The sequence below is a fragment of the Methylobacillus sp. genome (assembly GCF_036844465.1).
Classification (GTDB): Bacteria; Pseudomonadota; Gammaproteobacteria; order Burkholderiales; family Methylophilaceae; genus Methylobacillus.
In genome coordinates this window covers 115,344-168,504 of sequence record NZ_DAIUFW010000002.1, presented here as the reverse complement: position 1 = coordinate 168,504, position 53,161 = coordinate 115,344, and the positions used below count along the sequence as shown (strand labels likewise).

Annotated in this window: 59 protein-coding genes (1 of these 59 running past the window's edge); 20 read left to right on the top strand and 39 right to left on the bottom strand. The window is 55.6% G+C overall.

Annotated elements, in window-relative coordinates; genetic code table 11:
• The 15 genes from V7Z75_RS03145 to flhD form a co-directional block, all read right to left on the bottom strand.
• On the bottom strand, positions 1-247 hold a 247-nt coding region (locus V7Z75_RS03145; protein ID WP_334107160.1), incomplete at its 3' end, for a response regulator.
• Between the two features lie 56 nt (positions 248-303).
• Entirely contained in the window at positions 304-1,371 is a 1,068-nt protein-coding gene (locus V7Z75_RS03140; RefSeq protein WP_334107159.1) for a protein-glutamate methylesterase/protein-glutamine glutaminase, read from the bottom strand.
• A gap of 43 nt (positions 1,372-1,414) precedes the next feature.
• The gene (cheD, locus tag V7Z75_RS03135) at positions 1,415-2,026 is read right to left on the bottom strand and encodes a chemoreceptor glutamine deamidase CheD (protein ID WP_334107158.1); all 612 of its coding nucleotides are present in this window, start codon (positions 2,024-2,026) and stop codon (positions 1,415-1,417) included.
• A gap of 8 nt (positions 2,027-2,034) precedes the next feature.
• A complete protein-coding gene (locus V7Z75_RS03130) occupies positions 2,035-2,868 on the bottom strand; it encodes a CheR family methyltransferase (protein ID WP_334107157.1) in 834 nt (277 codons plus the stop codon).
• Between the two features lie 38 nt (positions 2,869-2,906).
• Complete coding sequence (locus V7Z75_RS03125) at positions 2,907-4,715, bottom strand: methyl-accepting chemotaxis protein (RefSeq protein WP_334107156.1); 1,809 nt, start codon at positions 4,713-4,715, stop codon at positions 2,907-2,909.
• Positions 4,716-4,794: 79 nt separating this feature from the next.
• Positions 4,795-6,474, bottom strand: a complete 1,680-nt coding sequence (locus V7Z75_RS03120; RefSeq protein WP_334107155.1) for a methyl-accepting chemotaxis protein — start codon at positions 6,472-6,474, stop codon at positions 4,795-4,797.
• Between the two features lie 62 nt (positions 6,475-6,536).
• The gene (locus tag V7Z75_RS03115) at positions 6,537-7,004 is read right to left on the bottom strand and encodes a chemotaxis protein CheW (protein WP_334107384.1); all 468 of its coding nucleotides are present in this window, start codon (positions 7,002-7,004) and stop codon (positions 6,537-6,539) included.
• A gap of 71 nt (positions 7,005-7,075) precedes the next feature.
• Positions 7,076-9,451 (bottom strand): chemotaxis protein CheW, encoded by a 2,376-nt coding sequence (locus V7Z75_RS03110; RefSeq protein ID WP_334107153.1) that lies wholly within the window; start codon positions 9,449-9,451, stop codon positions 7,076-7,078.
• A 60-nt stretch (positions 9,452-9,511) separates the two neighbouring features.
• Positions 9,512-9,877 (bottom strand): response regulator, encoded by a 366-nt coding sequence (locus V7Z75_RS03105; RefSeq protein ID WP_334107151.1) that lies wholly within the window; start codon positions 9,875-9,877, stop codon positions 9,512-9,514.
• Positions 9,878-9,946: 69 nt separating this feature from the next.
• Positions 9,947-10,495, bottom strand: a complete 549-nt coding sequence (locus V7Z75_RS03100) for a chemotaxis protein (protein WP_334107149.1) — start codon at positions 10,493-10,495, stop codon at positions 9,947-9,949.
• Positions 10,496-10,563: 68 nt separating this feature from the next.
• Positions 10,564-11,490 (bottom strand): flagellar motor protein MotB, encoded by a 927-nt coding sequence (motB, locus tag V7Z75_RS03095; protein ID WP_334107148.1) that lies wholly within the window; start codon positions 11,488-11,490, stop codon positions 10,564-10,566.
• Between the two features lie 20 nt (positions 11,491-11,510).
• The gene (gene motA / locus V7Z75_RS03090) at positions 11,511-12,371 is read right to left on the bottom strand and encodes a flagellar motor stator protein MotA (RefSeq protein ID WP_334107146.1); all 861 of its coding nucleotides are present in this window, start codon (positions 12,369-12,371) and stop codon (positions 11,511-11,513) included.
• Between the two features lie 139 nt (positions 12,372-12,510).
• Positions 12,511-13,311, bottom strand: coding sequence for a class I SAM-dependent methyltransferase (locus V7Z75_RS03085; RefSeq protein WP_334107144.1), 801 nt, complete (start codon positions 13,309-13,311; stop codon positions 12,511-12,513).
• A 41-nt stretch (positions 13,312-13,352) separates the two neighbouring features.
• Complete coding sequence (gene flhC, locus V7Z75_RS03080) at positions 13,353-13,907, bottom strand: flagellar transcriptional regulator FlhC (RefSeq protein ID WP_334107383.1); 555 nt, start codon at positions 13,905-13,907, stop codon at positions 13,353-13,355.
• Positions 13,908-13,966: 59 nt separating this feature from the next.
• A complete protein-coding gene (gene flhD / locus V7Z75_RS03075) occupies positions 13,967-14,284 on the bottom strand; it encodes a flagellar transcriptional regulator FlhD (RefSeq protein ID WP_334107142.1) in 318 nt (105 codons plus the stop codon).
• A 562-nt stretch (positions 14,285-14,846) separates the two neighbouring features.
• Here flhD and flhB point away from each other — a divergent pair.
• From flhB to motD, 7 genes are read left to right on the top strand one after another with little or no spacing between them, the layout of a single operon-like run.
• Entirely contained in the window at positions 14,847-15,992 is a 1,146-nt protein-coding gene (gene flhB / locus V7Z75_RS03070) for a flagellar biosynthesis protein FlhB (RefSeq protein WP_334107140.1), read from the top strand.
• 3 nt (positions 15,993-15,995) lie between these two features.
• A complete protein-coding gene (gene flhA, locus V7Z75_RS03065; RefSeq protein ID WP_334107138.1) occupies positions 15,996-18,068 on the top strand; it encodes a flagellar biosynthesis protein FlhA in 2,073 nt (690 codons plus the stop codon).
• Positions 18,065-19,489, top strand: coding sequence for a flagellar biosynthesis protein FlhF (gene flhF / locus V7Z75_RS03060; protein ID WP_334107136.1), 1,425 nt, complete (start codon positions 18,065-18,067; stop codon positions 19,487-19,489). Before flhA ends, flhF begins: the two co-directional genes overlap by 4 nt.
• Positions 19,486-20,307: a MinD/ParA family ATP-binding protein gene (locus V7Z75_RS03055; protein WP_334107134.1), complete on the top strand. Its 822-nt coding sequence runs from the start codon at positions 19,486-19,488 to the stop codon at positions 20,305-20,307. Before flhF ends, V7Z75_RS03055 begins: the two co-directional genes overlap by 4 nt.
• 16 nt (positions 20,308-20,323) lie before the next feature.
• Positions 20,324-21,061, top strand: a complete 738-nt coding sequence (locus tag V7Z75_RS03050; protein WP_334107132.1) for an RNA polymerase sigma factor FliA — start codon at positions 20,324-20,326, stop codon at positions 21,059-21,061.
• Entirely contained in the window at positions 21,043-21,783 is a 741-nt protein-coding gene (locus V7Z75_RS03045) for a flagellar motor protein (RefSeq protein WP_334107131.1), read from the top strand. Before V7Z75_RS03050 ends, V7Z75_RS03045 begins: the two co-directional genes overlap by 19 nt.
• Before the next feature lie 25 nt (positions 21,784-21,808).
• Entirely contained in the window at positions 21,809-22,621 is an 813-nt protein-coding gene (motD, locus tag V7Z75_RS03040; RefSeq protein ID WP_334107130.1) for a flagellar motor protein MotD, read from the top strand.
• Between the two features lie 82 nt (positions 22,622-22,703).
• On the opposite strand, the gene V7Z75_RS03035 is transcribed toward motD, so the two are convergent.
• From V7Z75_RS03035 to flgA, 3 genes are all read right to left on the bottom strand, one after another.
• Positions 22,704-23,153 (bottom strand): flagella synthesis protein FlgN, encoded by a 450-nt coding sequence (locus V7Z75_RS03035; protein ID WP_334107128.1) that lies wholly within the window; start codon positions 23,151-23,153, stop codon positions 22,704-22,706.
• 30 nt (positions 23,154-23,183) lie between these two features.
• The gene (gene flgM, locus V7Z75_RS03030; RefSeq protein WP_334107126.1) at positions 23,184-23,486 is read right to left on the bottom strand and encodes a flagellar biosynthesis anti-sigma factor FlgM; all 303 of its coding nucleotides are present in this window, start codon (positions 23,484-23,486) and stop codon (positions 23,184-23,186) included.
• A gap of 140 nt (positions 23,487-23,626) precedes the next feature.
• The gene (gene flgA, locus V7Z75_RS03025; protein ID WP_334107124.1) at positions 23,627-24,334 is read right to left on the bottom strand and encodes a flagellar basal body P-ring formation chaperone FlgA; all 708 of its coding nucleotides are present in this window, start codon (positions 24,332-24,334) and stop codon (positions 23,627-23,629) included.
• Between the two features lie 223 nt (positions 24,335-24,557).
• On the opposite strand from flgA, the gene flgB reads away from it, so the two are divergent.
• The 11 genes from flgB (at position 24,558) to flgL (ending at position 34,846) form a co-directional block, all read left to right on the top strand.
• Positions 24,558-24,953, top strand: coding sequence for a flagellar basal body rod protein FlgB (gene flgB, locus V7Z75_RS03020; protein WP_334107123.1), 396 nt, complete (start codon positions 24,558-24,560; stop codon positions 24,951-24,953).
• A 26-nt stretch (positions 24,954-24,979) separates the two neighbouring features.
• Positions 24,980-25,399, top strand: a complete 420-nt coding sequence (gene flgC / locus V7Z75_RS03015; protein ID WP_334107121.1) for a flagellar basal body rod protein FlgC — start codon at positions 24,980-24,982, stop codon at positions 25,397-25,399.
• Between the two features lie 33 nt (positions 25,400-25,432).
• Complete coding sequence (locus tag V7Z75_RS03010) at positions 25,433-26,119, top strand: flagellar hook assembly protein FlgD (RefSeq protein ID WP_334107119.1); 687 nt, start codon at positions 25,433-25,435, stop codon at positions 26,117-26,119.
• Between the two features lie 33 nt (positions 26,120-26,152).
• Positions 26,153-27,391, top strand: a complete 1,239-nt coding sequence (flgE, locus tag V7Z75_RS03005; RefSeq protein ID WP_334107117.1) for a flagellar hook protein FlgE — start codon at positions 26,153-26,155, stop codon at positions 27,389-27,391.
• Between the two features lie 220 nt (positions 27,392-27,611).
• Positions 27,612-28,352 carry a flagellar basal-body rod protein FlgF gene (flgF, locus tag V7Z75_RS03000; protein ID WP_334107116.1) on the top strand — a complete coding sequence of 247 codons (741 nt, stop codon included), beginning with the start codon at positions 27,612-27,614 and terminating at the stop codon, positions 28,350-28,352.
• A gap of 75 nt (positions 28,353-28,427) precedes the next feature.
• A complete protein-coding gene (gene flgG / locus V7Z75_RS02995) occupies positions 28,428-29,213 on the top strand; it encodes a flagellar basal-body rod protein FlgG (protein ID WP_334107114.1) in 786 nt (261 codons plus the stop codon).
• Between the two features lie 25 nt (positions 29,214-29,238).
• A complete protein-coding gene (locus V7Z75_RS02990) occupies positions 29,239-29,904 on the top strand; it encodes a flagellar basal body L-ring protein FlgH (RefSeq protein ID WP_334107113.1) in 666 nt (221 codons plus the stop codon).
• A complete protein-coding gene (locus tag V7Z75_RS02985) occupies positions 29,901-31,016 on the top strand; it encodes a flagellar basal body P-ring protein FlgI (RefSeq protein WP_334107112.1) in 1,116 nt (371 codons plus the stop codon). The genes V7Z75_RS02990 and V7Z75_RS02985 overlap by 4 nt, the downstream gene beginning before the upstream one ends.
• Before the next feature lie 12 nt (positions 31,017-31,028).
• Positions 31,029-31,919 carry a flagellar assembly peptidoglycan hydrolase FlgJ gene (gene flgJ, locus V7Z75_RS02980; protein ID WP_334107110.1) on the top strand — a complete coding sequence of 297 codons (891 nt, stop codon included), beginning with the start codon at positions 31,029-31,031 and terminating at the stop codon, positions 31,917-31,919.
• 60 nt (positions 31,920-31,979) lie between these two features.
• Complete coding sequence (gene flgK / locus V7Z75_RS02975; protein WP_334107108.1) at positions 31,980-33,917, top strand: flagellar hook-associated protein FlgK; 1,938 nt, start codon at positions 31,980-31,982, stop codon at positions 33,915-33,917.
• 14 nt (positions 33,918-33,931) lie between these two features.
• Entirely contained in the window at positions 33,932-34,846 is a 915-nt protein-coding gene (gene flgL / locus V7Z75_RS02970; RefSeq protein ID WP_334107106.1) for a flagellar hook-associated protein FlgL, read from the top strand.
• A 98-nt stretch (positions 34,847-34,944) separates the two neighbouring features.
• Here the strand turns inward: flgL and V7Z75_RS02965 are convergent, their stop codons facing one another.
• From V7Z75_RS02965 to fliF, 14 genes are all read right to left on the bottom strand, one after another.
• The gene (locus V7Z75_RS02965; RefSeq protein ID WP_334107382.1) at positions 34,945-36,159 is read right to left on the bottom strand and encodes an EAL and HDOD domain-containing protein; all 1,215 of its coding nucleotides are present in this window, start codon (positions 36,157-36,159) and stop codon (positions 34,945-34,947) included.
• Between the two features lie 21 nt (positions 36,160-36,180).
• Positions 36,181-36,996, bottom strand: coding sequence for a flagellar biosynthetic protein FliR (gene fliR / locus V7Z75_RS02960; protein WP_334107104.1), 816 nt, complete (start codon positions 36,994-36,996; stop codon positions 36,181-36,183).
• A gap of 9 nt (positions 36,997-37,005) precedes the next feature.
• Positions 37,006-37,275 (bottom strand): flagellar biosynthesis protein FliQ, encoded by a 270-nt coding sequence (gene fliQ, locus V7Z75_RS02955; protein ID WP_334107381.1) that lies wholly within the window; start codon positions 37,273-37,275, stop codon positions 37,006-37,008.
• Positions 37,276-37,292: 17 nt separating this feature from the next.
• Positions 37,293-38,042: a flagellar type III secretion system pore protein FliP gene (fliP, locus tag V7Z75_RS02950; protein WP_334107102.1), complete on the bottom strand. Its 750-nt coding sequence runs from the start codon at positions 38,040-38,042 to the stop codon at positions 37,293-37,295.
• Between the two features lie 6 nt (positions 38,043-38,048).
• On the bottom strand, positions 38,049-38,489 hold the full coding sequence (gene fliO / locus V7Z75_RS02945; RefSeq protein WP_334107100.1) for a flagellar biosynthetic protein FliO: 441 nt from the start codon (positions 38,487-38,489) through the stop codon (positions 38,049-38,051).
• A gap of 6 nt (positions 38,490-38,495) precedes the next feature.
• A complete protein-coding gene (gene fliN / locus V7Z75_RS02940) occupies positions 38,496-38,915 on the bottom strand; it encodes a flagellar motor switch protein FliN (protein ID WP_334107099.1) in 420 nt (139 codons plus the stop codon).
• Positions 38,896-39,912: a flagellar motor switch protein FliM gene (gene fliM, locus V7Z75_RS02935; protein WP_334107098.1), complete on the bottom strand. Its 1,017-nt coding sequence runs from the start codon at positions 39,910-39,912 to the stop codon at positions 38,896-38,898. Before fliM ends, fliN begins: the two co-directional genes overlap by 20 nt.
• 12 nt (positions 39,913-39,924) lie before the next feature.
• Complete coding sequence (gene fliL, locus V7Z75_RS02930; RefSeq protein ID WP_334107097.1) at positions 39,925-40,422, bottom strand: flagellar basal body-associated protein FliL; 498 nt, start codon at positions 40,420-40,422, stop codon at positions 39,925-39,927.
• A 228-nt stretch (positions 40,423-40,650) separates the two neighbouring features.
• Positions 40,651-41,778: a flagellar hook-length control protein FliK gene (locus V7Z75_RS02925; RefSeq protein WP_334107096.1), complete on the bottom strand. Its 1,128-nt coding sequence runs from the start codon at positions 41,776-41,778 to the stop codon at positions 40,651-40,653.
• A gap of 11 nt (positions 41,779-41,789) precedes the next feature.
• A complete protein-coding gene (gene fliJ / locus V7Z75_RS02920) occupies positions 41,790-42,242 on the bottom strand; it encodes a flagellar export protein FliJ (protein WP_334107094.1) in 453 nt (150 codons plus the stop codon).
• A 24-nt stretch (positions 42,243-42,266) separates the two neighbouring features.
• Positions 42,267-43,685, bottom strand: coding sequence for a flagellar protein export ATPase FliI (gene fliI / locus V7Z75_RS02915; RefSeq protein WP_334107093.1), 1,419 nt, complete (start codon positions 43,683-43,685; stop codon positions 42,267-42,269).
• Complete coding sequence (locus tag V7Z75_RS02910; RefSeq protein ID WP_334107091.1) at positions 43,682-44,365, bottom strand: flagellar assembly protein FliH; 684 nt, start codon at positions 44,363-44,365, stop codon at positions 43,682-43,684. Before V7Z75_RS02910 ends, fliI begins: the two co-directional genes overlap by 4 nt.
• Complete coding sequence (gene fliG / locus V7Z75_RS02905) at positions 44,352-45,347, bottom strand: flagellar motor switch protein FliG (RefSeq protein ID WP_334107090.1); 996 nt, start codon at positions 45,345-45,347, stop codon at positions 44,352-44,354. The genes V7Z75_RS02910 and fliG overlap by 14 nt, the downstream gene beginning before the upstream one ends.
• Positions 45,340-47,094 (bottom strand): flagellar basal-body MS-ring/collar protein FliF, encoded by a 1,755-nt coding sequence (gene fliF / locus V7Z75_RS02900; RefSeq protein ID WP_334107088.1) that lies wholly within the window; start codon positions 47,092-47,094, stop codon positions 45,340-45,342. The genes fliG and fliF overlap by 8 nt, the downstream gene beginning before the upstream one ends.
• 350 nt (positions 47,095-47,444) lie before the next feature.
• On the opposite strand from fliF, the gene fliE reads away from it, so the two are divergent.
• The gene (gene fliE, locus V7Z75_RS02895) at positions 47,445-47,810 is read left to right on the top strand and encodes a flagellar hook-basal body complex protein FliE (protein WP_334107086.1); all 366 of its coding nucleotides are present in this window, start codon (positions 47,445-47,447) and stop codon (positions 47,808-47,810) included.
• A 296-nt stretch (positions 47,811-48,106) separates the two neighbouring features.
• Positions 48,107-48,403 carry a hypothetical protein gene (locus tag V7Z75_RS02890; RefSeq protein ID WP_334107084.1) on the top strand — a complete coding sequence of 99 codons (297 nt, stop codon included), beginning with the start codon at positions 48,107-48,109 and terminating at the stop codon, positions 48,401-48,403.
• Here V7Z75_RS02890 and V7Z75_RS02885 read toward each other — a convergent pair.
• The 7 genes from V7Z75_RS02885 to V7Z75_RS02855 form a co-directional block, all read right to left on the bottom strand.
• Positions 48,400-48,702, bottom strand: coding sequence for an EscU/YscU/HrcU family type III secretion system export apparatus switch protein (locus tag V7Z75_RS02885; protein WP_334107082.1), 303 nt, complete (start codon positions 48,700-48,702; stop codon positions 48,400-48,402). The genes V7Z75_RS02890 and V7Z75_RS02885 overlap by 4 nt on opposite strands.
• On the bottom strand, positions 48,692-49,720 hold the full coding sequence (fliK, locus tag V7Z75_RS02880; RefSeq protein ID WP_334107081.1) for a flagellar hook-length control protein FliK: 1,029 nt from the start codon (positions 49,718-49,720) through the stop codon (positions 48,692-48,694). The genes V7Z75_RS02885 and fliK overlap by 11 nt, the downstream gene beginning before the upstream one ends.
• Entirely contained in the window at positions 49,717-50,058 is a 342-nt protein-coding gene (locus V7Z75_RS02875; protein ID WP_334107080.1) for a flagellar protein FliT, read from the bottom strand. Before V7Z75_RS02875 ends, fliK begins: the two co-directional genes overlap by 4 nt.
• Positions 50,055-50,513 (bottom strand): flagellar export chaperone FliS, encoded by a 459-nt coding sequence (fliS, locus tag V7Z75_RS02870; RefSeq protein ID WP_334107079.1) that lies wholly within the window; start codon positions 50,511-50,513, stop codon positions 50,055-50,057. Before fliS ends, V7Z75_RS02875 begins: the two co-directional genes overlap by 4 nt.
• A gap of 14 nt (positions 50,514-50,527) precedes the next feature.
• On the bottom strand, positions 50,528-52,522 hold the full coding sequence (gene fliD, locus V7Z75_RS02865) for a flagellar filament capping protein FliD (protein WP_334107078.1): 1,995 nt from the start codon (positions 52,520-52,522) through the stop codon (positions 50,528-50,530).
• 33 nt (positions 52,523-52,555) lie between these two features.
• Entirely contained in the window at positions 52,556-52,912 is a 357-nt protein-coding gene (locus V7Z75_RS02860; protein ID WP_334107077.1) for a flagellar protein FlaG, read from the bottom strand.
• Positions 52,913-52,996: 84 nt separating this feature from the next.
• Positions 52,997-53,161: the 3' end of a flagellin N-terminal helical domain-containing protein gene (locus tag V7Z75_RS02855; RefSeq protein WP_334107075.1), read on the bottom strand. It continues 636 nt past the right edge of the window; 165 of the gene's 801 nt are visible here — the last part of the coding sequence; its start codon lies off the right edge, out of view — the gene reads right to left on this strand; the stop codon is at positions 52,997-52,999.

Below are 53,161 nucleotides of genomic sequence, written 5' to 3'. Positions count from 1 at the left end.
CCGGCAATGACGACAACGCCGGGTCTGCACGTATCTGCTGCAACATGGTCAATCCATCCATATTGGGCATGTTCCAGTCGGATACCACAAAATCAAAACTGCCGCTTCTCAGCTTGGCCAAGGCCATCACACCGTCTTCCGCCTCGTCCACATTGTTGTAGCCCAACTCTTTCAGCAGGTTGCGCACAATCCGACGCATCGTGGAAAAATCATCGACCACCAGGAATTTAGTATTGGGATTCGCCATTTATTACTCCAATTCAATCTTCTATTTGTATTGCCAGAAAAACACCTGGTATTCCATCACACGCGCAAGGCACGCGTACTGTTCGCAGCCAGGTAGTGCAACACTTTGCCCGGCATCTCATGCAGCGAGGTCACTTCATGCACGCCACCGGCAGCAATCGCCTCCTTGGGCATGCCGAATACGACGCAACTCGCTTCATCCTGCGCAAAGTTATAAGCACCAGCCTGCTTCATTTTCAACATGCCCGCGGCGCCATCCTTGCCCATGCCGGTGAGAATAACACCAATTGCATTCTTGCCCGCATAGGCCGCGGCAGAATCAAACAAAACATCGACTGATGGCCGGTGCCGGTTGACTGGCAGGTCATCGCTCAATTGCGTGACATAGTTGGCACCACTGCGCGCCAACAATAAATGTGAATGCCCCGGGGCAATATAGGCATGGCCCGGCAGCACCCGTTCGCCGCCTTGCGCTTCCTGCACGGAAATTTTGCACAGGCTGTCCAAGCGCTTGGCAAAGGATTGGGTAAAGCCTGCTGGCATGTGCTGCGCAATCAGGATGCCGGGGCAATCCGATGGCATTTGCATCAGGAAGGATTTGATGGCTTCCGTGCCGCCGGTGGAAGCCCCGATGATAATCAGTTTTTCACTACTAATCAGCGGATTGCGCACGGAGGGCAAACCGCCACTCTCCGCCACGGGCGCCAGAGATTTCCTGGCAACCAGTCGTGCTCGTGAGGCCACACGTATCTTGTCGGCGATCATTTCGCTGTATTCATGCATGCCGCTAGCAATCGACATCTTGGGTTTGGTCACAAAATCCACCGCTCCCAGTTCCATTGCCCGCATGGTGATTTCCGAGCCGCGCTCGGTCAGCGAGGAAATCATGACCACCGGGGTTGGCCGCAGCCGCATCAGACGCTCAAGAAAATCCAGGCCATCCATCTTGGGCATTTCTACATCGAGCGTCAGCACATCGGGATTTTTCTGCTTGATCATCTCCCGCGCAATCAATGGATCAGGTGCAGCGCCCACCACCTCCATCCCTGGCTGCTGGTTGATGATTTCAGTGAGCAAACTGCGGATCAGCGCCGAATCATCAATGATAAGAACTTTTATAGTCATGTCATCGCCTTGCATTCATTATTATTGGTAGCTGGTTTTCCATTCAGAACAACTCGACATCACCAGCCACCTTGCTAGTATTGATCTTCTTGGCGTAGCTCTCTTCACGGCTAGCCAAGGTATTGTTATGCAATTGCTTGAGCTTCTTGACCAATACCCGCCCTGTTCTGGGGAAGAAATACACCTTGCGGGGATAGATATCATTCAGGTCTTCCCCCACTACGCGGATATTCTCGTCCCGCAGGTATTTGCGCACAAATGCCGCATTTTTCTCGCCGATATTGATAGAGCTAAAGCCGCTCAGCACATTGCCGCCACCAAAAATCTTTGCTTCCAGATTCTCCCTGCGCGCGCCGCTCTTGAGCAATTGATTGATCAATACTTCCATGGCATAGGTGCCATAGCGCGCTGATTCCGAAACAGGATTATTGATGTCTGCCGGATTGCCTTCCGGCAGCATGAAATGATTCATGCCGCCAATGCCGGATACCCGGTCGCGTATGCATGCCGAAACACAAGACCCCAGCACGGTCACGATCACTAGATCCCTGGGAGTGGTGTAATACTCCCCGGGCAATATCTTGACGGCATCACAGTTGAAGGTCTTGTCAAAATACTGGTTGGTCGCTAATTGTTCTTCTATGAGGTTAGCCATATTCAGTCTCAACTCTGATTGAGGGCATACACCGTCTTGCCCAGGAGCCTGAATGCATTGGTTGCGTAAAGAAAGTTTTCCGAGTGGCCGGCAAACAGCAAACCATCCGGCTTCATCAAGGGAACAAATCTTTTCAAAATCGTGGCTTGCGTCGGCTTATCAAAATAAATCATGACATTGCGGCAAAAAATCGCATCAAACTGCCCATTGACCGGCCAACTGTCGCCAAGCAGATTGAGCGGCTTGAAGGTAATCAACTTCCGCAAATCATCGCGCACGCGCACCAAGCCTTCTTGCCTGCCCTTTCCCCTGAGAAAGAACTTCTTCTTTTGTTCCATCGTCAGCTTCTCAATGCGGTCATGGTTGTAAATACCTGCCGCTGCCGCGGTCAGTACATTGGTATCAATATCCGTCGCAACAATCTCCACCGGAGGCCGCAAGCTGCCAAACACCTCGCAAGCCGTGATCGCCAGGCTGTAAGGTTCTTCACCAGTAGAGCTTGCGCAACACCAGATGGAGATTGGCTTCTCCACCTTGCGCATATGTTCCGCCAAGATAGGGAAATGATGGTGTTCACGAAAGAATGAAGTCAGGTTAGTCGTCAATGCATTTGTGAATGCTTCCCACTCATCGGCTCCGGCCTCGTTTTCCAGCTTGTCGAGATAATGCTCAAAGCTCGAAATCCCCGTCATCCGCAACCGCCTAGCAAGGCGGCTATAAACCATTTCATGCTTGGAGTCCGATAACGAAATCCCCGCCACCTGGTAAATCAGTTTGCGCACACGGGTGAAATCGTGGTCCGTGAAATCAAACTCCCTCTCTGCGCTTGATCTGCCTGCCATACCTGCACCCAATTACACTTCCCCTTGCATGCTCACTATCAGAACTCTTCCCATTCATCACTGGAAAGATCCGGCCCTATCACCTTTTTAGGGATAACTGCCGCCTTGGAGCCAGAACTATTGAATCCCGATGACGCTGGCGTTTGCTGAGATTTTATCGGGCTTACTTTTGCCGTCACTTTCTTTGGCTTCGCAGCGGCAGACTGCACTGACTCAGCCTTACCAGGATGAGAGGACGACACTGTCTTTTTCACCGGCACACTCAATGGCTCTACCCTCACATCCCGGCCATTACCCAGTTTAAATACGCTCGCGGCACGCTCAAGTTGCAACACATCCCCTTTCAGCGATTCTGCCGCCGCTGCGGCCTCTTCTACCAATGCCGCATTACGTTGAGTCACTCCATCCATATCATTCACAGCCTGATTGACCTGGTCAATACCAATGCTCTGTTCATTCGAGGCCACCGTGATCTCGGCCATGATATCGGTCACATTGCGCACGGAAGCCATGATTTCATTCATGGTCGCGCCTGCCTGATCGACAAATACCACGCCGGTTTCAACACGCTCAACCGAATCGGAAATCAATCCCTTGATCTCCTTGGCGGCGGCTGCCGAACGGTGTGCAAGGTTACGCACTTCTGCCGCCACCACGGCAAACCCGCGTCCCTGCTCACCAGCGCGCGCGGCTTCCACTGCCGCATTCAACGCAAGGATATTGGTCTGGAACGCAATCCCGTCAATCACGCTGATAATGTCAGCGATCTTGTTGGCTGATTCGCTGATCAGGCGCATTCCATCCTTTGTTTCCTCAATCACCTGACCACCGCGCTCTGCCACGCTGGAGGCAGTCAGAATCAACTGGTTGGCCTGGCGGGCATTATCAGCATTCTGCTTCACAGTAGAAGCAAATTCATCCATCGAACTGGCAGTCTTTTCCAGTGAACTGGCCTGGGCCTCGGTACGCGCGGACAAGTCATTATTGCCGCTGGCAATCTCGCTCACGCTGGTATTGATGCGATGAACATTGGTACGGATATCCGTAATCATGGCCACAATGTTGACATTCATCTGGTTCAGCGCACGCAACAACATGCCAGTTTCGTCGGTCTTGTCACTGGTGAATTTAAGCGAAAGGTCCCCACTGGCAAGAGAGTTCGCAATATCGGTAGCTTCTCGCAAAGGTTTGATCACCGAAGAGGAAAACGACACTGCCATGGTGATGGCAGCTATCATAGCCACCACTGCGCAGACAATGATCACGTCAGCATCAAAACCACCCAATACTGCCGCAATCACAAGCAACATGGATAGCATGATGGCGAGCGTCGTCACCATCAACCGTGTTTTCAATGTCATTTGCCCCATCCTTTTCACCCTGGAAACCAAATCGGTTTTCAATACCTCCCCACGATACAACTTGAGTCCGTGATGCTTGTTTTCACGCAAACTGGCATAAATGCGCGTGGCCTGCTCAACCTGTTGGCGCGTCGGCTTAACCCGTACAGACATATACCCGACCACATTACCGTTCTGGCGCAAAGGGGTCGCATTGGCAAGCACCCAATAGAAATCGCCATTTTTGCGGCGGTTTTTCACCATCCCAGTCCAAGGTAAACCCTCCTTCAGCGTCGCCCATAAATCGGCAAACGCTTCTGGCGGCATGTCCGGGTGTCGCACCAGGTTGTGCGGCGCCCCGATCAGCTCTTCTTCAGTAAAGCCGCTAACCCGGATAAAGTCCTGATTGACATAAGTCAGCCTCCCCTGCAGATCGGTAGTCGACAAAATCGACTCCCCATCGCTCAGCAGATATTCATTGGCTGTTACAGGCATATTGATTCGCATGATATTTCTCCGTCATCAGGGTCATACCCCCTGCATACGCTCTTCCGTCTCTCGACAAAAGCAAATAATGTATTGTTTATTAACTGATCTTGAACACACTTACCGTGGATGACAGCTTCTGCGCCTGCTCTTCCAAGCTTTCCGCCGCCGCGGCAGCCTGCTCAACCAAAGCAGCATTCTGCTGGGTCATTTCATCCATTTGCCCGATTGCAATATTCACCTGCTCAATCCCTGAACTTTGCTCCTGGCTGGCCGAGGTAATCTCGCCCATGATGTCAGCAACACGCTGCACAGCGGACACTATCTCATTCATGGTAGTGCCTGCTTGATCGACCAGCTTGTTACCGATATCAACCTTTTCTACAGAGTCGCCAATCAATCCCTTGATTTCCTTGGCAGCGGCTGCCGAACGCTGCGCCAGATTGCGCACCTCGCTCGCCACGACCGCAAAGCCGCGCCCCTGTTCCCCTGCACGCGCTGCTTCAACGGCAGCATTCAAGGCCAGAATATTGGTCTGGAATGCAATGCCATCAATCACGCCGATAATATCCACGATCTTGCGCGAGCTATCCTTGATCGAACCCATGGTACTCACCACCTGCTCCACAACTTGTCCACCACGCACGGCGGAACCTGAGGCGGTGATCACCAACTGGTTGGCCTGCCTTGCATTGTCTGCATTCTGTCTGACAGTGGAGGTCAACTCTTCCATGGAACTGGCAGTTTGTTCCAGGCTCGACGCCTGGGACTCGGTACGGGAGGAAAGGTCCGCATTGCCGCTGGATATCTCGCTGGTAGCAACTGACATTGTGTCTGTGCTGGTGCGCACTTCGGTAACCAATTTGCGCAATTCCTGAACCATGGAGCGTATCCCGACCAAGAGACGGCCTGGTTCATCAATCGCGCTTTCATCAATCATGTCGAGCAGATCATTCTGCCGCGGCGCAAGGTCTCCCTTGGAGACGCGCCCGATCACGCGGATACCATAATTGATAGGCTCGATGATGGATTGGGTGATTACTTTCGCAAAAACCACGCCCAACAACAGGGCCAGCAAGCCAAGCCCGATGACAATCAACCGGCCCTGGCTACTGGAGCGCGAGTTGGCAGAGGCAAGCTCCTGCGCCCTGGCGCGCTCAAACTGCAACAGCTCATCTACGGCATCCTGGTAAGCAGCACGTGCTGCCTGGAATTTGCCCTCCACGCTCTCGAAAAACGCCTTTTGGTCCAAGCTCAACCTGGTAGTGACGTTGCGCTTTTCTTCCACACTGACTTGTTCATTGGTCAGCCATTGTTCAAGCGCTGCCACCCTAATATTCAGCCCGACCCTGACCTTGAACGCCTCGCTCACCACCGCATGGTAGTCCTCGCGCAGCTTGTTGATTTTCTCCAGGAGTGGCTGATACTCCGGCTCCTTCATGGACTCCACTATCTGCGCGCGCAGCTTGTCCACTTCCGACTCCTGCTCCTTCATCCTGTCGAGGAAATAGGATTCCTGGTCCTGACTGCGATTTCTGATATAAGCCACTGTATTCATGATGCTGATATTGGTATGCAGCTTCCAATCATTGAGCAGATCCTGCCTGAATGCAGATTGTTCAACAATCGTCTCGGTACGATTGCTCATTGACATCATCAATCCAAAACTGAGAATGACGATCGCTGTCATTAACACTAATACGACTCCAAAACCAATCACCAACCGCTTGGTAATTCTCTGGCCGTACATATAGTTCATCAATGGATTCAGTAACTTCATCTCCGGTTTCCGCCTTTCCCAGTTTTGAGTGTTGTACTAATTATTATTGTGTTATTGAGCCGTTAGCTGGCTACAGTGATATGGTCAATCAAACCCATTTCCGAACTTGTCATTAATTTGTCGATATCCACCAGAATCAGCATCCTGTCATCCAATGTACCCAGGCCGATCAGATAATCAGTGCTGAGGATGGACCCCATTTCTGGCGCAGATTTGATCTGTTGTGAGTTCAAGGTAGTGACATCGGACACGCTGTCCACCACGATACCGGTGATACGACTATTGATATTGAGGATGATGACGACAGTAAACTGGTCATAGGTAGGCGTGCCCAGGTTGAACCGAATACGCATATCCACGATAGGCACGATGATGCCGCGCAGATTGATGACACCCTTGATGAAATCCGGAGCGTTCACGATCCTGGTGACACTCTCGTAACCACGGATTTCCTGCACCTTGAGAATATCAATTCCGTATTCCTCACTGCCCAGTGTAAAAGCCAGGAACTCCTTGCTTTCCACCTCCATAGACCGGGATGAAACCAGTTGCGCCTGGCTCTCCGCCTTACTGCTGGTTATTTCTAACATGACAACACCTCTTAATAAATGGAAGTTTCAGTGATCAACTGTCTGCTGGACCGCAACAAATTGGTGACATCGAGAATGAGCGAAACACCGCCGTCCCCAAGAATGGTCGCCCCGGAAATACCTGCCACCTTGCGGTAGTTGGATTCAAGGTTTTTCACTACTACCTGCTGCTGCCCCACCAGCTCATCCACAAGCAATGCTGCTTTCTTGCCGTCCGCCTGCACCACCACCAGGATTCCATCCTTGGGCTCACGGTGGAGCGGCTCGATACCGAACATCTGGTATAAGGGAATCAAAGGCAGGTAATCTTCGCGCACCTTGACGAGACGGCCCTGCCCTGTGACGTCCTTGATGTCATCCGCCATAGGCTGCAATGACTCCATGACAAAACTGAGCGGCAGAATATAGACTTCATCTCCCACCCGCACCGACATGCCATCCAGTATCGCCAGGGTCAGCGGCAGCGAAATGGAGATCGTGGTGCCGTAACCTGCAGCGGAACGAATATCAATGACCCCGCCCATGGCAGTGATGTTGCGCTTGACCACATCCATACCCACGCCTCGACCAGAAACATCGGTCACCTGTTCGGCAGTGGAAAAGCCCGGGGCGAAAATCAGTTGCCAGACATCGCTGTCAGGCATGCTGTCTGAGACATTGAGTCCGGAGGATTTGGCTTTATTGAGGATACGCTCGCGATTCAGCCCGCCTCCGTCATCACTCACCTCGATGATGATGTTGCCTCCCTGGTGCCCGGCAGAGAGGGAAAGACGGCCAATCGGGTTCTTGCCTGCGGCTGCTCTTGCTTCCGGCGACTCTATCCCATGGTCAACGCTGTTGCGCACCAGATGGGTCAGAGGATCAACAATGCGCTCGATCAAGCCCTTGTCCAGCTCGGTCGCAGCGCCATTGGTAACAAATTCAACCTTCTTGCCGAGCTTGGTGGCAAGATCGCGCACCATGCGTGGGAAACGGGAGAATACGTAGTCCATTGGCATCATGCGGATTGACATCACGGCTTCCTGCAAATCGCGGGTATTCCTGGTCAACTGGCCAACACTGTTGAGCAGGCGTTCATGCAGCATGGGGTCCAGTGTGCTGGTCCGCTGCTCTATCATGGCCTGGGTAATCACCAGCTCGCCGACGAGATTGATGAGCTGGTCCACTTTCTCAATCCCAACACGGATGGAAGTAGTTTCCTGGCTGGCCGTTGCCTTGTCGGCTTCACGGCGAGGTCCGACCCGCTTGTTTTCCGGCGGCTCGTTCTTGGCCTGGGTTTCAGCTGCCGGCGTAGCAGCGGCAGTGGGCGCAGGAGGAATGGCATTGCTGTCGAACAAGCCAAAATCCCCCTCATCCAGTGGCGACGCCTCAGCCTTGACTGGCTCCGTCTTGATTTCCACAGCCGCATCGCTTTTCTCGGTCACTCTGATCTTGTCCACATCAACGACAAATGAACTCACGGCAAGAATACTGTCGCGGCTTTCCTCGGTTTCCAGCCACAAGGACTTCAAATCTCCCACGATCGGCTGTTGCGTGACCTTGCCGAGCAATTCCAGCTCAGAAACCAGGGTGGTCAGGTCGCGGTCCAGGATTTCCGGCATCTCGACCAGGTAATACCGCTTGCCACTGGCAACCGTTTTTCCACTGGAAACAGCATCCGCTCCAGCCGCACCCAGCTCGGTAATCACCAGATCATCGGGATCAAGAATAAAGGAACAAATGGCGACGATATCGTCCAGACTTTCTTCCGTTTCCAGCTTAAGCACATGCCGCTTGCCTACTGCGGGCAATGACTCCACCTTGCCCAGCAATGCCAGCTCAGCACTCAGCGCAATAACATCTTTTTCCGGCAGTTCCGGCAACTGCACCTGATATTGTTTTGTCTTGGCTGCTGTCCCAGCATTCGGCATATCCTGCGCAACCACTTTTTCCTGGACTGCTTCCATAGCTGGCGCAGCCGCTGCAATCACCCTGGGCGGCGCTACTGCCTCATGTCCATCCGCTTGCGCAAGGTTTTGCAACACCAACTTGATTTCTTGAACCGCTTTCTGATCAACGGCACTGCCATTGCGATGCCCATCCAGCTGCATCTTGAGAATATCCTTGGCTGACAGGAATACATCGACATGCTCTGCCGTCAGCCTCATTTCCTGTTTGCGTATCCGATCCAGCAGGTTCTCCAGCACATGGGTAATTTCGGTCATATCCGACATGCCGAAGGTAGCCGCCCCTCCCTTGATGGAGTGAGCCGCGCGAAAAATAGCGTTGAGATCTTCCGCGCCGGGTTGCTCAATATCCAGCTCCAGCAGCAAATGCTCAGCTTCCGCCAGCAGTTCATCCGACTCATCGAAGAACACCTGGTAAAACTGGCTCATATCAATTGTCATTATTCCGCCCCATTTCCATGCATACTCATCCGGTCCGACAAGATGTTGCCATCACACGCTTCATCCAATCACACGCTGCACCACGTCCAACAATCGCTTGGGGTCAAACGGCTTGACCAGCCAGCCTGTGGCTCCTGCCGCCCGTCCCAATGCCTTCATTTCGTCGCTGGACTCCGTCGTCAACATTAATATCGGCACTTTCTGGTAAGTACTGAGGCTGCGCAGCGATTTAATTAGGGTCAATCCATCCATGTTAGGCATATTCTGGTCAGTCAATACCAGATCTACGACATTGGTCTTGGCCTTGTTGAGTGCATCCTCGCCATCCACGGCCTCGATCACCTGATAGCCAGCCGCATTCAGGCTAAACACAACCATTTGCCTCAATGATCCTGAGTCATCCACAGCCAATATTGTTTTACCCATATCCTTTGCCCCTCGTTCCTGCACGTCTTACCATGTATTGACGCAGTTCTTCGTTATAAAAAGAGAAACCTAAAACAGCTCTATCTCGCCAGTTCCCATATGCTGCTGATTCACAGATGACTGCAAATCCTTGTGCATGGCAGCACGCCGTTCATTCAATGACTCGCTCATCCGCTGCAGGATGGCCGCAATATCCTCATGGGAGTGCCCTGTCACCAACGACTCATGCTGATCCGCCATCGCCAGCAGCAACAGCTTGAGCCCTCCCACGCGCGCAAGCGCACGGGTCAGCAACTGGTTGGTCATATCTTCGAACTGCATCCCCGTCACCACCCGGTTGACCTCGCTCTCGATTTGGCGGCTATACATCGCCACTTCAGCAAGATGTTGCTGCGAAAGCTGGGAACTCACGCTCAAACTCAGTAATATCTGCTGTTGCGCCTGGGCCGCCTGATTGATCGCCATGAATCCATCCACCAGCATCGTGATAGCTTCGCGCAATAACCCATTGGCGCGATTAAGATCAGTTTCCACATGCTCAAGATGCTCCTCGCCCCAGCCACCGAGACTGACCAGCAACTCTTTCAATTCATCTATCGGTATCGTCTGACTTGCCATATCCAATTACCTTGTCCAGACTGCATTCAATTTGCAAAAAACAAGAGAAACCCCTTGCACCACCTCTATCATGGCGCTTTCCTCTCGTCAGTCAGCGCTGATACGTCTTCCGCGTTTTCCACTTCCATGGAACTATTGTCATTGATGGTTTCCTCTTCCGCCTTCTTGTTCATGATAATGATGCTGATACGGCGATTGACAGGGTTCAGTGAGTTGTCCTTGTCGAACAACACCGCGGAGGAAAGCCCCACCACCCGCAGCACTTTCTCTTCCTTCATCCCCCCTGATACCAGTTCGCGGCGGGATGCATTGGCGCGATCCGCAGATAATTCCCAGTTACTGTAATAACGTTCCCCACCTGGATAAGGTGCTGAGTCAGTATGTCCCGACAAACTAATTTTATTGGGAACGTCATTAAGCAATTGCCCAATTTCATGCAATATCTGGCGTGCATACGGCTGCAGCTCCGCCTTAGAAGAGGCGAACATGGGTCGGTTTTGCTCGTCGACAATCTGAATCCGCAGGCCTTCCGTTGTGATATCGAGCAGCAACTGCTGCTTGAATTGGCGTAGCGTAGGACTGGCCTGGATAGCCTCCTCAATACGTTTCTTCAGCGCCTTGAGCTGTTGCAATTCTGCCTTGGCTACTTCTTCTTTCGCTGTCTTGAGGTCAGGCTTCTTCTTTCCCTCCTGGTTATCGCTCTTCCTGATCTGCCCCTGTTTCTTGGTCATATCGTTACCGCCCCCCTTGAGGACGCTATCGCTGGCACCAGCCCCGGAGCCACCTTGCATCGCCACCTTGAGAGGCGTCTTGAAATATTCGGAGATACCTTCCAGATCGGCCTTGGTAGTAGAACCCAGCAGCCACATCAGCAGGAAGAATGCCATCATGGCTGTGACAAAATCGGCATAGGCGATTTTCCAGGCGCCTCCATGGTGTCCTCCACCATGAGTCTTGATGCGCTTGACGATAATGCGAACGTTTTCCTGGGCCATCTTGTTCTCCGTACCCCGAACTAACGGGCCTTGGCCTGCTTGACGTGCGCCTCAAGCTCGGTAAACTCAGGGCGTTCGGTGGAATACAGCACCTTGCGGCCAAACTCAACCGCAATGGCCGGCGCATAACTATTGAGGCTGGCGAGGAACGTCACCTTGGCGCACTGGAACATCTTGGAAGATTCATCTGCCTTGCGTTCCAGCAAACTTGCCAGCGGCCCGACAAACCCATAAGCCAACAGAATGCCGAGGAAGGTCCCCACCAAGGCATGGGCAATCAACATGCCCAGCTCGTTGGGAGGCAGGCCAACAGATTCCATGGTATGCACCACGCCCATCACCGCAGCCACGATACCGAATGCAGGCATGCCATCGCCCAGCCTGGCAATGCAATGGGAAGGCACCATGCTCTCATGGTGGTGAGTCTCGATTTCGTTATCCATGAGGTTCTCGATCTGGAACGCATCCATATTGCCCGAGGACATCAGACGCAGATAATCGCAGATGAAATCCATCAAGTGATGATCGGAGAGCACATCGGGATATTTGGAGAAAATCTGGCTGCTTTCAGGATTCTCGATGTCATTCTCCACCGACATCATGCCGTCACGGCGGATCTTGGTCAGGATCTCGAACAGCAGCGCCAGCAGATCCATGTAGCGCGCCTTGGTATATTTCGAGCCCTTTAATACGCTCGGCAGGGCCTTGAGCGTTGCCTTGATGGCCTTGGCATCGTTGCCCACTAGAAAAGCGCCAATGGCGGCACCTCCGATCATGAGCAGTTCCAGTGGCTGGAACAGGGCAGCCAAATGCCCACCCGCCATGGCAAACCCGCCAAATACACTTCCAAGTACAACCAGGTACCCTGCTATCACCAGCATATCAGCACACTCCGCTCGGGTTGCATAACCCCGACTTCTTTAAGTTATTCTCAGCATAGCAAGCAAGCCAATATTCTGATTGTGGTAATTAAGGTGCAATATCCCCTTATATCTGAATCATCGCAGCTTGAATGCCTTCCTAAAATTCCCAGACGAAAATACTTGGAGCGTCAGGCTTATCTTGAATCTGCAATTTGGGAATCACGCCCGGAATATCAAACTCGTAACTGATAAGCAAACTGCCTGCTCGCATTTCCTGTTCTGCCTTACGCCAGAGATCAGGCATTGCCGCCGGGGAAAGGTACGCAAACACAACATCGTACCCAGAGAGGTTAACGGCCTGGTAATTGCCATACTTGAATCTTGCAGGAGATTTTTTTAATGTGGCTAACACAGCGCTGACCAGCCATGGCAAAGGCGCCAGCTCAATTCCGGAGCATTTGGCATGAGAACATTCCCGCGCCAGGTACATCACGAGACCACCCAGTCCACTGCCGATATCCAGAATACGAACCGGCCTATCCTGGGGAATCAGGTGTTTGACCCTTTGCCAGGTTGCGGGCAAGGTCGGATAGAACGGCACCTGGGTGCGATATGTGCTCCAGAACACGGTCAAGGTGAAACAAAACGCCATCAGGTAAACCCAGCTGGGCAAATGCCATTGCAGCATAAGCAATATCGCCAACGGGAACAGCAAATGAATCCAGCGCCACCACGACGCCATCCCCAGCAGCATGGCTAATCCGCCAGCCAACAGCCCCTGCAATAAAAACAGGGACCACACCGGCAGGCTCATCCCGTCAAATTGCCACAGATATAGCTGGATCAGGCACCAGACCAAACCCAGCACACCCAATTGCACAAAAAAAGCCAGGATAGCGGGGGGTAACCGCTTCCTGGCATCACACAACTCCAACACCGGATCCTGATCGCTCGGCATGGTCAGCATCCATTAAAAATTTGGCGGAACATACTTATATATTAAGCGCTCAGCGCGATAGCTTGCTGCTCCCTGGCCTTCTTGGTTTTGCCTGCGCGTGAAGGCACATGGCAAAGATTGCATTGATATTGTTCATGCAGATCGTAGGCATTGACGACAAACTCCCCGCCACAGCAGCTGCACCGATGCATCTTCAACATATTGCTGTCCAGGAAACGGACCAAGGTCCAGGCACGAGTCAGCGACAACACCAGATCTTCGTCATCAGGCTCGCTGCCGACCTGCTGCAGATATAGCTTATAAGCCTTTATCACGGCAGTAATGCCGGTCACGCCCGCATGCTGAACCAAGAAGCGGTGGATGTTCACAAAAATTGAGGAATGAATGTTCGGCTGCCAGGTTAAGAACCAGTCTGTCGAGAATGGCAGCATTCCCTTGGGAGGCGACATGCCCTTGATTTCCTTATACAGCTTGATCAGGCGCTCACGGGACAAGGTAGTTTGAGACTCCAGCAATTGCAATCTCGCGCCCAGTTGGATCAACTGCATTGCCAGCTGAATCTGTTCTGCCTCATTCACTACGCTCTTGCTCATGATAACTCCCGATGCTTTAAATATTATGATGCTTAACGATCTACGATGCCTGCCCAGATCAATCAGGCGATTTCCTCAACGCCCTGGCCCGCCATCAGGATGGCAGCGTGCGCCTGGGCCTGCAGTCTATCTTTGGTGTAGCTGGTCAGCATGCCCAGGATAGCGGTGTCATCAAAACGGAAACGGGTCAGCATCATATTAAAGCTGCTGAGCTTGAGAAGTTGGGCGTTGCTCAGGCCTTCCAGCAAATCTGCAATATCCTGGCTCAAGCCCAGGCGGAAAATTGCAGCGGCCTTGTCTGCACGAATCATCTGTTGTGCAAGCATCAGATAACTAAGATTGGCATCCTTGATCTCTGCCATGATTTCTTGCTCGTTCATTTCCAGTCCCCTTGCTTAGAAGTTGCGTTGCGGTGTGCATCGCTGGTGAGGCGTACTTTGAACTTATTTGGAAGGAAGACAAACTGGGGTCTGTCGGTTTTTTCGTACAGACGAACAAGCATAGCCGATACGGTGTTTGTCTTACAAACACCGTATCGGCTATGCAGCATCAGGCTTTCAGAGGAGGTATGCAGCTAAATTTCAGTTATTCACTGAGTCAAACTTTTTATATCTCGCAAAAATTCTCTATCGAACATGAATGTTTAACGGCAGCTCTTTATTAATCTTTAGGATAATTTTTAAAAAAATTACAAAAATTTCATAACCAACTGATTTATATTGAAAATTAATTAAAAATATTTTTTCTTCTATATCTCTATCGGCACGATTCAGCCGGACTTTAGGTTCTTTTTAAAAAATTTTCACCTACTCCATCAGGAATAACCGGTTTTCCCCCTTCTATTCTTCAATTTCATTATTTTCACTGTGTCCAATAATGCAGCCATCCGAGAGGTAGCTGTCTGCTCATGTGGCTACCTCCATCAATGAAGGACAGCAGGACATGGCACAAGACAGCGATCTGGAGAAAACGGAATTACCCACGCCGCGGCGCATAGAAAAAGCCCGCGAGGATGGGGATGTTCCGCGTTCGCGCGAGTTTTCCACCTGCACCGTGCTATTGGCGGGCGGTATTGGCTTGATGGCGATGAGCGGCCGCCTCAACCAGGCCATGCTGGGTAATATGCATGCCAATCTCAGTCTCAGCCGTGAGGCGGCGTTCGACTTCAACCTGTTGCTCACCAAGATCGTCAGCGGCGTCATGGAATTGCTGATTGCTTTCGCGCCATTCGTTCTGCTGCTGTTGATTGTGATTGTGGGCTCCCCTGTCCTGATTGGCGGCTGGAACTTCAGCAACAAAGCGTTCATTCCCAAGTTCGGCAAGCTCAATCCGCTCAACGGCATCAAGAACCTGTTCTCAAAAAATTCCCTGGTCGAACTGATCAAGGCTGTTCTCAAGGCCATCCTGGTGGGTGGAGTTTCTTATTTGGTCATGTCCCATGATTTCGAAGCCATTCTTTCACTTTCCACCCAATCGCTGGAAAACGGCATTGCCCAGGTGGATAACATCCTGATCAAGGGTTTCCTGTTCATCGTTTCCGCCCTGGTATTGATTGCCCTGATCGACGTGCCTTACCAGCGTTGGAGCTACACCAACAAGCTCAAGATGACCAAGGAAGAAGTGAAGCAGGAAGCCAAGGAAAGCGAGGGCAACCCACAAATCAAGGGCCGCATCCGCCAGCAACAGCGTGAAATGGCACGCCGTCGCATGATGGCGGAAATCCCCAAGGCCGATGTCGTCATCACCAACCCGACTCACTATGCGGTTGCCATCAAATATGACGAACATGCGATGGGAGCGCCGCGCGTGATTGCCAAGGGCGCAGATGATATCGCGCTCAAGATCCGCGAGATCGCCAGCGAACACAAGGTGCCTACCCTGGAATCTCCCAAGCTGGCCCGCGCGCTGTTCGCGCACACCGAACTGGGCGACGAAATCCCGCAGGCGCTGTATTCCGCCGTGGCGGAAATCCTCGCCTATATTTTCCAACTGAGAACCTACAAGACCCAAGGCGGCTATTACCCTGACATGCCAACCACGCTGGACGTGCCGGATGCCATGGACCCGCACCTGAAAGGAGCCCGATAAGCCATGAACTCGTTCAAACTTCCTGCCTGGCTGAACGGCGGCAGCTCCATGGCGGCACCTATCATTATCGTCATGCTGCTGGCCATGATGATCCTGCCGTTGCCGGCCATCGCGCTGGATGCGCTGTTCACTTTCAATATCGCGCTTTCCATCCTGGTGCTGCTGGTCGGCCTGCAAACCGCCAAGCCACTGGACTTCATCGCCTTCCCCACCGTATTACTGGTCACCACCATGTTGCGCCTCTCGCTGAACGTGGCATCGACCCGCGTCGTGCTGACCGAAGGCCATACCGGGCCTGACGCCGCTGGGAAAGTGATTGAAGCATTTGGCCATTTCCTGATCGGCGGCAACTATACCGTGGGTATCGTGGTATTCGTGATTCTCACCATCATCAACTTCGTCGTGGTCACCAAGGGCGCGGGACGTATCGCTGAAGTAGGCGCGCGTTTCACTCTGGATGCCATGCCCGGCAAACAGATGGCGATCGACGCCGACCTGAACGCAGGGTTGATCGGTGAGGAAGAGGCCCGCAAGCGCCGCAAGGAAATCGGCCAGGAAGCCGAGTTCTACGGCGCGATGGACGGTGCCAGCAAATATGTGCGCGGTGATGCGGTAGCGGGCATCCTGGTCATCGTCATCAACATCATCGGCGGCCTGATCGTCGGTGTGGTGCAGCACGACCTCAGCTTTGCCGACTCCATCAAGAACTACACACTGCTGGCCATCGGCGACGGCCTGGTGGCCCAGATTCCCGCGCTGATCATCTCGGTGGCTGCCGGCGTGGTCGTCTCCCGTGTGGCCGACGACCGCGACATCGGCAACCAGTTGATGGAGCAGTTGCTTTCCAAGCCGCGCGCCATTTATGTCACTTCTGCGATTATCGCCGGGCTAGGCCTGGTGCCCGGCATGCCGCATTTCGCATTCCTAGTATTGGCCGCATTGCTGGCCACAGTTGCTTACTCCGTTGAGAAAAAACAGCAGGTTCAGGCTGCCGAGCCAGAGAAAGCGCCAGCGCCGGTGGCAGATTCACCGGAGGCAAGCTGGGATGATGTAATGCCTGTGGACGTAATCGGCCTGGAAGTCGGCTACCGCCTGATTCCGCTGGTCGATACTGCCCAGGGCGGCGACCTGCTCAAGCGCATCAAGGGATTGCGCAAGAAATTCGCGCAGGAAGTCGGCTTCCTGCCCCCCCCCATCCATATCCGCGACAATCTGGAGCTGCGCCCCGCCGGTTACCGCATCACTCTCAAAGGCGTCGAGATCGCCAGCGGCGAATCCTTTCCAGGGCAATACCTGGCAATCGACCCCGGCAATGTCACCGGCCCGCTAAACGGCACGCCAACCATAGATCCTGCCTTCGGCCTGCCAGCCGTCTGGATCGAGGGCAACATGCGCGACCAGGCGCAGGCAATGGGCTACACCGTAGTGGATACCAGCACCGTAATCGCCACCCACCTCAACCACATGATCACCTCCCATGCCGCAGAATTGCTCGGCCGCCAGGAAGTGCAGCAACTGCTGGACCATATCGGCAAGGAATCACCCAAGCTTGTCGAGGATCTGGTGCCCAAGCTACTCAGCCTGTCCGCTGTGCAAAAGGTATTGCAAAACCTGCTGGTGGAAGGCGTGCATATCCGCGATATGCGCACCATCATCGAAACCCTGTCCGAGTACGGCCCTCGCGTGCAGGATACGGACGAACTCACCTCGCTGGTGCGTGTGCAGCTTGGGCGTGCCATCGTGCAGCAGCTATTCCCCAGCGGCAACGAAGTGCCTGTAATGACGCTGGACCACAATCTCGAACGCCTGCTGATGCAGGCATTGCAGGCAAGCGCCAATGGCGGCGCGGCCCTGGAGCCCGGCCTGGCGGAAACCCTGTCCGTGCAGACCGCCAATGCCGCCAAACAGCAGGAACAAATGGGGCTGGTGCCGGTATTGCTGGTGCCCGGCTCGCTGCGCACCGCCCTGTCGAAATTCCTGCGCCGCGCTGCCCCGCGCCTGCGCGTGCTCTCGCATGAAGAATTACCTGATACCAAAACCATACGCGTTACCAGCCTGATTGGAGGCCAAGCATGAATATCAAACGTTATGTCGGAAAAAACTCCCGCGAAGCCTTGAACATGGTCAAACAGGAGTTGGGCGCTGATGCCGTCATCCTCTCCAACCGTGCCGTCGAAGGCGGTATCGAGATCCTGGCCTTCCGTGAAGAGGACATGGCTACCCTGGTGGCAGGCAACCAGCAAAAAACTACCCCTGCTCCCGCGCCACAGGCGCCAGCACCGGCAGAGGAAGAAACACTGGTTTCCATGCTGAGCCGCCGCCAGCGCGTCTTGAAAACAGCCGAGCCCCTGAACCATCAGGCATTGCAACAGCAGCGCGTGCAGGGCTCCAGCAAAAAACCCGCTGCAAGAGTGCAGCCGACCGAACCCAAGGTGATTCATCCTCAGGCAATTGCATCCAAGATTGCGGCAACGCAAGCTGCGGCACCCCAGCCACAGCCCGCCAGCGCCACCATGGAGCAGCACCAGCAGGCGCAGCGCGAAATCGCCAGCATGATGCAGGAGCTGCGCTCCATGCGCGGCTCCATCGAATCGCAATTGACCGAAATGGCCTGGGGCAATATCCAGCAGCGCGACCCCGTCAAATCCAGCATCCTGCGCACCATGATCGCCGCGGGCTTCAGCGCGGGCATGTCGCGCCAGATTGCCGAAAAAGCGCCTGCCGACCGCAGCGAAGCCGACGCCATGAAATGGCTGCATCAGGTCATCGGCAACAACATCCATACCATCAGCGATGAGCAGCAGATTCTGGATCAGGGCGGCATCTATGCGCTGGTCGGCCCGACAGGCGTCGGCAAGACCACCACCACCGCCAAGCTCGCCGCCCGCTTTGTCATGAAGCACGGCGCGGGAAAACTTGCGCTGATCACCACGGATTCCTACCGTATCGGCGGCCATGAGCAACTGCGCATTTACGGCAAGATCCTCGGCGTCATGGTGCATGCGGTCAAGGACGAGGCCGACCTGCGCATCGCGCTCAACGAACTCAAGGGCAAGCACACCATACTGATCGACACCGTAGGCGTCAGCCAGCGCGACCGCATGGTGGCCGAGCAGATCGCCATGCTGTCCAATACCGGCCTGCCCATCAAGAAAATCCTTTGCCTGAACGCCACCAGTTCCGGTGAAACGCTGGCAGACGTCATGGATGCCTACAAGCGCCGCGGACTGGACGGCTGCATCCTCACCAAGCTGGATGAAGCGGCCTCCATCGGCAGCGCGCTGGATATCATCATCCGCGAGCGCCTCAAGGTGTATTACATTGCCAACGGCCAGCGCGTGCCCGAGGATATCCACCTCGCCAACAGCACTTTCCTGGCGCACCATGCTTTCAAGATGGCACGCAACAGAAACGAGCAATTCCAGTTCCGTAATGAGGAAATGCCGTTTCTCATGGCCAATGTCGCCACCTCAAGCGTCACAGGAGACCAGGCATGATTCCGCATAAAGACCAGGCCGCAGGGTTGCGCCGCTTGATGGCCGGCCCCAGGCCCAGAGTGATCTCCCTGCTTTCCGCGGCGAGTAAGACAGAGCACGCCAGGCTGATGGTCAACCTGGCCGCCTCCCTGCAGCGCCAGGGCAACAAGGTGCTGATCATGGAAGCCACCCCGGCTTCCATTCTGGAGGCGAAGCACTATGGCATCGACGCAGAGCAAGGCACTTTACTGGAAGCCGTGATGCGCCCCGAGCTGCACCAGCCTTTCATGATTCAGCGCGAAGGCTTCGCGGCGGCCAAGCTGCTGCCGGAAAGTTCTGCCTGCCGCCTGCTGCAGGACGAGGCCATCCACGCGCAGGTCGAGCGGATATTCTCCGCCATGACCAGCCAGCACGACGTCACTTTGGTCGATGCGGCGCTCTCGATGCAGGAAGCGATGCCGCTGCATACGCTCAATCATGGGGAAATCATGATCCACATGACGCGCGAAGCCAATTCCATCACGCAGGCTTATACCCTGATCAAGCAACTCTGCCAGCAGGTGGGCAGGCGCTCGTTTGATATCGTGGTTTCCCACTCCAACGAAGCGCAGGCGCAGGTGATCTTCAACAATATCGCCACCGTGGCGCGCCAGCATCTTTACATAGAGCTGCATTTCGCAGGACTAATCCCCGCTGACGAGCATCTGGGCATTGCCGCAAGGCTGGGCCGCAGCGTTATTGACGCCTTTCCCATGGCCAAGGCTTCCGCAGCATTTAAAGCATTGGCAGGCAAAATAGACCATAATAGCGTTTTGCTACCGGAAGCCTCGCTCAGTTAATAGGACGACAGTATTGATGTACACGCCGCATGGAAAAACCAGCCAGAAGGAAGACCTGCTGAAGCAGCATGCAAGCCTGGTGAAAAAAATTGCGTATCAGCTCAAGGCCAAGCTGCCTGCCAGCGTGGATATCGATGACCTGATCCAGGCTGGCATGATGGGCTTGCTGGATGCGACCAACCGCTATGAGGACAACCATGGCGCGCAATTCGAGACCTATGCCGCCCAGCGCATACGCGGCTCCATGATCGACGAACTGCGCCGTGCCGACTGGCTGCCGCGTAGCGTGCGCAAAAACATGCGCGACGTCGAAACCGCCGTCAACGCACTGGAGCAAAAGCTGGGGCGCCCGCCCAGCGAAGGCGAAATCGCCCGCGAGCTCAACCTCTCCATGGACGATTTCCAGGGAATGCTGGACGATTGCAGCGGCCACCAGCTTATCTATTACGAAGATTTCAGCGATCCGGACAGCGGCAATGACCATTTTCTGGATCGCTACCAGTCCGATGATTCCGGCGACCCGCTGAAAGCCCTGCTTTCCACCGACTTCCGCGAAGCCCTGATCGAGGCCATCGAATCATTGCCGGAACGTGAAAAAATCCTCATGGGCCTATATTACGAACAGGAAATGAACCTGAAGGAAATCGGCGCCGTTATGGGCGTCTCCGAATCACGGGTATGCCAGTTGCATACCCAGGCCGTCGCCCGCCTGCGCGCCAAGCTGAAAGAGAACCTGTGGACTGGAGCAGCCTAGGCGGACTGCTGCTTGCCCTGGCGGGAATTCTGCTGGGACAGGCATTCGAGGGCGGCAAGATCAGTTCGTTGATCCAGCCTTCCGCCTTTCTCATTGTCCTCTTCGGCACCATCGGCGCGGTTCTGCTGCAAACCCGCCCGGCCTTCTTCCTGCAGGGTATCCGCCTAGTGAAATGGATTTTCCTGCCTCCGGATGACGATAGAATCAAGATCGCCCGCCGCATCAGCACCTGGAGCCAGATCGCCCGCCGCGATGGCATCCTGTTGCTGGAAAACCATATGTACTCGGAGCAGGACCCTTTCGTCAAAACCGCCCTGCGCCTCGTCATTGACGGCACGCCGCCCGAGAAAATCCGCGATATCTGCAATGTCGATATCAACCGCTACGAGTCCGCGCAACGCAATGCCGTCAAAATCTGGGAAGCAGCAGGTGGCTACGCCCCCACCGTCGGCATCCTGGGCGCGGTGCTGGGCCTGATCCACGTCATGGAAAACCTCTCCGACCCCGCCAGGCTGGGTAGCGGCATCGCGGTCGCCTTTGTTGCCACCATTTACGGCGTCGGCTTCGCCAACCTCCTGTTCCTGCCGGTGGCCAACAAGCTCAAGGCCCTGGTGCAATTACAAACCACGCGGCGCGAAATGGTCGTGGAAGGCATGGTAGGCATTGCCAATGGCGAAAACCACAAGATTATCGAAGAGCGGCTGAACGCTTATTTGCGCTAGATTCTTGCACTGAATCCGGGAAAACATGGGCAGAAGAAGAAAATTTGAAGAAGATCCGGAAAATCATGACCGCTGGCTGGTTTCCTATGCCGATTTCATCACCCTGCTGTTTGCCTTTTTCGTGGTCATGTATGGTATTTCCTCGGTCAACGACCAGAAATACAAGGAACTGACCTCCGCGCTGGGCAGCGCATTCAGCGGCAATATCAAGGAACAGAGCCCGCACAGCCCACCCCCTTCGCCAGAAAAATCTGCCCTGACAGACAAAAATGTCCTGCAAACTCCGCCTGCCTCTTCATTGGTCAATGCGTTGCCGCTGACGCGCCTGCAGAATGAAAGAAGGCGCAGGGAGCAGGAAAGCATCGCCAACATGGTGGCCAAGCTGAATCAAACGCTGGGTTCCCTGACCGCCGATGGCAAAATCAATATCAGCAAAACCAGCCGCGGCGTGCGCATCGACATTGCGGACGGCGTGCTGTTCCCTGCTGGCTCCGCTGACATCAAGACCGAAGCCAATACCCCGATCAATGACATCTCCCAGGTATTGGCCGACAAACCGTATATCATTCAGGTGGAAGGCCATACCGACAACCTGCCCATCCGCAATGTCCAATTCCCCTCAAACTGGGAACTCTCCGCCACACGCGCCACCAGCGTGGTGCGCAAGATGATAGACGACGGCCTGAACCCGCAACGGCTAAGCGCGGTCGGCTATAGCGATACGCAACCGATTGCCGACAACGACACGGCAGAAGGCCGCGCGCAGAACCGACGCGTTTCTATCATGGTGTTGTATGAGAAGCCTGCTAAGGCAGAAGTTGGGACGACCAGCAATTAAGCTGTCACTGATAGCCGATTGAAAAGACAATAAAACAAAAAGCCGGGCAAATTACCCGGCTTTTTGTTTTTCAACCCTTTAATCAGGCTTGTGCATTGTAGAGCCTTGAGCCAGAACTTGCCTGACCATTCGGCCCGTAAAATTGTCCTGCAGCAGGAGTCCGGCCCAAGACGTCCAGCGCCTGCTGATTACGGTTGATTTGTTTGGTGATCAAAATACCATTGACCCGGTTGAGTTCCTTGGCTTGTTCGACCAAGCCCTGGAAACTTTCCCAGGAAGCCTGGATGTCAGCGCCCTGCCGGGCAATCCAGTTCGCTAAGCCACGCTCGTCGGCCTCAAACCCCAAGGCAGATACTGCCTGGTAACGAGATTTCGCCTGTGTGCTGATATCCTGCAGGACACGCGACTTCTCGTTGAGCAAATCCTCCATCATATCCACATCCACCTTGACCAAACTGGCCTGCTCTCTCTTCAAAAGTTCGAGCAGATGGGTGGTCAACGCAATCTCGCGTTCAAAACTGGCTGTGGTCATGGTCAGGATTCCTTTTTTTCCTGCGCAGCCTTAACGTGGCGCTGACAGCAGGTCTTTCACTGTGTTGATCAAGCCATCCGCAACCTTTTCAGAATCTACCCTGAACTGGCCGCTGGAAATGGCGGATTTGATCGCGTTTACCTTGTCGGCGTCATATATTTGCTCGTTGGCGCCGGCGGCGGCGATGGATTGCAGTTGCGCTGCCAATGGGGACAGGGTGACACTTTCACCGGCTACCGATGCCTTGGTTTCGCTGGCACGGGGCGCTGGCTTGTTCTCTGTCTTTTCATTGTTGAGCGTCACTGCTTTTTGAAGTGCGTCATTGATTTTCATGGCAATTCCTTAAGCTGGTTCATCATACGGCATTAAAATATGCCAATATAATGCACTTATCGGCAGCAGTTTTGTTAACTTTAGTAAAAAAACAATGCTTGCCCAAAGTCGCCTCCTGCCACAAGCCAAACCACCTACATTTAGAAAACCACTTCAATCAATCCGCCTGCCCTTGCCAGGCCGCTTACCACCTGTCCATTGCCAACCTTCACCTTCACGCGCTGGCCCTCGCCCGCGTTGTTGAGCGCCGTGCCTTCCGCCGACACCTTGAATCCTTCGCCAATGGTGTTGAGCACCACTTTCTGTCCCTGCTGCACCACAGGCACCACGCGCAGCATCTCCTGGCGCAACACTGTTCCCGCTGCCAGCGGCACATAAACGGAACGCCCGACCGCCTGGCTCGCTTCCGTGAAGACATTGGGCGGCAATTTGGCCAAGTCGCCCTGTCCTTTTGCCAGGTCCTGGTCGCTAATGACATGCCCTTGCGCCAGCGGGCCAGCCGCAATCAGGTAGTCCACCATGATCTGGACATTGGCCTGCACATAGACGGTCCAGACCTGCGGCGCGTTGCAGCGTACACCTACGCTGGTTCGCCCCATGATCTTGCTGCCTGTCGGCAAAAACATCTGCATATTGTCACAACGCGCCAGCTTGAGACGCGCATCCACCGCGACCGCCGAAACCGAAACATTGCCCGGCAGGCCAGCGCTCTGTGCCAGCAGAAAACGCTCGACTTCCAGCCGCAATTGCGTCAAGTCCTGGTGCTGGATGGTGGCAAGAACCGGCATGCTCCATAAACAGGCGATCAGCAGAGCAAGCACGCGCCCCATGTCATATACTCGTTTCATCGCATCCCTCCCTGACTCCAAATCCATCCTGCATGAGCACATTGCCATGCAAGCTGTATTCTACTGAGCCGCGCAAACATGCAAGCGGGAAACAAGAAGGGAAAATCCCGTTTATTCATGCAATGGGATTTGCCTGTTAGGTCCTAGACTCGCAATCATCTGAAATAACGGCAGCCGCGCGCATTTCTTCACCGCCGCCGTTAGCCATTGGAGGTGTACGAAGATGAACAAACTGGATGCCACACTCAATTTCCACGAGACCGCGTTACGCGTGCGCGGGCAACGCCAGGAATTGCTGGCGGCCAATATCGCCAATGCCGATACGCCGGGCTACAAGGCGCGCGACATCAATTTCGCCGATACCTTCAAGCAGGCGCTGGTAGGTTCGGCAGGCGGCCTGCAGACCGATACCACCAACCCGGCGCATATCCCCGCAACCGCCAGCCACCAGAACGGCGTGCTGTACCGCGCCATGATCCAGGGCAGCGTCGACGGCAACACCGTGGACATGGATGTGGAGCGCGCACAGTTTGCCGACAACGCTTTGCGTTATGAAGCCAGCGTCAACATGATCAGCGGCCAGATCAAGAAACTGCTTTCCGCCATCCAGGGCCAGTAGCCACCCTTTCATGAAAGGAGACATCCATGTCGCTTTTTAATGTATTCAATATTTCCGGCTCCGCGATGAGCGCCCAGGGCCAGCGTCTCAATGTAGTGGCAAGCAATCTGGCCAATGCCGACAGCGTCACCAGTTCCAACGGCCAGCCTTACCGCGCCAAGCACATCGTGTTCTCCGCAGTGCCCGTCAACGGCAACAACGGCCAGGGAAATACTGCCCAGGGCGTGAAAGTGCAGCAGGTGGTGGAAGACCAATCCGCGCCGCAACTCAAGTACGACCCCAAGCATCCCCTGGCTGACGAAAACGGCTATGTCGCCATGCCCAACGTCAATGTCACAGAGGAAATGGTCAACATGATCTCGGCATCCCGCTCCTACCAGAACAATGTCGAAACCATGAACGCAGCCAAATCCATGCTGCTCAAAACATTGACCATCGGCCAATAAACCAATTAGCTAACCTGAAAGCGAGCAAATATCATGACAGGTACTTCAGGCATTTCCGACGCGCTGCTTGCCAACATGAACAAAACCAGCGGCAGTAGCAACGCCAGCAGCATTTCCGAAACCCAGGACCGCTTCATGAAGCTGCTGATCGCGCAGATGAAAAACCAGGATCCGCTCAACCCGATGGACAACGCCGAAGTCACCAGCCAGATGGCGCAATTGTCCACGGTCACCGGCATCGAAAAGATGAATGCCACCCTGGCCTCTTTCATCAGCAGCATGCAGGCCACGCAGGCCCTGCAATCATCCAGCCTGATCGGGCACACGGTGTTGGTGGAAGGCGGCAGCACCTATCTTGCCGACAGCGATGTCGAAGGCGAATCCGCCGCCTATTTTGGCGTCGAACTGCCGATCGGCGCGGACCAGCTCACCGTCAATATCAAGGACAGCGCCGGCAAGGTGGTGAAAACCATTTCCGTCAGCAACCAGCCGGCAGGCATCTCACAACTGGGCTGGAACGGCTACGGCGACGATGGCACCAAGCTGGACAATGGCCGCTACACCATCGAGGCCACCGCAACCACGGGCAACACCACCGTTGCCTCATCCACCCTGAGCTATGAGCAGGTGATGAGCGTTTCCACCGGTTCGGATGGCGTCAAGCTCAACCTGAGCAATCTGGCAGCCATCACTTCCGACCAGATCAAGCAGATTTTCTAACGACAACCCAGCTATTTTTTCCAGGAGAACAATATGGCTTTCCAACAGGGTTTGAGCGGGCTCAATGCCGCTTCAAAAAATATCGAGGTCATCGGCAATAACGTCGCCAATGCCAGCACCGTGGGCTTCAAGCAATCGCGCACGGAATTTGCCGATGTCTATGCCAATTCCCTCGGCGGCGGCAGCGCCTCCAAGATCGGCATCGGCACCAAGATCGCCGCGATTACGCAACAGTTCACCCAGGGCAATATCTCCAATACCAACAACCCCTTGGATGTGGCGATCAACGGCAACGGCTTTTTCCGCATGAGCGACAACGGCACCATCACCTATACCCGCAATGGTCAGTTCCAGTTAGATAAGGAAGGTTTTATCCAGAATGCGACTGGACAGCGTCTGACCGGCTATCCCATGATTACCTCTCCCAGCGGCGAGCGCACCGTTAACCAAGGCGCGCTGGTTGAACTGCAGATCGATGCATCAGATATTCCTCCTCGCACCACGACATCTATCACCGGGCCATTGAATCTGGATTCACGCGCAGAAGTCAAGGATCCGGCATTATTCAATATCGCTGACCCAGCAACGTACAACCATGCCACCCCTATCGAGGTATTCGACTCCTTGGGCAACTCCCAGTCCGTGCAGTTGTATTATCTCAAGAGTGATGTCACAGCTTCGCCTGCAAGCACTACATGGACTGTCATGGCGAGCGCGAACGGCACTTCGCTTGGACAGGTTGGCACCATGGAATTTGATGGTTCAGGCATGAATCCAACCATGACGCTTTCCCCGCTCAGTATCCCGCTTACTAGCGGTGGCCTGTCACCAATGGCAGTCAATCTCAACCTGACAGGCAGCACCCAATTCGCCAACTCATTCAGTGAAAGTGAACTGGCGCAGGATGGTTATGCCGCCGGACGCCTGTCCAGCTTCAGCGTGGGCGCGGATGGCTCCATCCTGGGCCGTTATTCCAACGGTCAGAGCGCCGTGCTGGGCCAAGTTGCATTGGCTAATTTCCGCAACCTGAATGGCTTGCAGCCGCTAGGCGACAACCAATGGGCTGAAACCTCTGATTCCGGCCCTCCTATCGTCGGTGTTGCCAATTCAGGCGGTCTGGGCGTGATGCAGTCCTACCGCCTGGAAGAGTCTAACGTGGACCTTACGGCAGAGCTGGTCAACATGATTACTGCGCAACGCGTCTACCAGGCCAATGCACAGACGATCAAGACCGAAGACCAGATCATGCAAACCCTGGTCAACCTGCGTTAATGCATTGAACATGGTTTTGCATTCGAGCATATAACCGTGGCAGGCTGCCTTGCGCTACGCCCGAATGCAAACCAAGAACCATCATATTAAAAGCGGCTAACAAAACTCAGCGAAGCGCTCCTGGCTAGACGCTCTGCCGCAGACAGTACAAGTCGTACGGCAAGGCAGAGCAACGACGCCAGGAGAGTTTTGTTAGTCGCTAAAAACGAAAGGAATCGCCATGGACCGCCTGATCTATACCGCCATGACCGGCCTGAAACACATCATGGAGCAGCAATCGACCACGTCCAACAACCTGGCCAACTCCACGACCACCGGTTTCCGCGCCCAGATAGACAGCTTCCGCGCGGTTCCTGTCCTGAGCGAAGGCATGCCGACACGCACGTTTGTGGTGGATGCCACCGTCGGCACCAATTTCAACAGCGGCGTAATCCAGACCACCGGCAACGAACTGGATGTCGCCATCCGCGACCGCGGCTGGTTTGCCGTGCAACGGCCTGACGGTTCGGAAGCCTATACCCGCAACGGCAGTTTCAAGCTGAATGAAAATGGCGTGCTGCAAACCAAGGACGGCCTGACCGTGCTTGGCGAGAACGGCCCCATCACCATCCCGTCCGAAGCCAAGGTCGCCATTGCCAATGACGGCACGGTATCGGCAGTTGCCTCCAATGTCGTGCCGCTGTTCACCACCATGATAGGCCGCCTGAAACTGGTGAACCCCGACAACAGCGAAATGGTGCGCGGCACAGATGGCTTGTTTGAAACGAAGAATGGTCAGCCATTGACTGCCGATGCCGCCGTCACCGTCGCCAGCGGCGCGCTGGAGAGCAGCAATGTGAACGTGGTGGAGGAAATGGTGAACATGATTACCCTCGCCCGCCAGTTCGACCTGCAAACCAAGCTGATCCAGAACGCGGAGAATAACGCCACAAAAGCCGGTCAGATCTTCAGTTTGAGTTAGGCAGAGCTGGAGTAGCATAGCTATTGAATTCCAGAATCCCGGCAGCTCCAGGCTGCCATTGCAAAGGAGCAGACCATGATACGTTCGCTATGGATCGCCAAGACCGGCCTCGATGCACAGCAAATGCAGATGGACGTGATCACCAATAACCTGGCGAACGTCAGCACCAACGGCTTCAAGAAAAGTCGCGCCGTATTCGAGGATTTGCTCTACCAGAACATCCGCCAGCCCGGCGCGCAATCCTCGCAGCAAACCCAGTTACCTTCCGGCCTGCAGCTCGGCACCGGCGTGCGCCCGGTCGCGACCGAGCGCATCCACACCCAGGGCAACCTGCAGCAGACCGGCAACAGCAAGGATGTCGCCATCAGCGGCGAGGGGTTTTTCCAGGTATTGCTACCTGACGGTTCCACCGCCTATACCCGCGACGGCGCTTTCCAACTCGACAACCAAGGGCAACTGGTCACCGCCAGCGGCTACACCGTGCAGCCCGCCATCATCGTGCCGCCCAATGCATTGAGCCTGACCGTGGCGCGTGACGGTACCGTATCCGTGGTGCTGCCGGACAACCCGAACAGTGCCGTGCAGATCGGCACATTCCAACTAGCGACCTTCATCAACCCCGCCGGCCTGCAATCGCAAGGCGAGAACCTGTATATCGAAACTGCCGCCTCGGGCGCGGCCAACGTCAACCAGCCTGGCATGAATGGCACCGGCCTGCTGATCAACCAGTATGTGGAAACCTCCAACGTCAACGTGGCGGAAGAACTGGTCAGCATGATCCAGACCCAGCGCGCCTATGAGATCAACAGCAAGGCGATTTCGACTTCCGATCAGATGCTGCAACGTCTGTCGCAACTGTAATAGAGGCACAGGCAGGATGAACATCATGACACTTCTCCGATCAAGCCGCTGGCTGGCGCTAGGCATGTTGCTGGCGCTGGCTGGCTGCTCAGTAGCGCCCAAGACCATCACGCAGGCGCCCAACACCGCGCGCCCCGCTTATCCGGCGCAAACCAGCTACAACAGCGGCGGCATTTACAGCCCCTCCACCTACCGTCCCCTGCTGGAAGACAAACGCGCGCGCCTGGTCGGAGACACCATCGTCATCAATATCACGGAAAACACTGCGGCCAGTAAATCCGGCACCAATTCCGCCAGCAAGAAGGGCGACGTGAGCGCGGGTGTGACCAACCTCTTCGGGACCGCTTTCCCAAAACTGAGCGCCAGCGCGAATTCGGACAACTCCTACAATGACGCTGCCGCTGCCAATTCGCGCAACGCCTTCACCGGCACCATCAGCGCTACCGTGATTGAAGTGCTGCCCAACGGCAACATGGTCGTCAGCGGCGAGAAGCAGGTGGCATTTGACCGTGGCACCGAGTTCGTGCGGGTGTCCGGCGTCGTCGATCCGATGTATATCTCCAACGGCAACACCATCGCCTCCAGCCGCGTGGCTGACGCGCGCATCGAATACCGCACCAACAGCACGATTGATACCGCACAGGTGCTTTCTATCCTGACCCGGTTTTTCCTGAGCCTGGCACCGCTATGAACATCATTCTGAAAAAATCCGCCGCCGCCCTGCTTCTCGCGCTTGCCGGCATCGCGTTTTCCAATAGCACGCAGGCAGAGCGCATCAAGGACCTGACCACCATCCAGGGCGTACGCTCCAACCAGTTGATCGGCTACGGCCTGGTAGTCGGCTTGGACGGCACAGGCGACCAGACCACGCAAACCCCGTTCACGGTGCAAAGCATCGTCAGCATGATGCAGCAGATGGGCGTCAACCTGCCGCCCGGCACCAACCTGCAGTTGCGCAACGTCGCCGCCGTGATGGTGACCGGCAACCTGCCGCCCTTCGCGCAACCGGGCCAGAACATGGATGTTACGGTTTCCTCCATGGGCAACGCGCGCAGCCTGCGCGGCGGCACTTTGCTCATGACCCCGCTCAAAGGCGCTGACAACCAGGTATACGCAATGGCGCAAGGCAATCTGGTCATCGGCGGCGCGGGCGCAGGCGCCAGCGGCAGCAGGACCCAGATCAACCACTTGGGCGCTGGCCGCATTTCCGCAGGCGCCATTGTCGAACGCGCAGTGCCCAGCCAGTTGACTGAAACCAGCACTATCAGGCTGGAATTGAAGGAAGCCGATTTCTCCACCGCCAGCATGGTGGTCGACGCCATCAACAAGCGTTTCGGCAATGGCACTGCCACGCCTCTTGATGGCCGCGTGATCCAGGTGCAGCCGCCCATGGACACCAACCGCATCGCCTTCCTCGGCAACCTGGAAAACCTAGATATCAAGCCATCGCAAGGCGCGGCCAAAGTCATCCTCAATGCCCGCACCGGCTCGGTGGTCATGAACCAGGCCGTGACGCTGGACGATTGCGCCATCTCGCACGGCAATCTTTCCGTGGTCATCAACACAGCCCCTGCCATCAGCCAGCCTGGCCCGCTTTCTGGTGGACAGACCGTCGCCACTCAGGTTTCCCAGGTGGAAATCAACAAGGAGCCGGGACAGGTCATCAAGCTGGACAAAGGCACTTCCCTGGCCGATGTGGTCAAGGCATTGAATGCCATCGGCGCCACGCCACAAGACCTGCTTGCCATCCTGCAGGCCATGAAGGCAGCAGGCTCCCTGCGGGCCGACCTGGAAATTATCTAGGGAAACACAGACATGGCTGCCTACAATTTCAACACGGATATCAGCGGTAGGATCGCCGCCGATGCGAACAGCCTGAACAACCTGAAATACGCCTCGCGCGACAACAGCCCGGAATCCATCAAGCAAGCCGCCATCCAGTTTGAAGCGCTTATGGTGAATATGATGCTGAAAAGTATGCGCGATGCCACCCCCAAGGAAAGCATGTTCGACAGCGAGCAGAGCCGCACTTTTCTGTCCATGCTCGACCAGCAACTGAGCCAACAGATCGCCAGCCGCGGCACCGGCCTCGCCGATATGCTGGCGCGGCAGTTGCAGGGCAAACTCGACAGCGTGACGCCGGAAACGCTGGATTCCCTGACATCAGCAAATAACTTTGCGCCTACCCAAAGAAGCATGCCTGCCAATGCAAGCGCATCCATGGCCGCGAGCAACCAGGCCATTCCACAGAATTCGCGTGAATTCGTGCAGCAGATGCAGCAGCACGCGGAAGCCGCCAGCCAGGATAGTGGCATCCCCGCGCACCTGATGCTGGGCCAGGCCGCGCTGGAAACCGGCTGGGGAAAACGCCAGATCACCGGCACCGATGGCACTCCCAGCCATAACCTGTTCGGCATCAAGGCCGGGCCGAACTGGAAAGGCCAGACCGTGGAGGCGCTGACGACGGAATATATCAACGGCGCGCCGCAAAAGCGCATCGAGAAATTCCGCGCCTATGATTCCTACGCCGATTCATTCCGTGATTTTGCAAACCTGATGCAGAACAACCCCCGCTATGGCAACGTCATGAACAATACTCATAATGCCGCCGGATATGCCCAGGCCATGCAGGATGCTGGCTATGCCACCGATCCCAGTTATGCCAGCAAGCTGCGCCGGGTGATCGAGAGCGTGCGTAGCGCATGAAGTAAAGTTTACGGTTTTCATGCCGTTCATTCACTTACGTTACATTGAGCGATATCTATTATGTCTAACATCTTCAACATCGGTAAAACCGCGCTGAACGCCGCTCAGGTCGGCCTCAGCGTCACCGGACATAACATTGCCAATGCCAAGACCGATGGCTATTCGCGCCAGGTCATCGTGCAGGGGACCAATACCCCGCAGAACTGGGGCTTCGGCTACGTGGGTAACGGCACGCAGATCAATACCATCAGCCGCGTATACAACGACCTTCTGGCACGCCAGATCAACAACAGCCAAGCCATTGCGAGCGCGAGCAATACCCAGCTTTCCAACATCAACCAGATCAACAACATGCTGGCTGATTCCGACGCCGGACTCTCCCCGGCCATTCAGGATTTCTTCGCGTCCATCAACGATCTGGCTGCTGCTCCCAATGACGCGGCATCACGTCAGGCCATGCTATCCAACGGTCAAGCCTTGGTCAGCCGCTTCAACAGCCTGGGTAGCCGTTTGCAGGAAATGCAGGCCTCGGTCAATTCCCAGCTCGCGGCCAGCGTGACAACAGTCAACCAATACGCCAAGGAAATTGCACGCCTGAATGACGCAATTGATATTGCGACCTCAGCCACCGGCCAACCACCGAACGACCTGATGGACCAGCGCGATCAACTGGTGCTGGCGCTCAACAAGGAAATCAAGGGCACGGTCGTGGTGCAGGATGGCAACAAGTACAATATCTCGATCGGCAATGGCATTCCGCTGGTCAATGGTCTGAATGCCTATTCCTTGAGCACGGTCAACTCCCCTACCGACCCCAGTAGATTGGAAGTGGCATACCAAGTCGGCTCCACCATTTCCATCCTTTCTGAACAAAGTCTGCAAGGCGGCACCATCGGCGGCCTGATCGAATATCGTCGCGAAACCTTGGACAAGACCCAGAACACCCTTGGGCAGATTGCCGTTGCACTGGCGCAGTCATTCAACACCCAGCACCAGCAAGGGCTGACCAACAACAACGTGCAGGGCGGAAATTTCTTCAACATCCCGGCGCCGCTGGTGAACGCCAACAGCCGCAACAACGGCGATGCGGAGATATCCAGCAGCATTGTCGATGCGAACCTGCTCACCGCGAGCGATTACCGCCTGCGCTACGACGGCTCCAACTACACAATTACCCGGCTTAGTGACAACACAGTGCAAACCTTCGGCAGCCTGCCGCAAACCGTGGATGGCGTCAGCTTCACACTCACAAACGGCACCTTCGATACCGGGGACGAGTTCCTGATCAGGCCAACTGCCAATGCCGCGAGCGACCTCTCCATGGCAGTCACGCAGATTGCCGACATTGCCGTGGGCGCGCCCGTCGTCGGCACTTCCGCCGCCAGCGGCAATACCGGCAATGGCGCCATCAGCGGCGCAACCGTGGGGAGCGGCTATGCGGGTTCGCCGTTATCCAGCCCGTTCACGCTGAGCTACAACAGCGGCGACTTGTCCGGCTTTCCCGCGGGCGAGCCGGTTACCGTCACGACCACTGCCGGTGTCACCACAACTTATCCGGCAGGCAGCACGGTCCCTTATAGCGCTGGCGCTTCCATCAATGTAGCCGGGATCAGCTTCAGCCTGAGCGGCAGCCCGGCCAATGGCGATCAATTCACCGTTGCCGCCAACACCAGCAATGCCGCTGGCGACAACCGCAACGCCCTGCAGATGGCGACCTTGCAATCCGCCAAGATCATGCTCAACGGCACCGCCTCTTACCAGGATACCTTCAACCGGCTGGTCAGCTATGTCGGCAACCGCACGCGCGAACTGCAGGTCACTGGCGCTGCCGAGGACGAGTTGCTGCAGCAATCCATCACGACACAGCAAGGTGAATCCGGCGTCAACCTGGATGAAGAAGCAGTCAACCTGATCCGCTACCAGCAAGCCTACCAGGCCGCAGGCAAGGTCATGCAAATTGCCAGCACCCTGTTCGACACGATCCTGGCAATCAGATAATCAAGGAGTTTGCCATGCGCATCAGCACCAACACTATTTTCCAGAACGGCCTCAACAAAATATCGCAATTGCAGGTTGAGCAAGACCGCCTGATGCAACAGATTGCCAGCAAGAAGCGCATCCTGACGCCTGCGGATGACCCGATCGGCGCCGCGCGCGCACTGGAATTGCAAAATGCGCAGCGCATCAATACGCAGTTCGAACGCAACCGCATGTTTGCCGAGAACAGCATGAATGCTGTGGAGGGTAACCTGCAAAGCGTCACCGACCTGCTGATTGCCGCCAAGAGCCGCCTGGTGGAAGCGGGCAATGCTTCCTACGACGATGTCCAGCGCAGTTATCTCGCCGTTGACCTGCGCAATGACCTGGAGGCATTGACCGCGCTGGCCAATGCCACCGATGGCAGCGGCAACTATCTGTATGGCGGTTACAGGACAGACGCCGCGCCCTATACTGCGTCCAGCACCGGGGCCACCTATAATGGCGACCAGCAGACGCGCCAATTGCAAGTAGCCAGCAGCCGCCAGCTCGCCATCACCGATACAGGTCCCAATGTATTCCAGGCCAATGGCCATGACGCATTCGCCGCATTGGCGCAAATCGCCAGCCTGCTGGAAACGCCTGTTACCGATGCCGCAAGCGCCCAGGCACTGCAAGACGGCCTGAACGCAGCCAGCACCTCGCTGCAATCCACGCTGGATAATGTGCTGACCGTCCGTGCACGCAACGGCTCCGGCCTCAAAGAACTGGAAGCACTCAATACTGATGGCAGCAACCGTGACCTGCAATACGCCCAATCGCTCTCGGACCTGCAGGACCTGGATTACGCTAAGGCATTGTCCGACCTCGCCAAAGAACAAACCGTGCTGGAAGCGGCGCAAAAAGCGTTTGTAGCCACCACAGGCTTGTCTCTCTTCAATCTGCTATAAGTCTTCAGCAGCATCGCACATTAAAAAAGCCGGAATGTTCCCGGCTTTTTTTAATGCATTTTATTGCACCCTAGTTAACTACATACTAGCTAACTACCCTATACTCCCAGTGCCTCTACCCAAGCCAATGCTGCAATGTGTGAATCATTTACCTTGTTCGGGTCAATCTGCAAGCTATCAGCCAACAGCATGAGCTGGGCGCTGTCCTGGTTCTCACAGGCCTCGGCCAATTGCAGGAAAGGCCCATATATTCCCTGCCGATGCAGCAATGCATCCTGAATAGTTTCTGGCAAATCCACTTTCTCCAGCACACGCTCCATCGGCATTTCCAGCAATAAATCCAGCATGGAGAATACGCCAGCCACAAACAAGTTATCCCGGCCTGGCTTGTCAAAATATCCCTCGCCCAGCAATTCGGTCAGGCGACCACGGGTAATGCAGGTCTTCATCAACGCAGGCGATGCCGATTTTTCGCCTGCCGTGATCATAAGTAAGGTCAGCCAGCGGTAAAGCTGCTTGGTGCCGATAATCGTGATGGCATGGCGCAACGACTGGATTTCGCAGGACAGGCCGAAACCGACGGAGTTGATGTAGCGCAACAACTTGAAAGAGAGTGCGGCATCACGCTTGAAGCCGTTTTCGATGTCGCGAATATCGGCATCGCGGCTGATCATGTTCAACAAATCCAGTACCGCCGAAAAGGCAGGATTGATGACCTTTGCAGTGAAGGTTTGCGTGCGCGCGAAATAGAAGCCTTGAATCAGGGGAAAGCCGATGATCTTGCATGCCTCATACTGGGCGCGCTCTTCTACCTTCTCTGCCACCACAATGATATCCAAGGTTTGGTATTCCAGGAAACGCCGGGCAGCTTCATCCACGGTATAGGCCTGCATATCGATCTTGGCATAATCTGCATGGTCGACAAGTGGAGAGCCGACCAGCGATACTCCCCTATCCTTGAACGCAAGGCGATACCCGCGCCTGCGCAGGAACTGGCACCGCTCAAGCACTGCCGGGCTGGGTGCTATCCCGGTTTCCAACTCCAGCACCGTCTTGGCAGGCGGCAGCAATTCCAACAGCTCGCTATGCAGCATTTCCTCACTGATATTGAGGAACGCCTGTTTATCCCCAAGCAGCCATTGGGTGCCCATATCGTTGATAGTATTGACCAGGACGCGGTTACAGGCTTGCAGACTATCTTCAAAGACTGCCGTCGTCGCCTCGGCGCTATGCCGGAAATACAGTTCATACGCTACGATCTTCTGTTGAAGATCCATGATCGGCTGACGGCCGATATAAGCCCGGTCTTGCATCATAATTCTCACACTCTCAGATTACATTTTGTTCATGATACCCGCAGGACTGCCGCTCGCAGCCGGATGGGCGATTTCCTGCATGAAGCCCATGCTTGCATACATCAGTTTCTGTACCGGCTGCATCATATAGGGCAAGGCCAGCATCAACATCAGGAAACCAAGCGTTATTGTAATCGGGAAACCGATTCCGAACAGGTTGAGTTGCGGCGCCGTCCTTGTCAATATGCCCAGCGCAAGGTTTGCCATCAGCAAGGCCGTGATGATGGGCAGGGAAATCAGTAATCCGGCGCTGAATATCTGCCCGCCCCACAAAGCAATCTTGTAGGCATTCAACCCCCAATAGGGCTCTGCCGTGATGGGAAAGCTGGAAAAGCTTGCCAACAGCGTTGAAATCACGACCAGGTGCCCGTCGATGGCGAGAAAAATCAGCATGGCCATGACGACGAGGAACTGGCCGATCGCGGTGCTTTGCCCTTGCGTCTGTGGATCGTAGAACATGGCGAAACCCAGCCCCATGGTCATGCCGGCGGCATGGCCCGCGAGTTCGACCGCAGTGAAAATGATGCGCAGGCTGAACCCCATGGCCGCGCCGATCAATATCTGCTGCACAAAAATCAGCAGACCGCTCATGGAAAATACCGTCACTGGCGGAATCTCGGGCAAGGCCGGCATCACGGCAACGGTCAGCACCAGGCCGAGGGCAAGCTTGATGTTTCTGGGCAAAGCGCGATGGTTGAACAAGGGGGCCACGGCGATGAAGGCGAGAATGCGCGCCAGCGGCCACATCAAGGTCGCTATCCAGCCTTGCAGGAATTCAGCAGTGACCGTGACCACACCGATACCTTACCCGGCGAGGGCGGGAATATTGGTGAACACCGCCCTGATATAGTCCGTCATCACTGACAGCATCCATGGGCCTGCAATCAGCAAGGTGAGAAATACGCCCAGCAGCTTGGGAATAAAGGTCAAGGTAGCCTCGTTGATCTGGGTGGCAGCCTGGAAAATACTGACCAGCAAGCCAATTGCCAGCACCACCAGCAATATCGGTCCCGCCATCATCAGCAATACTTCCACCGCCTGGCGTCCCATAGTCATGACCTGTTCCGGACTCAAGCTCATCCCGATCTCCTTCAATAAAAACTTTGTGCCAGCGAGCCCAGCAACAATTGCCAGCCATCCACCAGCACGAACAGCATCAGTTTGAACGGCAAGGCCACGATCGCGGGCGACACCATCATCATCCCCATCGACATCAGGATGCTCGCCACCACCATATCAATGATGAGGAAAGGGATGAAAATCGCAAAGCCGATCTGGAAAGCCGTTTTCAGTTCGCTGGTGACAAAAGCAGGCACAAGCACACGCAATGGCACTTCTTCAGGAGTAGCAACGGCATCCGTGCGCGACATCTTGAAGAACAGGGCCAGGTCGGGTTCCCGGGTCTGCTTGAGCATGAACTCCTTAAGCGGCGCAGCACCGCGTGTCATGGCCTCCTGCATGGTGATGCGGTCTTCGTCGAACGGCTGGTAAGCCTCGGTATAGATGCGCTCGAACACCGGCCCCATGACAAAGAAAGTCAGGAACAGCGCCAGCCCCACCAGCACTTGGTTGGGCGGGGAAGACTGCGTGCCCAATGCCTGGCGCAACAGGGATAGCACAATGATGATACGGGTGAAGCTGGTCATCATCAGCAGCATCGCGGGCAGGAAGGATAGCGATGTGAGCAAAATCAGCGTCTGTATGCTCAGGGAATAGCTCTGCCCGCCACCAGCCGTGGGCTGGCTATTGATCAGGCCCAGGCCGCCTTCAGCCGCATGCCCCAGCAATGGCAGGCCAAGCAGCGCCAGTGATAGTAATAAATGAAAATAACGGGAGAACATGGCGACTCAGGGCTTTCTTTGCAGGGATTTGCTCAGCCAGGCTGAAAATGGCACGGTAGCCGGGCCAGAAGCAGGTTGATCCAGTGGAGTTTCCTCGCCAGGCTCCAGGTCCGCCAGGCTAGTGACCTGTCCAGGCGCCACGCCCAGCACCAGCCAGCGCCCCGCCACCTCGACCACAACCACTTTCTCACGGTGGCCCACGCTGACACCGCCCACAATGCGCACCACAGATTGCTGCCTGAGCCCAGGCGTCATACGCTTCATCAGCCAGGCAATCGCCATCATGACCGCCAGCACCAGGCCCAGGCCCAATACCATCCGCAGCAGGCTACCGCTGGCGGATACCTCGGCCACTTCAGCGGCAGCATATGTCCATGCCGGCACCATCAGCGCGGCGGCAGCGAAAACCCGGTTGCCGGCGCGTAACGCAATGTTCTTTATGAGCATGACGAGCTATTTGTTGATCTTGCGAATACGTTCGGCAGGCGTGATGATGTCGGTGAGTCGGATACCGAACTTGTCATTCACCACCACCACCTCGCCCTGGGCAATCAGGCATCCGTTGACCAGCACATCCATCGGCTCGCCCGCCATGCCGTCCAGCTCGACCACTGAACCCTGCGCCAATTGCAACAGATTCTTGATCGTAATCTTGGTGCGCCCGAGCTCCACCGTCAGCTGCACGGGAATATCCAGGATGAAATCAATATCGTTCTGAGTCTCGTGCAATTTATTCTTGGCGGAGAACTCGGTGAATACCGGTGTCTGCTCCGCCTGGGGGTCCTGAAAAACTGTGGCCTCAGCCTGGCTTTGCTCCGCCATGGCAGCGCCCCAGTCATCCATCAACTGCTCATCATTCGGATCCATCGCCATCAGCTGCCTCTCCTTTCACATATTCGCTGGAATTAGATCGCAGCAATTTTTCTACTCGCAATGCATACTGCCCGTTGAAGATGCCATACTTGCACTGCATGACTGGAACATTGTCCACCTTGCCTTCCACGACCTCGGAAATGGCAAGGGGAATCACGTCCCCTACTTTCATGTTGAGGATATTCCCCAGCGACATCTGGGTCTTGGCCAAGTCCGCCACCACCTCCACCTCCGCGCCCTGTATCTGTTGCGTCATCAGGCGCACCCAGCGCTTGTCCACGCCCAGCGCCTCGCCTTGCAATGGCGAGGTGAGGATGTCGCGGATCGGTTCTATCATGGCGTAGGGGAAACAGAAATGCATTTCGCCGCTGGATGACCCCAACTCAATAGTGAAAGTGGTAGATACCACTACTTCGTTCGGGGTCGCAATATTGGCAAACTGGGTATTCATTTCGGAGCGGAGATATTCAAACTCCAGCTTGTGCACCGGCTCCCACGATTTGGCATAGGTCTCGAACACGATGCTCAGCACGCGCTGGATGATACGCTGCTCGGTCTGGGTAAAATCGCGCCCTTCCACCCGCGTATGAAAACGCCCATCGCCGCCGAAGAGATTGTCGACAATCAGAAACACCAGCGTGGGGTCGAACACCATCAGCGCCGTACCGCGCAAGGGCTTTACCTGCACCAGGTTGAGGTTGGTCGGCACCACCAGGTTGCGGATGAATTCGCTGTATTTGGACACCTTGACCGGGCCGACCGACACCTCGGTAGTACGCCGCAGGAAGTTGAACAGGCCGATACGCAACAGGCGGGCGAAACGCTCATTGATGATTTCCAACGTCGGCATTCGCCCACGGACAATGCGCTCCTGGGTCGCCAGGTTGTAATTGCGCACCCCGGCCGGGTCAATGGCAGGCGCATCGTCTTCCTGCTCGTTGGTCACCCCCCGTAGCAGGGCATCGACCTCTTCCTGGGAAAGAAAATTATCGGCCATGGTCGTGTGGGTTTACTGAATCACGAATGAAGTAAAGAACACATCATTAATCGATTGCGGCTTGCCGTTGGCACTGAAAGGCAACGAAAGCTGCGCGATGATTTCCTTGGTCAGCGCCTGCTTGCCTTCGGTACTCAGTAGCTCAGAAGAGTGTTTGCTGCTCAACAACATCAAGATGCGGTTACGCACGCTGGGCATATGCTTCTTCAGGATATCCGCCTGCGCCTGGTCTTCCACCTGCACCGTCAGGTCAACCTGCAAGTATTGGTCATCCGGGTCAGGCTGCAGGTTGACGGTGAAGGTTTCCAGAGTCACGAATACCGGCTCCTTGACCACTACCTTTTTTTCCTTGGGCGCTGCATCAGCATCCTTATGCTGCTGCAGATACCAATACCCCCCGCCTGCCGCCAGCAGTGCTACCAGCAAGCCGCCCACCGATGCCAGGATCAATACTTTTTTTGATTTTTTAGGCGGCGCTTCTTTTGCCGCCTCTTTTGGTGCTTGTGCCATCTTGCAATCCTTCTCGCCGTTCTGCTGTCAGTTAATCGATATTATGAAAGAACCGGCAGAATAGCATGCAGGAAATAGAAGGAGGAAACTGCGCCAAATCAGCGATTAAATACGCTGGAGAACAATCTCATCCTGGATGCGAGACCAATCACATGCGGGAATCACTTTCACCTCAAGATATTGTTGTTATCAAGAATTACTGGAAGATTCTGGACTGCCTGCCTCCCGCTAGGCAAACGTATCCACCAGCCCCATCACCCTGGCGGCCTTAGCCAGCACCTGGCTGGTCTCCTCGCCCGCCTCGCCGTTGCCGGCCCGCGCGGCATTCAGTCCTGAAGGCGTCTGGGCCGCTTCCTGCTGGCCGGAGCGCACATTGGCCTGCCCGAGCTGCAAACCGGATTCGCTCATCATCTGGCGTAGGTTATCCATGCCATCCTCCAGCGCGCGGCGCACATCGGCCTGGTCTGAGAGAAACGTCGTATCGGCCTGGTTGTTGTGCACATGGATGATGACTTGTACCGGGCCAAGATCGGGCGGGTTCAAGGTCAGGGAAGCCGTCTGCTCGCCGCCAGCGGCCATCCATACTACCTTCTGCCCCACCGCCTGGTTCCATCCGAGCTGGCCAAAAGGTACGGGAATCTGGCTGCCACGCGCATCCATCGCCGCTGCCGCCTGGGCCACATGCGCCTGGTGCTGTGGCTGAACCACAGTAATCGCCGCCTGGCTGGCTTGGGCCAGCGTATCTGCGAATTTCACGGGGGATTCATGATCCTCTCCAGCCTTGGGCATGGACATTTGCGGAACCTCTGCCTTGAGCTCCTGCAATTCCCGCGCGTCGTCCATGCCTTGACCCTGGCGCGACCAATCCAGTGGCTGGCGCTTGAGGCCGTCTGCTTCCAGTTCTGCCGCCATGTCCGCTACTGGCCGGCGCTGCATATCGGGCGTCACCGCAGCCAACGCTGGCTGCTCTGTGGCGGGCACGGGGGCAAGCACATCCTGTGTGTCCGCTATCATGGTGGGATCAGTTTCCTGCAGCGGTATATCCTTCATTTCACTACCCAGGGCATCCTCATTCAAGATACCTTGGACATCCTGCATATGTTCCGCAGCCAGCACGGGATTGGCCAGCCCTTTTACTTCGTCGCTGGCCTTGATCTGCAATTGCCGCCGCTGCATCGCCTGCTCATTGCCGGAAGTTTCTTTAGCTGCCTGGCCTGCCTGCTTGGCGAGCACTTCCTTGAAGGCTGGGCCATCATTGGCAGTATTGGCGGATTTGTTTGCCTTTGCCGTCGTAGCGCTGGCCGCAGTGTTGGTGAGGATGGCGGCCTGGTTGGATACTGGAATATTCTGCATCATGAAGCTCCTGCTTATTGCCTTGTCTGGTTGCGGCTCGCACGCATCGCGTACTCATCCATCATTTTCTGGTCCCGTTTAAGTTCGCTTGCCTGCGCCCGCTTGTCAGCACGGTCAATCAAAACATCGTAGGACATTTTCTTTTTCTGGCATTCCTGCCATTCCTGCTTGCGCAGGCCGCATACCTGGCGTATGCGCTCGACGCTCTCGGTCTGGCTTGCAATCGCCTGCGACAGCTTGCCGAGGAAGTTCTGGTAATTCTGGTAGATTTCCGCCGTCATGCCATTTGCCATGGCATGGTCGCGCTGGCTGACATAATCCGTATGGTATTGCTGCAAGAGGCCCAGGCTTTTTTCCGCCTCGGCCAGTTGCCGGTTTGCTTCCCCCATCCGCTCGACCGCAATATCCACTTCCTTTTCCGCCAGGCCTTGTAGCGTCGTCAGCACAACCTTTTTCTGGTCAGTCATGCCATTTCCCTTCCAGCCAGCTCATCAATTCACCCCGCCTGCGCCAACCAACCCGGCCAATGCCTGTACGCTGTCTGCCCAGTGCGCGGACTCATTGATGTCTTGCTGCAGAAAAGCCTCAATCGCCTCATGGCGCCTGATGGCCTCATCCAGCACAGGGTCGCTGCCGCTTTCATAGGCGCCGACATTGATCAGGTCCTGGTTGCGCATATAACGCGAATTGAGCTGCTTGAGCTTGCGCGCGTTCTTCTGGTGCTCGGGCGAGGTAATGTTATGCATCGCGCGGCTGATCGACTGCTCTATATCAATCGCGGGATAGTGCCCGCTCTCGGCCAGGCTGCGGCTCAGGACGATATGCCCATCGAGGATCGCGCGCGCGGAATCCGCAATCGGATCCTGCTGGTCGTCTCCCTCGGTCAACACGGTATAGAACGCCGTGATCGATCCTTCGCCGGGCTTACCGTTCCCTGCGCGTTCCACCAGCGCAGGCAGCTTGGCAAATACTGAAGGCGGATAACCCTTGGTCGCAGGCGGCTCGCCGATCGCCAGAGCAATCTCGCGCTGGGCCATGGCATAGCGCGTGAGGGAATCCATGATCAGCAATACATCCTTGCCCTGGTTGCGGAAATATTCGGCGATCGCCGTGGCATAACTCGCGCCCTGCAACCGCATCAACGCAGGCACATCGGCGGGAGCCGCCACCACGACAGCGCGTGCCAGCCCTTCCGTGCCCAGAATCTGCTCGATGAATTCCTTGACCTCGCGGCCCCGCTCGCCGATCAGACCCACCACAATCACTTCCGCCGTGGTATAGCGCGCCATCATGCCCAGTAACACGCTCTTGCCCACACCGGAGCCTGCGAACAAGCCCATACGCTGCCCGCGGCCCACAGTCAGCATGCTGTTGATCGCCCGCACCCCGACATCCAGCACATCCTCGATAGGCGCGCGCGACAAGGGATTGAGGGGGCGGGTGTTGAGAGGCACGCTGTTTTCGCTATTGAGCGGCCCCAGGTCGTCCAAGGGGCGTCCGGCAGCATCCACCACACGGCCCAGCAATGCCTCGCCCACTGGCAAATGCCGCGCGCGGTCAATCGCGCGGCGGCGCGGATGCTTGGCCTGGTTGGGCTTGGGCAATGCCTCGGCCACTTCCAGCGCAAATACCTTGGCGCCCGGCGTAACGCCCTCGACGCCACTTTGCGGCATCAGCAGCATGCGTCCGCCATCGAATCCCACTACTTCCGCTTCCACTCGGCGACCTTCCGCCAACGGCACATAGCAGGCGCTGCCAATCGGCAGCTTGATGCCTACCGCTTCCATCACCAGGCCGGTCAGCTTGGTGATGCGACCAGATACTTCCAACGATTCAACGATCTCCAGAATCTCGCTGCAATCCTTGAGATAATCCTTCCAACCCTGCTGGTGAGCCAGTGCGCCGCTCATTCGGGATCGATCCAGTTGCCATGCTGCGACAGGGCGTCGCAGATACGTTTCCAGCGTGTGACATTGCTTGCGTCAATCTGGTTGTCGCCAGTTTCCACCATGCAGCCGCCGCGCTCCACGCTGGCATCTTCATGCACTTGCCAGTTGGTGTCCGCCATATCTTCCTGCAGGTATTTCTTCACGATCGGCGCATCTTCGGGATTGACGATCAGCCGCGCTGGTTTCTGCGCCACAGGAAGATAATGGATAGATTCCTGCACTACAGGCAGAATAATGGCAGGATCCACATTCAGCCTATCCTTGACCATGGCCTTGGCAATATCCAGGGCCAAGGCTAGCAATTGCTCGGAAATGGCTTCGTCAGCGGTCCTGACCGCCTCGTTCAAACTCGCCAGCACTGCCTGGAACTGCTCCCTGTCCTGCTGCACCTGTGCCGCGGCATCCGCAATGCCGGCATCAAACCCCTGCTGCAGGCCGATCTTGTAACCCTCGCGTCGCGCCTGCTCAAGCTCTGCCTGCAAGCGTGCATTCTTTTCCTCTTCACCTTCCTGCGCAGAATGAATGGCAGGCTGCGGCACAGCCTTGCCCCTGGCCCTGGACTCTTCCTCAAACGAAGCCATTTCCCAGCGCTGGTACGCGGTCTGCTTCTCCTTGGGAATCACCACGTCAGACATACGCATCCTCGCCCTTGCCGCCCAGGACAATCTGGCCTTCGTCCGCCAGCCTGCGGACTATCTGCAGGATCTGCTTCTGCTGGGCCTCCACCTCGGAGAGCTTGACCGGCCCCTTGCTTTCAAGGTCTTCCCGCATCATCTCGGCAGCACGGCTGGACATATTGCGGAATATCTTGTCGCGCAACTCTTCCGCCACGCCCTTGAGCGCCACGATCAATGTTTCGGACTGCACTTCGCGCAACATGACCTGTATGCCCCTGTCATCGATCTCCATGATGTTATCGAATACAAACATCTCATCCATGATGCGCTGCGCCATATCGCCGTCATAGCTCTTGAAGCCGTCCATAAGATTGGCTTCGTTGTCGCCGCTCATGTAGTTCATGATCTCGGCAGCAGCCTTCACCCCGCCAATCTGCTGCTTCTTGATGCTTTCATTGCCGCTCAGCAGCTTGGTCAGCACATCATTGAGTTCACGTAAGGCTGTCGGCTTGATGCCATCCAGCGTGGCAATGCGCAGCATGACATCCTGGCGCAAGCGCTCGGTGAAATACTCCAGAATTTCTGCCGCCTGGTCCGGCTCTAGGTGCACCAGAATCGTGGCAATGATCTGGGGATGTTCATTCTTGATGAATTCTGCCACGGTCTGCGCATCCATCCATTTCAGGCTTTCAATGCCACTGGAGTCACGTGTCTGCAATATCCGATTCAACAGGCCGGAGGCCTTGTCATCTCCCAACGCCTTGGTCAGCACCGAGCGGATATATTCATCGGAATCCAGGCCGATCATGGTATTTTTTTCTGCATGAGTCATGAAATCTATCAGCACGGCTTCCACCTGCTCATGGCCGATCGATTTCATGGTCGCCATGGCCGTGCCGAGTTTCTGCACCTCGCGCGGCCCCAGATACTTCATGACCTCGGCAGCCTCATCCTCACCCAATGCCAGCATCAATACCGCGCTCTTGACCACACCGCTATCACTCATTGCCGTTCACCCAGTTTGTCACGATACTGGCCACCATCTTGGGGTTCTCCTTCGCTATTTGCCGCACGCCTTCAAGATTCCGCTTATATCCACGCTCCGAAGGCGCTCTAGTATTACTGGTGTCATCTACATCGTTTTCATCTACCCCAGCACCTGAAATGCTGACAATGGCATCCTGATCTTCTTCCTCTTCCCTGGCAAGTTTGTCCTTCTTTTCCTCTTCAGGAGAAAGCTTGCGCAGCAAGGGACGGAGAAAGCGGCGGTACAAAATGAACAATACCAGCAACACCAGGCCATTCTTCAGCCAATCCTTGGCCATATTGATATTATTGGGGTCTTTCCACAAGGGCACTTCCGGGAAAGTCTCGGCTATTTCCGGCATAAAGGAGCTATTGACCACGCTCAGCGAGTCGCCACGCTCTTCGTTGAACCCCATGGCCTGCTTGGCAAGTTCGCTGATCTGGTTTTTCTCGTCATCAGTTAATGGACGACTGCTCACCTTGCCCTGTGCATCAACCACCTGCTTGTGGTTCACCACTACTGCCACAGTCAGGCGCTTGATGCCGCCCATCGGCTGCTGCTGGTAGCGTATTGTCTTGTCTACTTCATAGTTGGTCGTGGTGTTGCGCTCGGAATTCATCACTGGCGTCGTCACCGTTGTGCCGGGCGGCGTGGTGGTCGTAGTGGTGACGACATTGGCATTGGTCGTGGTAGTTGAACCAGCTCCAGGTGCCACGATAGGCGCCGTGGCAGGCGCAGGCGGCTGATTGCTCAATGCGCCCGGTATTCCGCCGACGCCTTGGCCCGGCAATATTTGCGACTCATTGTTCTGGGTGCTGCGAATGGCTGCACTCTCGGGGCTGGGATTGGGCTTATAGATTTCGGCAGCCTGCTCGACCACGGAAAAGTCCACTTCCGCGCTGGCTTCCGCATGCACATTCTTGGAGCCCACCAATGGCGCAATGATCGACTCCACCCGGCGCACAATATTTTGCTGCAGGTCATCCACATATTTCAACTGGGCAGGATCGAGCTGGTTGTTCGCCCCTTGATTCTTGCTGTTGTCCGACAACAAGTTGCCGTTCTGGTCCACCACGGTAACATTGGAAGTCGGCAGGTCGGGCACGCTGCTGGCCACCAAGTGCACAATCGCGCTCACCTGGCGCTGGTCGAGCGCGCGGCCAGGATGCAGGTTCAGCATCACAGATGCGGTCGGTTTCTGCTGGTCGCGGGTAAAAACGGTGGGTTTGGGCATGGCCAAGTGGATACGCGCCGCCTGCACGGCGCCGATAGCCTGTATGGTGCGTTCCAGCTCACCTTCCAGGCCACGCTGGAAATTTACTTGCTCCACAAACTGGGAAACGCCGAATTTCTGGTTTTCCAGCAACTCGAAGCCGATATTGCCGCCCTTGGGCAAGCCTTGCGCAGCCAGCTTGAGCCGGATGTCATGCACATTATTGGCTGGCACCATGATCGCGCTGCCGCCCTCGGCAACCTTGTAGGGCACATTCATCTGCTCAAGCGCGGCTACGATAGCGCCACCATCTTTGTCGGAGTAACTGGAGAACAGCACGCGGTATTCCGGCTTCTGGCTCCATAGCCAGAACACCACCATGAGCGCAACCACGGCAGCCGCAGCCAAGGCAAGCAGCAGCTTGTTATCCAGGAGCGCCCTGAGATTGAACGCGCCTGCCGGTTCTGTGGTTGTCGCTTCCGCGGCCAGTGCCGCTTCGTTGGCTACTGCCATAATACCTCTCCCGTGCGATGGCGGAATACAAACACTGGATTCGGCAGCCAAGCGCCATCTACCTGTTGGCTGCCGCTTTGAAGCGGCTAGCAAAACTCTCCTGGCGTCGTTGTCTTGACTTGCCGTACCACTTGTACTGTCTGTGGCAAAACGCCTAGCCAGGAACGCTACGCTGAGTATTGTTAGCCGCTTTTATTACGCGATGCCATTATCAAGAGTCGGATGCAAATTCAATCAGGTAAATAAACCGGGTTTTCCTGCCTTATTCCTGCCCAGAAAGCATTTTGCCGGATGATAAGCTGCTGCCATGTTGAAACTAGTCCGCAAGGACGCTGGCACAGGTGATTCCCATGAAAACTTCAGCGATAGATTCAGGCAGGATAGAAGCCATGATGGCGCAGCTCAAGGCAGCGGCGCAAAAACCCTCGGCATCGTCGCCACTGGAGGGCATCAGCGCACCGACGCTCAGCCAGAAACCCCAGGCTGCCGGACGAGTCGATTTTGCAGAGGTGTTGAAATCCTCGATCAACCAGGTCAACCAATCCCAGGTCAACGCCGAAGCGCTGGGAAAAAGCTTTGCAATGGGAGATGACAAGGTGAGCCTGTCAGACGTGATGGTGGCAGGGCAAAAAGCCAATATCTCGCTACAAGCCACCATCCAGGTACGCAACAGGCTGGTATCAGCCTATCAGGACATCATGAACATGCAGGTCTAACAGACTACTCACGAACGTCCCACAGGCTACGCTACCCCAGCATTTCTCTTTCTCACACACACCTGTCATGCCGGACTTGATCCGGTATCTTGTGGCATTCCGCCATACTTACGATATCCCGGCTCAAGGCCGGGATGACAATCAATTGGAGGCATAGCCCCTCAAGACCAAGGGCGAGCGCAGCAATGCCAAGTAGCTGTTGAAGTTGAGTCCCCGTCTGGCTGCGCCGAGTAGCGCAGCTTTTCATGGATTCAGGACTGGCGTCTGTTTGAGCGCAGCGAGTTCAGCCAGTCCCCATGAAAAGCGAGCAACACAGGTTGCCCGGAACAATGTTCCGGGTCGCAGACAATCGGGGTCGCCTTTTGTTTGGTTCCTTTATTTTGGCGAAGCAAAATAAAGGATCTCGCCGAGCGGCGAAAGGCGGCAAGACAATACTTAACTACTATTGGAGAGATATCCACACCAGCCGTTGTCCGGCGAATACGATGCAATCCCCGCTGGCGATTGCGCCTGACCAAAGCTGCAAACTGTGCCTTGGCCAGCCGCGTATTGAAACCATGCGGGACGACAAAAAGAGCATGCACACCCGCTAGGGCAATTCTGGAAACTTGCCCGCCGCTTCCGCGTCACCATGCTCCAGCCGGTAAAGCCAGGCAAGAATCTCCGCAATCACCTGGTATAAGGCCGGCGGAATATGGTCATCAAGATCCACCTGCATCAGCAAGGCCAGCAGTTCACGGGATTCATGCACAAACACATTGTGTTCCTTGGCCTTGGCAATAATCTTTTCCGCGATCAAGCCCTTGCCCTTGGCAATCACGCGCGGAGCAAAGTCTCCCGTCTCGTAGGCAAGCGCCACAGCCTGCTGCTGGGCATTCGGGCTATTGTTCATCGCGCACCACCGTCAACGCATCCAGTTCCTGCCCATGTCTGGTCAATGCCTCGGCCAGCCCCGGCAGGCCAGAACGCAGGCGGGCAAGCGTTCCCTGCTCTACCGCCACAAGCCGAACCTGCAAACGCCCCCCCTGCAGGCTGATATTGGCAGTCACTGTTCCCAAAGTAGGCAATTCCAGCTTCAAACTGCTCGCAATCGCCCTATCATCGGCAGATTGCACATTAGCGGCATGGTCGTCGGGGTCAACCGTATCGCCCTGCATCTGCACCTGCCAATCCATCTTCTGGCCAGGCCAGATTTCACCCTGCCATTGCACCCGTTGGTTTTCCAGCACGGCAAGCTGCTTGTTGATCATGGATTCGGGCGCCACGTGCGGCTGATTCTGCGGTTCCTGCAGCAAATTAGCCAAGGTCGTCTTGCCAGCAGTGAATTGCTCCAGGTGTGATTCATAGAACAGGCCGGATGTCGTCAATGCACGCTGTATATCCTGCGCGAGCACACGCGGATGCTGCGGCGCCTGGCTGACGATTTTATCGCTGGCGAGGGTCTGTGAGGTTTCGCCATCGGCCGCCTGCGCCAATTGCTGGCTCAGTATACGCGCGCCACGGCTCAGGGCGGTGGAAACGCCGCTTTCCGCCCCTGTGGCGGGCAATGCGGTGGAAGCCAACATCATGCCGAATTGCTTAGCGGCTTCCAGTTGCCCGGCCTGCTGGTTCGGCATGCGGAAAGTGGGAACCGGGTTATCTCCCACAAATCTGAGCAGCATCTGCTGGCCGATGCTAGCCTGCTGCCCCAGTTCCATCCGGAAAGTGTTGCCCTGTACATTGACCTGGAACACGCCAGGCTGCAAGCGGGCCATGACCTGGCCAAAGTAGTTTTGGCCCTTGACCAGCTGGGCCGTGCGAAAATTGAGATCCTGGACAGTACTGGCAATCTCCTCTGTCGCCTGCACCGGCGTTACCCTCGCAAGCGGGGCAACCGCAGCGGCAGGGTCAGGAGATTGCTTGATAATCATCGGCCAGGCCGTATCATCTGCTGGTACGCGTCAAACATCTGCCGGTTCGCAGCATTGTTGGTGAGGATATCGGAGAGGCGCACCATCCACGGATCGATGATATTGCGGATTTCACGATCGGAATTCAGGATGCGCTTGAGATGGGAAACCTTGAGTTTTCGCTCAGATTCCTGCATAGGGTCATCGCACTTGTCTTCGTTGGCACGCTGGATACGCGTTGCGCACTCGGCCTCAAGCGCGGCCAGCTTTTCCCAATCATGCGCCTGGGCTGCCATCAGCATTTGGTCCGTGATATCTGCAACTGCGGCGTATAAAGACAGGTTGTGCTGAGTGCTCATAAATATGCCTTTTCCAGATAGCGCTGGCTTGGTTGTTGGGTTGCTTGAGTCGTGGCAGCAGTCACTGGCTGGTTAGCCAGGGCTGTCCATGCCTCATTCAACTCATTGAGTAATTTTACCACCTCTTCCACGGCGGCAATATCGCTTTGGCTATTGGCGTTATACAAGCGTCCGGCCATATAGGCATACAGGGAATCCAGGCTTTCCGCAATCGCCGCGCCAGACTGTTTATCCAGACTGGCCCGCAATCCATTTTCGATGATGGAAATCGCCTTGGTCAGTGCAGCACTCTTGTCCGCATAATTCTGCTCGCGGATATGCTTGATCGCCATATTGCATGCAGCAATCGCACCTTCATACAGCATCACGATCAAGCGGGTGGGATTGGCTGCCACCACTCCTGTTTCCACCCCGACCCGCGCATAAGCGTTGACACCTGCATTGAACCCGAACATGAAAAGCTCCTTAATTAATTGTTAGCGCTGATCGCGGCAAGCTGTTGAGTAAGGTAAGACTGGGTATTCTGCATCTGGGTCATCAGGGCATCTAGCGCGACAAACTGGGAACGGTAGCGCGCCTCTATTGCTGTCAGACGCACCTGCAAGTTTTCTTCCTGTTTGGTCAGGCGCTTGATCGAGTCGTTGATGCCTTCTGTCTTGGCAGCCAGGATGCCGGTATCGCTCACCATCTCCTTGATCAGATTGTTCAACTGGCTGGCGTAGCCCACACTCACATTGACAAGACCGCGGTCCCCGGTCACATTGCCTTGCACAAGCAGCATCAGGCCTTGAGCAGCATTGCCAGGCTCAGCGGCAGTCAATATCTGCCCTCTTCCGGTGGCAGCAGCGCCGTTGATGGTGCCAGCAACATCCAGGCCAGCCTGATACAGCGGGCTATTCCCGAACAAGGAAGACGTGCCGCCCGTGACCTCAAGCAGGTTGTCGCTACCATAAGAAGCGGCAGTCAGCTTGAGCATGCCACCCTCCACCGACACTTCTGTACCCAGCCCGGCACCGACAAATTGCGATTGCAGGCTTGCCGCCAAAGCCTCGGCAGAAGCATAGTTGCCTGCGGGAATAGTCAGGTTATAGGTACGGTCACCTATCTTCATATCCAAGGTATCGTTCACGCCTGCAACGATATTCAAGTCCGGGCCTGCATTACCGGTCAATGTCGCCTTGGTAGCCGCTTGCGTGATATTGACGGCATAGCTGCCGGACTGTGTCTTGCTACCTGTTCCGGCAAAGCTGATGTCTGTATCACCAGAGGCGCCGGTCGCGATGAACAGCTTGGCAATATCGTCAAAATTGGTCTCAACCGCATTCTTGAGCTTGGTGCTGTCCACTGCCAGCGAACCATCGCGCTGGAAAGTCACACCGATCTGGCTCAAGGAAGTAAATTCGCCGCCACTGGAGACTGTCTGGGCCAGCATGCCCCTGATCTGGGTGGAGATGGAGCGCGCAGTGGCATCGCCAAGCAGCACGCCCGATTTCTTCTTGGTGACATCTGTCGTGCTTTCATCGAACTTGGTCAAATTACGCACGGTGGTATTGAAATCATTGAATGCCTTGACGAAAGCATTCACGGCTTCGGTAATCTTGTCGGTATCCTTGGTCACATCGAGCGACACGCTATCAGCGCTGGTCTTGAACAGGTTGAGGGTAATGCCCTCAAGCACGCCGGTCACCACATTGCTCGCGCTTTCCACATCAATGCCATCGACATTGATCTGTGCATTCTTCGCGGCCTGCAACTCGGTCAGGTTTTTCCCCGCGCCAGCGCCTGCTGTCGGATCATAAGCCAGGCTGGACAGACCTGACATATCGGTATTGTCCCCATCGGCGTCCGCCACGGAAACCCTAATGCTGTTGACAGCGCCCGATTCCTTGGAGGTCAGCACCAGCTTGCCGCCATTGACGCCATCATTGACGATGGAAGCGGTCACGCCCATGTCGCCGGCATTGATCGCATCGCGAATGCCCGCCAGGCTGTTGTTTGCAGCAGTAATGGTAATGCTTTTAGCCGCCTTCTCCGGGTTTGCGGTAAAGGTATTGCTCACTGCATCATAGTTGCCCAAGGTGATAGTCATTGCGCCAGTGCCCACAGCCGCTTTTGTATCCGCAAAGCTGGAAGTGGCAATCTTATGTGATTGCGCGAGCTGCCCTACCTTGATGGCATAGTTGCTGACAGTTGCGTTGCCGTTGGAAGTGGCAGTAAAGATATCGCTGTTGCCGGAAGTGGCAGCCTGTACCTTGAACTTGCTGCCGCTGGCGAGATTGGCCAAGGCTGTCTGGAACGTAGACAGTGAACTCTGCAATGTGGAATAGGCAGAAATCTTTGACTGATACGACGTCTTCTGCTCGCTCAGCAACACTGCAGGGCGTTGCTCCACCGTCATCAAGCTGCTGACAATCGCATCAATATCAAAATTGGTACTTGCAGAAATCCCACTGGTACTTGCCATGGTCATCCCTTCCCTTCTCAAAAACAGCAAAAATCAGGCGGTTTGCCTGATGATCAACCCTTGAAGCTTGTCCAGGGTCTTGGAAATCGCCAACACTTCTTCATTCGGGATCTGCCGCAATACCTTTTGGGTTTCAGCATCCACTACCTTCACAACAGTCCTGCCGGAATCGCTATCCGTAGAAAACTGTATGGATTGCATGACAGGCGAAATAAACGCATTGATCTGCTTTACCGCAGACTCCACATCCTGTTGATTGGCCTCAACCGCTTCCGATTGCTCGACCAATTGCTTGGAGCCTGGCAATGCATCAACAGATGCAGCATTACGCGTCGAAGAGGGAGTCAGGTTGTTTGCCTGCCCATATGCTTCCAGATTCGCAATCACCATTTTCAAATTCCTTATGCAAAACCCACAGCCCTCTTTAATTCAAGCAGGCTGTGGGCACTCACCATGTCACTCAGCTTTTCAGTCTTAGCCTCGCAGCAAAGTCAGCACATTGTTGGGAACAGAGTTCGCCTGTGCCAGCATCGCAGTGCCAGCCTGTTGCAGAATCTGCGCGCGGGTCATGTTGGCAGTTTCTGCGGCAAAGTCGGCATCCATGATACGGCCCTTGGCGGCAGTCTGGTTCTCCACCGA

Bases quoted from the DNA above. Each gene is read 5' to 3' on its own strand.
- V7Z75_RS03140 (WP_334107159.1), bottom strand. From the start codon at position 1,371: ATGACTATAAAAGTTCTTATCATTGATGATTCGGCGCTGATCCGCAGT.
- cheD (WP_334107158.1), bottom strand. From the start codon at position 2,026: ATGGCTAACCTCATAGAAGAACAATTAGCGACCAACCAGTATTTTGAC.
- V7Z75_RS03130 (WP_334107157.1), bottom strand. From the start codon at position 2,868: ATGGCAGGCAGATCAAGCGCAGAGAGGGAGTTTGATTTCACGGACCAC.
- V7Z75_RS03125 (WP_334107156.1), bottom strand. From the start codon at position 4,715: ATGCGAATCAATATGCCTGTAACAGCCAATGAATATCTGCTGAGCGAT.
- V7Z75_RS03120 (WP_334107155.1), bottom strand. From the start codon at position 6,474: ATGAAGTTACTGAATCCATTGATGAACTATATGTACGGCCAGAGAATT.
- V7Z75_RS03115 (WP_334107384.1), bottom strand. From the start codon at position 7,004: ATGGAGGTGGAAAGCAAGGAGTTCCTGGCTTTTACACTGGGCAGTGAG.
- V7Z75_RS03110 (WP_334107153.1), bottom strand. From the start codon at position 9,451: ATGACAATTGATATGAGCCAGTTTTACCAGGTGTTCTTCGATGAGTCG.
- V7Z75_RS03105 (WP_334107151.1), bottom strand. From the start codon at position 9,877: ATGGGTAAAACAATATTGGCTGTGGATGACTCAGGATCATTGAGGCAA.
- V7Z75_RS03100 (WP_334107149.1), bottom strand. From the start codon at position 10,495: ATGGCAAGTCAGACGATACCGATAGATGAATTGAAAGAGTTGCTGGTC.
- motB (WP_334107148.1), bottom strand. From the start codon at position 11,490: ATGGCCCAGGAAAACGTTCGCATTATCGTCAAGCGCATCAAGACTCAT.
- motA (WP_334107146.1), bottom strand. From the start codon at position 12,371: ATGCTGGTGATAGCAGGGTACCTGGTTGTACTTGGAAGTGTATTTGGC.
- V7Z75_RS03085 (WP_334107144.1), bottom strand. From the start codon at position 13,311: ATGCCGAGCGATCAGGATCCGGTGTTGGAGTTGTGTGATGCCAGGAAG.
- flhD (WP_334107142.1), bottom strand. From the start codon at position 14,284: ATGAACGAGCAAGAAATCATGGCAGAGATCAAGGATGCCAATCTTAGT.
- flhB (WP_334107140.1), top strand. From the start codon at position 14,847: ATGGCACAAGACAGCGATCTGGAGAAAACGGAATTACCCACGCCGCGG.
- flhA (WP_334107138.1), top strand. From the start codon at position 15,996: ATGAACTCGTTCAAACTTCCTGCCTGGCTGAACGGCGGCAGCTCCATG.
- flhF (WP_334107136.1), top strand. From the start codon at position 18,065: ATGAATATCAAACGTTATGTCGGAAAAAACTCCCGCGAAGCCTTGAAC.
- V7Z75_RS03055 (WP_334107134.1), top strand. From the start codon at position 19,486: ATGATTCCGCATAAAGACCAGGCCGCAGGGTTGCGCCGCTTGATGGCC.
- V7Z75_RS03050 (WP_334107132.1), top strand. From the start codon at position 20,324: ATGTACACGCCGCATGGAAAAACCAGCCAGAAGGAAGACCTGCTGAAG.
- motD (WP_334107130.1), top strand. From the start codon at position 21,809: ATGGGCAGAAGAAGAAAATTTGAAGAAGATCCGGAAAATCATGACCGC.
- V7Z75_RS03035 (WP_334107128.1), bottom strand. From the start codon at position 23,153: ATGACCACAGCCAGTTTTGAACGCGAGATTGCGTTGACCACCCATCTG.
- flgM (WP_334107126.1), bottom strand. From the start codon at position 23,486: ATGAAAATCAATGACGCACTTCAAAAAGCAGTGACGCTCAACAATGAA.
- flgA (WP_334107124.1), bottom strand. From the start codon at position 24,334: ATGAAACGAGTATATGACATGGGGCGCGTGCTTGCTCTGCTGATCGCC.
- flgB (WP_334107123.1), top strand. From the start codon at position 24,558: ATGAACAAACTGGATGCCACACTCAATTTCCACGAGACCGCGTTACGC.
- flgC (WP_334107121.1), top strand. From the start codon at position 24,980: ATGTCGCTTTTTAATGTATTCAATATTTCCGGCTCCGCGATGAGCGCC.
- V7Z75_RS03010 (WP_334107119.1), top strand. From the start codon at position 25,433: ATGACAGGTACTTCAGGCATTTCCGACGCGCTGCTTGCCAACATGAAC.
- flgE (WP_334107117.1), top strand. From the start codon at position 26,153: ATGGCTTTCCAACAGGGTTTGAGCGGGCTCAATGCCGCTTCAAAAAAT.
- flgF (WP_334107116.1), top strand. From the start codon at position 27,612: ATGGACCGCCTGATCTATACCGCCATGACCGGCCTGAAACACATCATG.
- flgG (WP_334107114.1), top strand. From the start codon at position 28,428: ATGATACGTTCGCTATGGATCGCCAAGACCGGCCTCGATGCACAGCAA.
- V7Z75_RS02990 (WP_334107113.1), top strand. From the start codon at position 29,239: ATGACACTTCTCCGATCAAGCCGCTGGCTGGCGCTAGGCATGTTGCTG.
- V7Z75_RS02985 (WP_334107112.1), top strand. From the start codon at position 29,901: ATGAACATCATTCTGAAAAAATCCGCCGCCGCCCTGCTTCTCGCGCTT.
- flgJ (WP_334107110.1), top strand. From the start codon at position 31,029: ATGGCTGCCTACAATTTCAACACGGATATCAGCGGTAGGATCGCCGCC.
- flgK (WP_334107108.1), top strand. From the start codon at position 31,980: ATGTCTAACATCTTCAACATCGGTAAAACCGCGCTGAACGCCGCTCAG.
- flgL (WP_334107106.1), top strand. From the start codon at position 33,932: ATGCGCATCAGCACCAACACTATTTTCCAGAACGGCCTCAACAAAATA.
- V7Z75_RS02965 (WP_334107382.1), bottom strand. From the start codon at position 36,159: ATGCAAGACCGGGCTTATATCGGCCGTCAGCCGATCATGGATCTTCAA.
- fliP (WP_334107102.1), bottom strand. From the start codon at position 38,042: ATGTTCTCCCGTTATTTTCATTTATTACTATCACTGGCGCTGCTTGGC.
- fliO (WP_334107100.1), bottom strand. From the start codon at position 38,489: ATGCTCATAAAGAACATTGCGTTACGCGCCGGCAACCGGGTTTTCGCT.
- fliN (WP_334107099.1), bottom strand. From the start codon at position 38,915: ATGGCGATGGATCCGAATGATGAGCAGTTGATGGATGACTGGGGCGCT.
- fliM (WP_334107098.1), bottom strand. From the start codon at position 39,912: ATGGCCGATAATTTTCTTTCCCAGGAAGAGGTCGATGCCCTGCTACGG.
- fliL (WP_334107097.1), bottom strand. From the start codon at position 40,422: ATGGCACAAGCACCAAAAGAGGCGGCAAAAGAAGCGCCGCCTAAAAAA.
- V7Z75_RS02925 (WP_334107096.1), bottom strand. From the start codon at position 41,778: ATGATGCAGAATATTCCAGTATCCAACCAGGCCGCCATCCTCACCAAC.
- fliJ (WP_334107094.1), bottom strand. From the start codon at position 42,242: ATGACTGACCAGAAAAAGGTTGTGCTGACGACGCTACAAGGCCTGGCG.
- fliI (WP_334107093.1), bottom strand. From the start codon at position 43,685: ATGAGCGGCGCACTGGCTCACCAGCAGGGTTGGAAGGATTATCTCAAG.
- V7Z75_RS02910 (WP_334107091.1), bottom strand. From the start codon at position 44,365: ATGCGTATGTCTGACGTGGTGATTCCCAAGGAGAAGCAGACCGCGTAC.
- fliG (WP_334107090.1), bottom strand. From the start codon at position 45,347: ATGAGTGATAGCGGTGTGGTCAAGAGCGCGGTATTGATGCTGGCATTG.
- fliF (WP_334107088.1), bottom strand. From the start codon at position 47,094: ATGGCAGTAGCCAACGAAGCGGCACTGGCCGCGGAAGCGACAACCACA.
- fliE (WP_334107086.1), top strand. From the start codon at position 47,445: ATGAAAACTTCAGCGATAGATTCAGGCAGGATAGAAGCCATGATGGCG.
- V7Z75_RS02890 (WP_334107084.1), top strand. From the start codon at position 48,107: ATGAAAAGCGAGCAACACAGGTTGCCCGGAACAATGTTCCGGGTCGCA.
- V7Z75_RS02885 (WP_334107082.1), bottom strand. From the start codon at position 48,702: ATGAACAATAGCCCGAATGCCCAGCAGCAGGCTGTGGCGCTTGCCTAC.
- fliK (WP_334107081.1), bottom strand. From the start codon at position 49,720: ATGATTATCAAGCAATCTCCTGACCCTGCCGCTGCGGTTGCCCCGCTT.
- V7Z75_RS02875 (WP_334107080.1), bottom strand. From the start codon at position 50,058: ATGAGCACTCAGCACAACCTGTCTTTATACGCCGCAGTTGCAGATATC.
- fliS (WP_334107079.1), bottom strand. From the start codon at position 50,513: ATGTTCGGGTTCAATGCAGGTGTCAACGCTTATGCGCGGGTCGGGGTG.
- fliD (WP_334107078.1), bottom strand. From the start codon at position 52,522: ATGGCAAGTACCAGTGGGATTTCTGCAAGTACCAATTTTGATATTGAT.
- V7Z75_RS02860 (WP_334107077.1), bottom strand. From the start codon at position 52,912: ATGGTGATTGCGAATCTGGAAGCATATGGGCAGGCAAACAACCTGACT.